Origin of the sequence: Kocuria sp. HMSC066H03, assembly GCF_001812045.1 — a bacterium.
Taxonomy (GTDB): Bacteria; Actinomycetota; Actinomycetes; order Actinomycetales; family Micrococcaceae; genus Kocuria; species Kocuria rhizophila.
This window is the reverse complement of record NZ_KV807509.1, coordinates 447,802-505,055: the sequence shown is the minus strand read 5'-3', so window position 1 is coordinate 505,055 and position 57,254 is coordinate 447,802. Positions and strand designations below refer to the sequence as shown.

Annotated in this window: 51 protein-coding genes, 1 tRNA gene, 2 pseudogenes and 1 riboswitch (1 of these 55 running past the window's edge); of the genes and pseudogenes, 25 read left to right on the top strand and 29 right to left on the bottom strand. The window is 68.2% G+C overall.

Features of this window, described 5'->3' with window-relative positions:
- From HMPREF2833_RS11070 to HMPREF2833_RS11015, 12 genes are all read left to right on the top strand, one after another.
- Nucleotides 1-3,268: the 3' portion of an Rne/Rng family ribonuclease gene (locus HMPREF2833_RS11070; RefSeq protein ID WP_070638230.1), read on the top strand. 53 nt of this gene lie to the left of the window's left edge; 3,268 of the gene's 3,321 nt are visible here — the last part of the coding sequence; its start codon lies off the left edge, out of view; its stop codon occupies nt 3,266-3,268.
- Between the two features lie 91 nt (nt 3,269-3,359).
- Nucleotides 3,360-3,453, top strand: a riboswitch (TPP riboswitch).
- The gene (locus tag HMPREF2833_RS11065) at nt 3,441-5,129 is read left to right on the top strand and encodes a bifunctional hydroxymethylpyrimidine kinase/phosphomethylpyrimidine kinase (RefSeq protein ID WP_070638228.1); all 1,689 of its coding nucleotides are present in this window, start codon (nt 3,441-3,443) and stop codon (nt 5,127-5,129) included. (Overlaps the previous riboswitch by 13 nt.)
- Nucleotides 5,130-5,399: 270 nt before the next feature.
- Entirely contained in the window at nt 5,400-5,711 is a 312-nt protein-coding gene (rplU, locus tag HMPREF2833_RS11060) for a 50S ribosomal protein L21 (RefSeq protein WP_012398198.1), read from the top strand.
- Nucleotides 5,712-5,755: 44 nt separating this feature from the next.
- Nucleotides 5,756-6,010, top strand: coding sequence for a 50S ribosomal protein L27 (gene rpmA, locus HMPREF2833_RS11055; RefSeq protein WP_012398199.1), 255 nt, complete (start codon nt 5,756-5,758; stop codon nt 6,008-6,010).
- Nucleotides 6,011-6,163: 153 nt separating this feature from the next.
- Nucleotides 6,164-7,759 (top strand): GTPase ObgE, encoded by a 1,596-nt coding sequence (gene obgE / locus HMPREF2833_RS11050; RefSeq protein WP_070638224.1) that lies wholly within the window; start codon nt 6,164-6,166, stop codon nt 7,757-7,759.
- Nucleotides 7,756-9,018 carry a glutamate 5-kinase gene (gene proB / locus HMPREF2833_RS11045; RefSeq protein ID WP_180956158.1) on the top strand — a complete coding sequence of 421 codons (1,263 nt, stop codon included), beginning with the start codon at nt 7,756-7,758 and terminating at the stop codon, nt 9,016-9,018. Before obgE ends, proB begins: the two co-directional genes overlap by 4 nt.
- Before the next feature lie 145 nt (nt 9,019-9,163).
- Entirely contained in the window at nt 9,164-10,471 is a 1,308-nt protein-coding gene (locus tag HMPREF2833_RS11040; protein ID WP_070638221.1) for a glutamate-5-semialdehyde dehydrogenase, read from the top strand.
- A gap of 81 nt (nt 10,472-10,552) precedes the next feature.
- Nucleotides 10,553-10,810 (top strand): hypothetical protein, encoded by a 258-nt coding sequence (locus HMPREF2833_RS11035; RefSeq protein WP_039101256.1) that lies wholly within the window; start codon nt 10,553-10,555, stop codon nt 10,808-10,810.
- Between the two features lie 16 nt (nt 10,811-10,826).
- Nucleotides 10,827-11,630: a nicotinate-nucleotide adenylyltransferase gene (nadD, locus tag HMPREF2833_RS11030; protein WP_070638218.1), complete on the top strand. Its 804-nt coding sequence runs from the start codon at nt 10,827-10,829 to the stop codon at nt 11,628-11,630.
- Nucleotides 11,627-12,595, top strand: coding sequence for a hypothetical protein (locus HMPREF2833_RS11025; RefSeq protein WP_070638215.1), 969 nt, complete (start codon nt 11,627-11,629; stop codon nt 12,593-12,595). Before nadD ends, HMPREF2833_RS11025 begins: the two co-directional genes overlap by 4 nt.
- 27 nt (nt 12,596-12,622) lie before the next feature.
- The gene (gene rsfS / locus HMPREF2833_RS11020; RefSeq protein WP_070638213.1) at nt 12,623-13,042 is read left to right on the top strand and encodes a ribosome silencing factor; all 420 of its coding nucleotides are present in this window, start codon (nt 12,623-12,625) and stop codon (nt 13,040-13,042) included.
- A 161-nt stretch (nt 13,043-13,203) separates the two neighbouring features.
- Nucleotides 13,204-13,276, top strand: a tRNA-Ala gene (locus HMPREF2833_RS11015).
- Nucleotides 13,277-14,075: 799 nt separating this feature from the next.
- Here the strand turns inward: HMPREF2833_RS11015 and HMPREF2833_RS12880 are convergent.
- The 7 genes and pseudogenes from HMPREF2833_RS12880 to HMPREF2833_RS10980 all read right to left on the bottom strand — a co-directional run.
- Nucleotides 14,076-14,912, bottom strand: a pseudogene (locus HMPREF2833_RS12880) (recombinase family protein); the annotation flags it as partial.
- A 418-nt stretch (nt 14,913-15,330) separates the two neighbouring features.
- Nucleotides 15,331-15,900 carry a hypothetical protein gene (locus tag HMPREF2833_RS11005; RefSeq protein ID WP_070638210.1) on the bottom strand — a complete coding sequence of 190 codons (570 nt, stop codon included), beginning with the start codon at nt 15,898-15,900 and terminating at the stop codon, nt 15,331-15,333.
- 15 nt (nt 15,901-15,915) lie between these two features.
- Nucleotides 15,916-16,410: a single stranded DNA-binding domain-containing protein gene (locus HMPREF2833_RS11000; RefSeq protein ID WP_070638208.1), complete on the bottom strand. Its 495-nt coding sequence runs from the start codon at nt 16,408-16,410 to the stop codon at nt 15,916-15,918.
- A gap of 86 nt (nt 16,411-16,496) precedes the next feature.
- A complete protein-coding gene (locus tag HMPREF2833_RS10995) occupies nt 16,497-18,287 on the bottom strand; it encodes a type IV secretory system conjugative DNA transfer family protein (protein WP_070638205.1) in 1,791 nt (596 codons plus the stop codon).
- The gene (locus tag HMPREF2833_RS10990; protein ID WP_070638203.1) at nt 18,284-18,829 is read right to left on the bottom strand and encodes a hypothetical protein; all 546 of its coding nucleotides are present in this window, start codon (nt 18,827-18,829) and stop codon (nt 18,284-18,286) included. Before HMPREF2833_RS10990 ends, HMPREF2833_RS10995 begins: the two co-directional genes overlap by 4 nt.
- Nucleotides 18,830-18,863: 34 nt before the next feature.
- Entirely contained in the window at nt 18,864-20,339 is a 1,476-nt protein-coding gene (locus HMPREF2833_RS10985; RefSeq protein ID WP_070638200.1) for an ATP-binding protein, read from the bottom strand.
- Nucleotides 20,336-21,511, bottom strand: coding sequence for a hypothetical protein (locus HMPREF2833_RS10980; RefSeq protein ID WP_070638197.1), 1,176 nt, complete (start codon nt 21,509-21,511; stop codon nt 20,336-20,338). The genes HMPREF2833_RS10985 and HMPREF2833_RS10980 overlap by 4 nt, the downstream gene beginning before the upstream one ends.
- 107 nt (nt 21,512-21,618) lie before the next feature.
- On the opposite strand from HMPREF2833_RS10980, the gene HMPREF2833_RS10975 reads away from it, so the two are divergent.
- Complete coding sequence (locus tag HMPREF2833_RS10975; RefSeq protein ID WP_070638194.1) at nt 21,619-22,683, top strand: CHAT domain-containing protein; 1,065 nt, start codon at nt 21,619-21,621, stop codon at nt 22,681-22,683.
- A 9-nt stretch (nt 22,684-22,692) separates the two neighbouring features.
- Here HMPREF2833_RS10975 and HMPREF2833_RS10970 read toward each other — a convergent pair whose 3' ends face one another.
- The 3 genes from HMPREF2833_RS10970 to HMPREF2833_RS10960 are packed head-to-tail and all read right to left on the bottom strand — an operon-like array spanning nt 22,693 to nt 25,822.
- Nucleotides 22,693-24,156, bottom strand: coding sequence for a PrgI family protein (locus tag HMPREF2833_RS10970; RefSeq protein ID WP_070638191.1), 1,464 nt, complete (start codon nt 24,154-24,156; stop codon nt 22,693-22,695).
- 6 nt (nt 24,157-24,162) lie between these two features.
- Nucleotides 24,163-25,509 (bottom strand): conjugal transfer protein TrbL, encoded by a 1,347-nt coding sequence (locus tag HMPREF2833_RS10965; RefSeq protein WP_070638189.1) that lies wholly within the window; start codon nt 25,507-25,509, stop codon nt 24,163-24,165.
- A gap of 43 nt (nt 25,510-25,552) precedes the next feature.
- Nucleotides 25,553-25,822, bottom strand: a complete 270-nt coding sequence (locus HMPREF2833_RS10960; protein ID WP_070638186.1) for a DUF6112 family protein — start codon at nt 25,820-25,822, stop codon at nt 25,553-25,555.
- 125 nt (nt 25,823-25,947) lie between these two features.
- Here HMPREF2833_RS10960 and HMPREF2833_RS10955 point away from each other — a divergent pair, with 125 nt between their 5' ends.
- Entirely contained in the window at nt 25,948-26,826 is an 879-nt protein-coding gene (locus HMPREF2833_RS10955) for a TIGR02391 family protein (protein WP_070638183.1), read from the top strand.
- On the opposite strand, the gene HMPREF2833_RS10950 is transcribed toward HMPREF2833_RS10955, so the two are convergent.
- The 12 genes from HMPREF2833_RS10950 to HMPREF2833_RS12760 all read right to left on the bottom strand — a co-directional run bounded on the left by HMPREF2833_RS10950 (nt 26,823) and on the right by HMPREF2833_RS12760 (nt 37,966).
- Nucleotides 26,823-27,089: a DUF6112 family protein gene (locus HMPREF2833_RS10950; RefSeq protein WP_070638181.1), complete on the bottom strand. Its 267-nt coding sequence runs from the start codon at nt 27,087-27,089 to the stop codon at nt 26,823-26,825. The two genes, HMPREF2833_RS10955 and HMPREF2833_RS10950, sit on opposite strands and share 4 nt — an antisense overlap.
- The gene (locus HMPREF2833_RS10945) at nt 27,089-28,717 is read right to left on the bottom strand and encodes a M23 family metallopeptidase (protein WP_070638178.1); all 1,629 of its coding nucleotides are present in this window, start codon (nt 28,715-28,717) and stop codon (nt 27,089-27,091) included. The genes HMPREF2833_RS10950 and HMPREF2833_RS10945 overlap by 1 nt, the downstream gene beginning before the upstream one ends.
- A 15-nt stretch (nt 28,718-28,732) precedes the next feature.
- Complete coding sequence (locus HMPREF2833_RS10940; protein WP_070638176.1) at nt 28,733-29,467, bottom strand: flagellar basal body-associated FliL family protein; 735 nt, start codon at nt 29,465-29,467, stop codon at nt 28,733-28,735.
- A gap of 45 nt (nt 29,468-29,512) precedes the next feature.
- The gene (locus HMPREF2833_RS10935; RefSeq protein WP_070638602.1) at nt 29,513-30,541 is read right to left on the bottom strand and encodes a ParB N-terminal domain-containing protein; all 1,029 of its coding nucleotides are present in this window, start codon (nt 30,539-30,541) and stop codon (nt 29,513-29,515) included.
- 18 nt (nt 30,542-30,559) lie between these two features.
- On the bottom strand, nt 30,560-31,429 hold the full coding sequence (locus tag HMPREF2833_RS10930) for a hypothetical protein (RefSeq protein ID WP_070638599.1): 870 nt from the start codon (nt 31,427-31,429) through the stop codon (nt 30,560-30,562).
- A gap of 126 nt (nt 31,430-31,555) precedes the next feature.
- A complete protein-coding gene (locus HMPREF2833_RS10925) occupies nt 31,556-31,975 on the bottom strand; it encodes a hypothetical protein (RefSeq protein WP_070638173.1) in 420 nt (139 codons plus the stop codon).
- A complete protein-coding gene (locus HMPREF2833_RS10920) occupies nt 31,972-32,859 on the bottom strand; it encodes a DUF2637 domain-containing protein (protein WP_070638596.1) in 888 nt (295 codons plus the stop codon). Before HMPREF2833_RS10920 ends, HMPREF2833_RS10925 begins: the two co-directional genes overlap by 4 nt.
- On the bottom strand, nt 32,859-33,758 hold the full coding sequence (locus HMPREF2833_RS10915) for a bifunctional DNA primase/polymerase (RefSeq protein WP_246829133.1): 900 nt from the start codon (nt 33,756-33,758) through the stop codon (nt 32,859-32,861). The genes HMPREF2833_RS10920 and HMPREF2833_RS10915 overlap by 1 nt, the downstream gene beginning before the upstream one ends.
- Before the next feature lie 38 nt (nt 33,759-33,796).
- Complete coding sequence (locus HMPREF2833_RS10910) at nt 33,797-34,882, bottom strand: ArdC-like ssDNA-binding domain-containing protein (protein WP_070638167.1); 1,086 nt, start codon at nt 34,880-34,882, stop codon at nt 33,797-33,799.
- 210 nt (nt 34,883-35,092) lie between these two features.
- A complete protein-coding gene (locus HMPREF2833_RS10905) occupies nt 35,093-35,998 on the bottom strand; it encodes a helix-turn-helix transcriptional regulator (protein WP_246829132.1) in 906 nt (301 codons plus the stop codon).
- 81 nt (nt 35,999-36,079) lie between these two features.
- Entirely contained in the window at nt 36,080-37,255 is a 1,176-nt protein-coding gene (locus HMPREF2833_RS10900) for a Cmx/CmrA family chloramphenicol efflux MFS transporter (protein ID WP_070638161.1), read from the bottom strand.
- 393 nt (nt 37,256-37,648) lie between these two features.
- Entirely contained in the window at nt 37,649-37,966 is a 318-nt protein-coding gene (locus HMPREF2833_RS12760; RefSeq protein WP_246829131.1) for a DNA cytosine methyltransferase, read from the bottom strand.
- 302 nt (nt 37,967-38,268) lie between these two features.
- On the opposite strand from HMPREF2833_RS12760, the gene mobF (HMPREF2833_RS10895) reads away from it, so the two are divergent.
- Nucleotides 38,269-40,830 carry a MobF family relaxase gene (mobF, locus tag HMPREF2833_RS10895; RefSeq protein ID WP_246829130.1) on the top strand — a complete coding sequence of 854 codons (2,562 nt, stop codon included), beginning with the start codon at nt 38,269-38,271 and terminating at the stop codon, nt 40,828-40,830.
- A gap of 56 nt (nt 40,831-40,886) precedes the next feature.
- Nucleotides 40,887-42,455, top strand: a complete 1,569-nt coding sequence (locus HMPREF2833_RS10890; RefSeq protein ID WP_070638159.1) for a recombinase family protein — start codon at nt 40,887-40,889, stop codon at nt 42,453-42,455.
- A 290-nt stretch (nt 42,456-42,745) separates the two neighbouring features.
- On the opposite strand, the gene HMPREF2833_RS10885 is transcribed toward HMPREF2833_RS10890, so the two are convergent.
- From HMPREF2833_RS10885 to HMPREF2833_RS10875, 3 genes are all read right to left on the bottom strand, one after another.
- Nucleotides 42,746-43,609, bottom strand: coding sequence for an exopolyphosphatase (locus HMPREF2833_RS10885; RefSeq protein ID WP_070638156.1), 864 nt, complete (start codon nt 43,607-43,609; stop codon nt 42,746-42,748).
- A 198-nt stretch (nt 43,610-43,807) separates the two neighbouring features.
- On the bottom strand, nt 43,808-44,992 hold the full coding sequence (locus HMPREF2833_RS10880) for an MFS transporter (RefSeq protein WP_070638153.1): 1,185 nt from the start codon (nt 44,990-44,992) through the stop codon (nt 43,808-43,810).
- Between the two features lie 17 nt (nt 44,993-45,009).
- On the bottom strand, nt 45,010-45,597 hold the full coding sequence (locus HMPREF2833_RS10875) for a TetR/AcrR family transcriptional regulator (RefSeq protein WP_070638150.1): 588 nt from the start codon (nt 45,595-45,597) through the stop codon (nt 45,010-45,012).
- A 114-nt stretch (nt 45,598-45,711) separates the two neighbouring features.
- Here HMPREF2833_RS10875 and mobF (HMPREF2833_RS10870) point away from each other — a divergent pair, with 114 nt between their 5' ends.
- A complete protein-coding gene (gene mobF, locus HMPREF2833_RS10870; protein ID WP_083311033.1) occupies nt 45,712-49,182 on the top strand; it encodes a MobF family relaxase in 3,471 nt (1,156 codons plus the stop codon).
- A 65-nt stretch (nt 49,183-49,247) separates the two neighbouring features.
- On the opposite strand, the gene HMPREF2833_RS12755 is transcribed toward mobF (HMPREF2833_RS10870), so the two are convergent.
- Entirely contained in the window at nt 49,248-49,844 is a 597-nt protein-coding gene (locus tag HMPREF2833_RS12755; protein WP_246829129.1) for a helix-turn-helix transcriptional regulator, read from the bottom strand.
- 207 nt (nt 49,845-50,051) lie between these two features.
- Nucleotides 50,052-50,192 (bottom strand): annotated as a pseudogene (locus HMPREF2833_RS12875) (HTH domain-containing protein); the annotation flags it as partial.
- A gap of 101 nt (nt 50,193-50,293) precedes the next feature.
- On the opposite strand from HMPREF2833_RS12875, the gene HMPREF2833_RS10860 reads away from it, so the two are divergent.
- The 3 genes from HMPREF2833_RS10860 (at nt 50,294) to HMPREF2833_RS10855 (ending at nt 52,409) form a co-directional block, all read left to right on the top strand.
- Entirely contained in the window at nt 50,294-51,154 is an 861-nt protein-coding gene (locus tag HMPREF2833_RS10860; protein ID WP_070638144.1) for an NAD(P)H-binding protein, read from the top strand.
- The gene (locus HMPREF2833_RS12870; protein WP_083311032.1) at nt 51,069-51,515 is read left to right on the top strand and encodes a helix-turn-helix domain-containing protein; all 447 of its coding nucleotides are present in this window, start codon (nt 51,069-51,071) and stop codon (nt 51,513-51,515) included. The genes HMPREF2833_RS10860 and HMPREF2833_RS12870 overlap by 86 nt, the downstream gene beginning before the upstream one ends.
- Nucleotides 51,516-51,902: 387 nt before the next feature.
- The gene (locus tag HMPREF2833_RS10855; protein ID WP_070638140.1) at nt 51,903-52,409 is read left to right on the top strand and encodes an AAA family ATPase; all 507 of its coding nucleotides are present in this window, start codon (nt 51,903-51,905) and stop codon (nt 52,407-52,409) included.
- 190 nt (nt 52,410-52,599) lie between these two features.
- Here the strand turns inward: HMPREF2833_RS10855 and HMPREF2833_RS10850 are convergent, their stop codons facing one another.
- The gene (locus HMPREF2833_RS10850; protein WP_070638137.1) at nt 52,600-53,133 is read right to left on the bottom strand and encodes a helix-turn-helix domain-containing protein; all 534 of its coding nucleotides are present in this window, start codon (nt 53,131-53,133) and stop codon (nt 52,600-52,602) included.
- A 75-nt stretch (nt 53,134-53,208) separates the two neighbouring features.
- On the opposite strand from HMPREF2833_RS10850, the gene HMPREF2833_RS10845 reads away from it, so the two are divergent.
- The 5 genes from HMPREF2833_RS10845 (at nt 53,209) to HMPREF2833_RS12260 (ending at nt 56,288) form a co-directional block, all read left to right on the top strand.
- Complete coding sequence (locus HMPREF2833_RS10845) at nt 53,209-53,568, top strand: hypothetical protein (RefSeq protein WP_070638135.1); 360 nt, start codon at nt 53,209-53,211, stop codon at nt 53,566-53,568.
- Nucleotides 53,565-54,281: an ABC transporter ATP-binding protein gene (locus HMPREF2833_RS10840; RefSeq protein ID WP_070638132.1), complete on the top strand. Its 717-nt coding sequence runs from the start codon at nt 53,565-53,567 to the stop codon at nt 54,279-54,281. The genes HMPREF2833_RS10845 and HMPREF2833_RS10840 overlap by 4 nt, the downstream gene beginning before the upstream one ends.
- Entirely contained in the window at nt 54,278-55,075 is a 798-nt protein-coding gene (locus tag HMPREF2833_RS10835) for an ABC transporter permease (RefSeq protein WP_070638129.1), read from the top strand. The genes HMPREF2833_RS10840 and HMPREF2833_RS10835 overlap by 4 nt, the downstream gene beginning before the upstream one ends.
- Before the next feature lie 155 nt (nt 55,076-55,230).
- Nucleotides 55,231-55,641, top strand: coding sequence for a DUF3224 domain-containing protein (locus HMPREF2833_RS12265; protein ID WP_083311031.1), 411 nt, complete (start codon nt 55,231-55,233; stop codon nt 55,639-55,641).
- Nucleotides 55,642-55,736: 95 nt separating this feature from the next.
- Nucleotides 55,737-56,288 carry a chloramphenicol phosphotransferase CPT family protein gene (locus HMPREF2833_RS12260; RefSeq protein WP_083311030.1) on the top strand — a complete coding sequence of 184 codons (552 nt, stop codon included), beginning with the start codon at nt 55,737-55,739 and terminating at the stop codon, nt 56,286-56,288.
- A gap of 160 nt (nt 56,289-56,448) precedes the next feature.
- On the opposite strand, the gene HMPREF2833_RS12255 is transcribed toward HMPREF2833_RS12260, so the two are convergent.
- Nucleotides 56,449-57,024, bottom strand: coding sequence for a GNAT family N-acetyltransferase (locus HMPREF2833_RS12255; protein WP_168165734.1), 576 nt, complete (start codon nt 57,022-57,024; stop codon nt 56,449-56,451).
- Between the last annotated feature and the right edge of the window lie 230 nt (nt 57,025-57,254).

Sequence of the window (57,254 nt, the reverse complement as noted above, 5' to 3'; positions counted from 1 at the left end):
GGCCCCCACCGCGTCGCCGCAGGACGACGCCGCCGCGCAGCCCGCCGCCGCGCAGGGCACCGAGCCCGCCGCCCAGGACGTGCAGGACCCGCAGGGCACCCGCACCTCGCCCACCACGGACGGGGACGCACCGGCCGACACGGCCCACGCGTCGGACCCGGCCGCCACGAGCGGCGAGGCGGCGGCCCCGGACGCCGAGGCACCGCACGCCACCTCCGAGGAGGAGGCCACCGCGGCCCCGGTCGACGGCACGAGCGACGCCATCGCCATCGCGGCCGCCATCGATGCCGGAGAGCTCCCCACGGCGCCCGTCACGCCGCCGGAGGAGTCCACCACGGCACCGGACACCGGGGCCGCGGCCGCCGCGCAGTCAGCGGGCAGCAGCTCGGACGAGGACGCCGCCTCCTCGGCCCCCGAGCCGCAGGACGCCGCGTCCGAGGACGCCGCCGCCGCCGACAGCACCGACTCACCCGCCGCCGAGGACGCCCCGGCGGCGGAGGGCACCGAGCCCCCCACGCAGCAGGACTTCGGGGCCTTCGGCCCGGGCGCGTCCCTGCTGTTCCGGGCGCCGGACCCGGACGAGATCCGCCGTGCCGCCGAGGCCCAGAAGGCCCGGCTGCGCGAGGCCGCCCAGGAGCGGGAGGCCGCCCGCGGGGACCGCGACGAGGACGACGACGCGAGCGTGTCGAGCAAGCGGCGCCGACGGCGTCGTCGTGGTGACGAGGACATGGAGCTCGTGGACGACTCCGACGGCTCCGTGACCCGGGTGCGCGCCCCGCGCGGTGCGTCCGAGGGCACCAGCAGCGACGAGGTCACCGGGGTCAAGGGCTCCACGCGCCTCGAGGCCAAGCGCCAGCGCCGCCGCGAGTCCCGCCAGTTCGGCCGCCGCCGCCACGTGATCACCGAGGCCGAGTTCCTGGCCCGCCGCGAGTCCGTGGAGCGTAAGATGCTGGTCCGCCAGAAGGAGGACCGGATCCAGATCGGCGTGCTCGAGGACGGCATCCTCGCGGAGCACTTCGTCTCCCACACCACGCAGGACTCACTGATCGGCAACGTGTACGTGGGCAAGGTGCAGAACGTGCTGCCGTCCATGGAGGCCGCGTTCGTGGACATCGGCCGCGGGCGCAACGCCGTGCTCTACGCCGGCGAGGTGGACTGGGACGCCGCCGAGATGGGGCACAAGCCCCGCAAGATCGAGAACGCCCTGAAGTCCGGGGACACCGTGCTCGTGCAGGTCACCAAGGACCCTGTGGGCCACAAGGGCGCCCGGCTCACCAGCCAGGTCTCCCTGCCCGGGCGCTACCTCGTGTACGTGCCCGGCGGCTCCATGACCGGGATCTCCCGCAAGCTCCCGGACGTCGAGCGCCAGCGGCTCAAGAAGATCCTCAAGGACCGGCTGCCCGAGGGCGCGGGCGTGATCGTGCGCACCGCCGCCGAGGGGGCGTCCGAGACCGAGCTGACCAACGACATCAACCGGCTGCGCTCGCAGTGGGAGCAGATCCAGGAGAAGGCGGGCTCCACCAAGACCCTCGCCCCGGAGCTGCTCTACGCCGAGCCGGACCTCACCATCAAGACCGTCCGGGACGTGTTCAACGAGGACTTCACCGCCATGGTGGTCCAGGGCGAGCAGGCGTGGGACAACATCGAGGCCTACGTGACCTACGTGGCCCCGGACCTGCTGGACCGGCTGCAGCGCTGGACCGAGGACGAGGACCTCTTCGAGCACATGCGCGTGGAGGAGCAGATCCAGAAGGCGCTGGAGCGCAAGGTGTTCCTGCCCTCCGGCGGCTCGCTCGTGATCGACCGCACCGAGGCCATGACCGTGGTGGACGTCAACACGGGCAAGTTCACCGGTTCCGGCGGCAACCTCGAGGAGACCGTCACCAAGAACAACCTCGAGGCCGCCGAGGAGATCGTGCGCCAGCTGCGGCTGCGGGACATCGGCGGAATCATCGTGGTGGACTTCATCGACATGGTCCTGGAGTCCAACCGGGACCTCGTGCTGCGCCGGCTCGTGGAGTGCCTGGGCCGTGACCGCACCAAGCACCAGGTGGCGGAGGTGACCTCCCTGGGTCTCGTGCAGATGACGCGCAAGCGCATGGGCACCGGCCTGCTCGAGGTCTTCTCGGAGCCGTGCGAGGAGTGCGCGGGCCGCGGCGTCGTTGTCCACGACCACCCCCTCAAGGGTCGCTCCACGGCCACCGCGCCGGACCACCGCGGCGGCAACCGCAACGAGCGCAAGCGCTCGCGGCAGAAGCAGAACCAGCCGCAGGACAAGCCCCGGTCCAACAACCGGGGTGGCGCGGACGACCAGCAGCAGGCCCGGGACGAGGCCGCCCGCACGGCGTTCGCGAACATCGCGGCCGCCTCCTCCCACGAGGACGACGACGCCCAGGGCGCCTCCCGCGGCGGAGCCGAGCACAAGGACTCGACCGGCCAGCACGCGGAGCACGGGAACCAGGGCCCGGAGCAGGCGTCCGAGCACGGTTCGGCGGACTCCGAGAGCGGGCGGCGTCGGAAGAAGCGCCGCGGCAAGCGCAGCCGCGGTCGCGGGAACCAGGGCGAGGACACCGCCACCGAGAACGGTGGGAACGGTGCCTCCGAACCCCGCGGCGAGCACGCCGCGGGTGACGCCGGGTCCAGCCTGACGATCCACGGTGAGGTCATCGAGCTCCCCCAGGGGCAGAAGGACGAGCGCGCGGAGCAGGAGGCGCTCACCCTGGACTCGCTCTCCGCGGCCTTCTCGGCCGAGGACTCCGGCGAGGACGCGTCGCAGGACCGCACCGGGTCCGGTCGCGGCTCCGGACGGCGGGGCGGCGAGGGCTCGAAGGGCCGCGGGGGACGCTCCGCGGGCCAGCGCGGCCGGGGTCGCGGCAACGGCGCCGCGTCGTCCGACGCCGAGCAGACCCGGTCCGAGCAGCCCGAGGGCTCCGCGCCGGAGCGGGACGCCCAGAAGCAGTCGCCGTCCGAGGGCGGGGCTGGACAGTCGGACCCGTCCCGGCGCGCCACGACGGCACAGCCCGCCGCGTCCACCACGGACGCCGCTCCTGCCAGGCGCCGCCGCGGTTCCCGCCGCGCCGTGGCTCCCACGGCCGCACCGGGTGCCGGAAGCGTGGAGACCCGTGAGTACGACGCCGCCGAGCGCTCGGCCACGCGGTTCACCGCCGCGGCCGCGCCCGTGGGCTCGGCCTCCTCGGACGGCCAGCCCACCATCGTGGGTGTGGGCGTGAGCGCCCGGGACATCACGATGACCCCCAAGGGGGACTGACGCCCCCCGCGGCCCTCCTGGGAGGGCCGCGGGGGACCACCCACCACAGGAGCGCTCGGACTCGTCCGGGCGCTCCTGTGGCATGATCGGGACCACGTGCACGGGGTGCCGCACGGCGGCTGAGAACACACCCGTAGAACCTGATCTAGCTCGTACTAGCGAAGGGAATGTCGTGAACCCCACGCCTTCTGTCCCCGCCCCCCGCGTCCTCTCGATCGCCGGCACCGACCCCACGGGTGGTGCCGGGCACGCCGCGGACCTGAAGTCCATCGCCGCCATGGGCGGCTTCGGGCTGAGCGTGGTCACTGCGGTGGTCGCGCAGAACACGCAGGGCGTGGTGGCGGTCCACACCCCACCCGTGTCCGTGCTGCAGGCGCAGCTGGACGCCGTGGCGCAGGACGTGGAGCTGGATGCCGTGAAGGTCGGGATGCTCGGCTCGGTGGACGTCATCGAGACGGTGGGGGCGTGGCTCGCGGCCCACCGTGCGCCCGTGGTCGTGATCGACCCCGTCATGGTGGCCACCGCCGGGGGGCGTCTGCTCGCATCCGACGCCGAGGACGCGCTGCGCGGCATCCTGCACCACGCGGACCTGATCACCCCCAACCTGCCCGAGCTCGCCGTGCTCGCGGAGCGGCCCGTGGCCACCACGTGGGACGAGGCGCTCGAGCAGGGCCGGGCCGTGGCGGAGACCTTCGGCACGCGCGTGCTGGTCAAGGGCGGGCACCTGAGCGGGGAGTCCACCCCGGACGCCCTCGTGGTCCCGGGCCAGACCGAGCCCGTGGCCCAGTACTCGGGGACGAGAGTGGCTACGCGCAACACCCACGGGACCGGGTGCTCGCTGTCGTCCGCGGTGGCCACGGTCGTGGCGCGCACGGGGGACTGGGCACAGGGGATCGACACCGCCCGCCGCTGGCTTCGCGGTGCGCTGCGCGCTGCGGACTCCCTGCACGTGGGCCACGGCAACGGCCCGGTCCACCACTTCCACCACGTCCAGGACCTCGTCACGGACCCCGCCTTCGTGGCGGCGGCGTGCGGGGAGGACGACGACGCCGCTCCCGCTGTCTCCCCGGCAGACGGCGCTGTCCACACTGCCTCCCCGGCACAGAGGGCCGTGGCGGCCGGGCACGCACTGCAGGCCGCGGCGGGGGACGTGTCCGCGCGTGGTGACGCGGCGGCGTCGTGCGGGGGCACCGAGGATCCCGGCACACGCTTCACCGACGAGCTCTGGGAGGCGAGCGCGCCGATCCGCGAGCAGATCGCGGTCCTGCCCTTCGTGGTGGGGCTGGGGGACGGCACGCTGGAGCGGGACGAGTTCGAGCGCTACCTGGACCAGGACATGCAGTACCTGGACGCCTACTCGCGGGCCCTCGCGCTGCTCGCGGCGGCGGCCCCCGAGGAGAGCACCCGGGAGTTCTTCGCCAGGGCGGCGGCCGCTGTGGTCACGGGGGAGTCCGCACTGCACCGCGCGCGGCTGGACGGGCGCGCCCCGCAACAGCCCTCCGGGACCACGAGCGCGTACGCGGACTTCCTGCTCGCCCGCACGGGGCAGGACGGGTTCGCGGTGGGTGCCGCCGCGGTCCTGCCGTGCTACTGGCTCTACGCGCACGTGGGGGCGGAGCTCACGGAGCGGGCGCGCCGCACGGGGCTGCAGGGGCACCCGTTCGCGGACTGGCTCGAGACCTACGACGACCCGCAGTTCCACGCCGCCACGGAGGTGGCCCGTGCCGCCGTGGACCGCGCCGCCGAGCAGGCGGACACCGCCACGCGCGAGGCCATGCGCCGCGCGTTCCTGCGCGCGTGCCACCTGGAGCTCGAGTTCTTCGCACAGACCTCGGCTGCCACCGCACGCCAGGAGGGCTGATCCCGCACGGCGGAGAGCCCGCGAGTGGCGTGACTTCCGGGGATCGGGTAGTCTGGACTGTCGGTGCCGGACACCGGTGTGCGCATAGTGGTTTTCATGCGCCCGGACACGGCACACTCGGGTGAACTTCCTGTTCTCGGTGCGACAGCCACGCAGAGAGCGGGTCGGTCACAGACCACCGCGGCGTGATGTCTCGACATTCGCAGTCCGGCAGGAGCCCACCCGACCTTTACACGCAGTCCATAGATGTCGAGAGAAGTGAGTTCCCAAGTGGTGTACGCGATTGTCCGCGCAGGCGGCCGCCAGGAGAAGGTTTCCGTTGGAGACCTCGTGACCCTTGACCGCGTCGCCGGCGAGGCAGGCAGCACCGTAGAGCTTCCTGCGCTGCTGCTGGTCGATGGGGACAAGGTCACCTCCGACTCCAAGACCCTGGCCGACGTCAAGGTCACGGCCGAGATCATCGAGGACCTGCGCGGTCCCAAGATCTCGATCATGAAGTACAAGAACAAGACCGGCTACAAGAAGCGCCAGGGCTTCCGGGCTGAGCTGACCACGGTCAAGATCACCGGCATCGACGCCTGATTTCCCGGTCCCCCATACATTTCCAACGAAGGTAGGCACACACCATGGCACACAAGAAGGGTGCGAGCTCCACTCGCAACGGCCGTGACTCCAACGCCCAGTACCTGGGTGTCAAGCGCTTCGGCGGCCAGTCCGTCAACGCCGGCGAGATCATCGTCCGCCAGCGTGGAACCCACTTCCACCCGGGTCTGAACATGGGCCGCGGCAAGGACGACACCCTGTTCGCCCTGGCCGCCGGTGTCGTCGAGTTCGGCACCCGTCGTGGCCGCCGCGTGGTCAACATCCAGACCGCCGAGTAGTCAGTTCTTCCGGACCCCAGGGTCCACCCGCCGTCACCGCAGCGTGACGGCGACCACTGGAGGGTGGGCGCGTCACGCGCTCACCCTCTAGTCTTTTCAGGACAGCCCCGTCTCCCTGCCCCGCGCGGGGGACCCCAGAATCCGAGGAGCCACGTGGCCAGTTTTGTTGATCGAGTCATCGTCCACGCCACGGGCGGCAACGGCGGCCACGGTTGCGTCTCCGTCAAGCGCGAGAAGTTCAAGCCGCTCGGTGGCCCGGACGGCGGCAACGGCGGGGACGGCGGCTCCGTGATCCTGCGGGTGGACGGGCAGTCCACCACCCTGCTGGGCTTCCACCACGCCCCGCACCAGAAGGCCCCCAACGGGGAGCCCGGCAAGGGAGACATGCGCCACGGCTTCAAGGGCCAGGATCTCGTGCTCTCCGTGCCGGACGGCACCGTGGTCAAGGACCGCGAGGGCAATGTGCTCGCGGACCTGCTGGGTGAGGGCAGCGAGTACGTGCTGGCCTCCGGCGGCATGGGCGGGCGTGGCAACGCGGCGCTCGCGTCCCCCAAGCGCAAGGCTCCCGGTTTCGCGCTGCTCGGCACCCCGGGTGAGGAGCAGGAGGTGGAGCTGGAGCTGAAGTCCATTGCGGACATCGCGCTCGTGGGCTTCCCCTCCGCCGGCAAGTCCAGCCTGATCGCCGCGATGAGTGCCGCGCGGCCCAAGATCGCCGACTACCCCTTCACCACGCTGGTCCCCAACCTGGGTGTGGTCCAGGCCGGCGACACGCGCTTCACCGTGGCGGACGTTCCCGGTCTGATCCCGGGCGCGTCCGAGGGCAAGGGACTCGGCCTGGAGTTCCTGCGCCACGTGGAGCGCTGCGCCGCCCTGGTGCACGTGATCGACTGCGCCACCCTGGAACCGGGCCGCGACCCGATGAGCGACCTCGACGCGCTGGAGGCGGAGCTCGCCCACTACGCGCAGGACATCGAGGACGACGACCCGTCCACCATTCCTCTCACGGAGCGGCCCCGCCTGGTGGTGCTCAACAAGGTGGACGTGCCCGAGGCCCGGGAGCTCGCTGACTTCGTGCGCACCGAGCTCGAGGAGCGCGGCTACCCGGTGTTCGAGATCTCCACGGCCTCCCACGAGGGGCTGCGGGAGCTGAGCTTCGCCATGGCTCGCCTGGTCTCCGAGGCACGGGCCCAGGAGGAGGAGCGCGAGGAGCGACGCCGCACCGTGCCGGTGCTGCAGCCCGAGCCCGCGCGGCGGCGTCGTGGCAAGGACCGCCACGAGTTCGTGATCACCCGCGAGGACCGCGCCGAGGAGCCGCTGTACCACGTGCGGGGCGAGAAGCCCGAGCGCTGGGTGCTGCAGACGGACTTCAACAACGACGAGGCCGTGGGCTACCTCGCGGACCGCTTCGCCAAGCTGGGCATCGAGGACGAGCTGTTCCGGATCGGTGCCAAGCCGGGCAACGCCGTGCTGATCGGACCCGAGGAGAACGGCGTGGTCTTCGACTGGGAGCCCACCATGGTGGGCGGCGCCGAGCTGCTGGGCGGACCCCGCGGTTCGGACCTGCGCCTCGAGGAGACCTCCCGACCCACCCGCCGCGAGAAGCGGGAACAGTTCTACGACCGCATGGACGCGAAGTCCGAGGCCCGCGCGGAGCTCGAGCAGGAGCGCCGCGCCGGGATCTGGACCGAGTCCGTGGACGCACGAGATCGCCGCCGCACGTCCGAGACGAAGGAGACGAACGAGAAGTGACCCACCACGAGAAGACCCCCACCGAGACCATCGACGTCTCCGCCGTGGAGCAGCAGGCCTCGAAGTCCGCGATCCAGCTCAGCACTGAGAGCCGCGGCAAGAACCGGCGCTCGGCCATCGAGAGCCGCGAGGAGCTGCCCAAGGCGCGGCGCGTGGTCGTGAAGGTGGGCTCCTCGTCCCTGACCTCCATCGAGAACTCGATCGACGAGAACGCGCTGCGCTCCATCGTGGACGCCCTCGGGCGCATCAAGGCCCAGGGCGTGGAGGTGGTGTTCGTGTCCTCGGGCGCGATCACCGCCGGGCTCCAGCCCCTGGGGCTGTCCAGGCGGCCCAAGGACCTCGCGACCAAGCAGGCCGCGGCGTCGGTGGGTCAAGGTCTGCTCATCTCCCGCTACACCGAGCACTTCGCGCGCTACGACGTCACGGTGGGGCAGGTGCTCGTGACCGCCGAGGACCTCATGCGCCACTCGCAGTACAAGAACGCGCACCGCCAGATCGAGCGGCTGCTGGACCTGGGGATCCTGCCGATCGTCAACGAGAACGACGCCGTGGCCACCCACGAGATCAAGTTCGGCGACAACGACCGGATCGCGGCACTCGTGGCGCACCTGATCAAGGCCGACGCGCTGCTGCTGCTCTCGGACGTGGACGCGCTCTACACCCGCCCGCCCAAGGACGGCGGCGAGCGCATCCCCACCGTCACGGACCCCATCGCGGACCTCGAGGGCGTGGAGATCGGCACCGTGGGCCGCGCCGGAGTGGGCTCCGGCGGGATGGTGACCAAGGTGCAGGCCGCGCGCATCGCGGCGGCGTCGGGCATCCCGGCGCTCGTGACCTCCGCGGCGAACATCGAGAGCGCGCTGGCCGGGGACGACGTGGGCACGTGGTTCGCCACCACTGGCGGGCGGCGCAACGTGCGCCTTCTGTGGCTCGCGCACCTCGCGGACATCAAGGGCACCCTCACCCTGGACGACGGCGCCGTGGAGGCCATCCGAGGCCGGCGCTCCCTGCTCGCGGCGGGGGTCACCGCGGTGGAGGGCACCTTCAGCGCGGGAGACCCCGTGTCCATGGTGGACTCGACCGGCACCGAGGTGGGCCACGGGCTCGTGAACTACGGCTCGGACGAGATCCCCGGGATGCTCGGCAAGCGCACCTACGAGCTGGGGGAGGAGTTCGGGGAGGACTACGCGCGCGAGCTCGTGCACGTGGACAACCTCGTGAACCTGCGCCCCCGCTCGGCCCGCACCAAGCTCACGTGAGCGCCCCGGGCTGACACCGGAGACCCGCGGCGGCAGAGCGAGGGGCACTGTCCTGCCCGGGCCCGCCGTCCGCTTCCGGACACCGCAGCCGCCGGAGCCGTACGACACCGACCGCACCGCCCGCCACACACCCGCAGGAGGAACCATGGCCGAGAACACGTCCGTACTGACCGCCCAGGAGACGTTCGGGGACGATCCCGTCACCGGGGTGGGCCTGATGGCCGACGACGCCCGCGTGGCCGCGCGCACGCTCGCCAGGGCACCGCGTGCCTGGAAGGACCGGGCGCTGCACCTCATGGCGGACCGCATCGAGTCGCGCCGCGACGTGATCCTCGAGGCCAACGCCCGGGACCTGGAGCGCGGTCGCGAGGCCGGCACCTCCGCGGCGCTGCTGGACCGCCTCAAGCTGGACGCCGCGCGCATCACGGGACTCGCGGACGCGCTGCGCGAGCTGGCCGCGCTGCCGGACCCGGTGGGCTCCGTGGTGCGTGGTCAGACCCTCGCGAACGGGCTGCGGATGCGCCAGGTGCGCGTGCCCATGGGCGTGGTGGGTGTGATCTACGAGGCCCGCCCCAACGTGACCGTGGACATCGCCGGGATCGCCGTGAAGTCCGGCAACGCCGTGCTGCTGCGGGGCGGCTCTGCGGCGTTCGACTCCAACCGGGCCCTCGTGGGTGTCCTGCGGGACGCCCTCGCGGACGCCAAGCTGCCCGTGGACTGCGTCCAGACCGTGGACGACTACGGCCGGGACGGCGCCAACGCCCTGATGGGTGCCCGCGACAAGGTGGACGTGCTCATCCCGCGCGGCGGGCGCGGCCTGATCCAGTCCGTGGTCACGAACGCCACGGTGCCCGTGATCGAGACCGGCGAGGGCAACGTGCACGTGCTCGTGGACGCCTCCGCTGCCGCGGAGACGGCCACCCGGCTGGTGGTCAACTCCAAGACCCACCGCACCTCCACGTGCAACTCCGCGGAGACCCTCCTGCTTCACGCGGACGCGCAGGAGACCGGCAAGGAGGTCCTCGCCGCACTCGACAAGGCCGGCGTGACCCTGCACGTGGACGACCGCGCCGCCGCGCTGCTGCCCCCGGGCTCGGACCACCTCAAGGCCACGGACGAGGACTGGGCCACCGAGTACCTGGACATGGACATGGCGGTGAAGGTGGTGGACTCGTTGGACGCGGCAATCGAGCACATCCGCCGCTACTCCACGGGCCACACCGAGGCGATCATCACCAACGACCTCGCCAACGCCGAGCGGTTCACCGCCGAGGTGGACTCCGCCGCGGTCATGGTCAACGCGTCCACGCGGTTCACGGACGGCGGCCAGCTGGGACTCGGTGCGGAGATCGGGATCTCCACGCAGAAGATGCACGCGCGCGGCCCCATGGGCCTGGAGGAGCTGACCACCACCAAGTGGGTGGTCCAGGGTGACGGTCACGTGCGCCCCTGAGACGTACCATGGAACGGACGTGGCGCGACAGACGTCCGCCGCACCACACCACCGGCGCCGCCGGTCCGAGAAGGGAAACGCATGAGCTCGCTGCACCTGCTGTCCAACGCCACCCTCGTGGCCTCCGAGGGAGCCCACCACGTGAACGAGGAGCTGCTCTCCATGGCGCCGGTGTTCGGCATCGTGGCGTTCGTGCTCTTCGTGGTGAGCCTGCTGGCCGCCATGTCCTTCTCCTCCCGCGGCAAGGCCCCCGTGGTCGGGGAGTACCACGATCCCTCGCAGCTGCCCGCGGACGAGCAGGCCATGCTCGACAGCGTGCACGCCGCACCGCGCCACTGACACCGGACCGCCTGGAGTGAATCCCACGAGTGCCCCGGTGGTCACGGCCGAGACGGAGCTGACCATTCCCCCGCGCATCCCGGGCAGGACCCGGCTGGGGGTCATGGGCGGCACGTTCGACCCCATCCACCACGGGCACCTCGTGGCCGCCTCGGAGGTCGCGGCGGTCTTCGACCTGGACGAGGTCGTCTTCGTGCCCACGGGTGAGCCGTGGCAGAAGGCGGGGCAGGACGTCACGGACGCCGAGCACCGCTACCTCATGACGGTGGTGGCCACGGCGTCGAACCCCCGCTTCACCGTGTCCCGCGTGGACGTGGACCGTCACGGGCCCACGTACACGATCGACACGCTGCGGGACCTGCACGCGCAGCGCCCGGACGCCGAGCTGTTCTTCATCACGGGCGCGGACGCCATGGCGGAGATCCTCACGTGGAAGGGCGCCGAGGAGCTGTGGCGCCTGGCCCGGTTCGTGGGCGTGACCCGCCCCGGGCACGTGCTCTCCGCCCCCGTGGGATCGGAGAGCGTGTCCCTGCTGAACGTCCCGGCCATGGCGATCTCCTCCACGGACTGCCGCGCCCGGGTGGCCACGGGCAAGCCGGTCTGGTACCTCGTGCCGGACGGCGTGGTGCAGTACATCAACAAGTACGGTCTCTACTGCAGCGGGACCGCTCCCAGCAGCACGTCCGGCCACGCGCCGGCGTCGGACGCGGGCCCCGTCGCGGACACGAGTCCCTGCGGGGCGCCCGACGCCGCCCCGTCCCGTTCCGCCCCCACGGATCCGCCCGGGCCGTCACGCCCGGGCCAGAGGAGCCCCTCGTGAGCACACCCCCCGACAAGCACGACGACGAGTCCCCCGAGTCCCCCGAGTGCCCCTGGGCCTCCCACCCGGCCACGGGTGAGCACGAGCGGCTCTCGCCGCCCGCGCCCATGATCGAGCTGGACACGCCGCCGCAGGAGAACGCCGTCAAGCCCCTCGGGCCCCGCCGGCTCGCGCGGCTGCAGCGTGAGATGGCCGAGCACGCGCGGCAGCTGCAGGAGATGCCGGCGCAGAACGGGGGCGAGCAGGTGGACGACGCCCTGCTCGCGAAGCAGCATCGGCTCGCCGAGCTGGCCCTGCGTGCAGCCGCGGCTAACGAGCAGGACCGGCGGGACGCCGACCGCGCGGCCGCAGCTCAGTCCACCACGCCGGGGGAGACGAACCCCGGGGGTGGGACACCCGGGCGGGGAGCCGCTCCTGCCGCGTCGGAGCCGGCCGGCAGCGAGTACTTCACCATCACGTTCCCGGGTGCGGCGCAGGCCACGGCCGGCGGGATGGATCTGGGATCGCGCGTGGCGGATCCCGCCTCCCTGCCCGCCTCCGCGGTGCACTACGGTCCGGTGACCACGCAGATCCCTGCGATCCCGTCTCCGCCGCCCGCCGAGGAGCCCACCACCGGTGCGCAGCGGACCTCGGACGGCACCGCCCGGTCCGACCACGACCACGACCGCGGGACTCCGGCGGAGCACGGCAGCCCCGAGGAGGGGCTCCGCGACGGCGATCGCGTCGACCAGGACACGGAGGCGGCCGGCGACGAGCACGCTCCCTCGGCATCGTCGGAGTCCGCCGACCGCGCTGCGGACGACCCGGCTCCCGCCGGGCCGGTGCGCGCCGTGGACGCCGAGGGTCTCGAGCTGCTCGAACCCAAGGAGTACACCCGGGGCACCGCGGCGCCCAAGGTGCTGATCACCCTGCTGCTCGTGGTGCTCGCCGCCCTGGCGGTCGTCCTCGTCATGTTCATCCTCTAGAACCACCAGAAAGGACAGCACACTCCTGTGACTGCCACCACCGAATCCACCGCCCTCGTGCGCGCCGCCGCCGCGGCCGCGGACCAGAAGAAGGCCGAGAACATCGTGGCCTTCGACGTGTCCGAGAGCCTGGCCATCACGGACGTCTTCATGGTCGCGTCCGCACCCAACGAGCGCCAGGTCTCCGCCGTGGTGGACGCCGTGGAGGAGGCGCTGATCGAGCGCTTCGACCGCCGCCCCCTGCGCCGCGAGGGCAAGGGCGAGGGCCGCTGGGTGCTGCTCGACTTCGGCGACGCCGTGATCCACGTGCTCCACGACGAGGACCGGGCGTTCTACGCGCTCGAGCGCCTCTGGGGGGACAGCCCCGCCATCGACGTGCAGCTGCCGGAGGCACCCGCCGGTGCCACTCCGGGCGCCGGCGACAACACCGCCACGCGGGTCGGCTGAGCCGCCTCCCACTGATTTGCGCGTGCCCTCGCATCCTGTCTAGGATGGTCGAGTAGTTGACGGGGAAACCGGAAACGCAGACGCCGCCGCACGGTGGCCCGGAGGAAGAATCCGGGTGAACGGGCAGTGATGGAAGCGTGGTAAAGTTTCGCCGGAAGCACGGGGCTATGGCGCAGCTGGTAGCGCACCTGCATGGCATGCAGGGGGTCAGGGGTTCGAGTCCCCTTAGCTCCACGTAATCGGAAACGTTCGAACCCTGCCCCGCGTGATCGCGGGGCAGGGTTTGTTCGTTGTGGGGGCTGGGATCGCTGGCGAGGATCGTGGCGATGGCCTGCTTGGGTGTGATGGTCGCGGTGTCGTCGTCTTCGAGGGTGATGCGGTCGAACAGGGCCTGGTTGAGCATCCGTCGTTCGGCTGGTTCGGCCTTGGCGTAGAGGTCTCCGAGGTCGGTGAGGATGGACAGGATCGTGTCGAGTCCGACCTTGGCTTTGTCGTAGGTTGTCGCCAGTTCGTCGAGCCGGGTGGTGATGGCGTGCAGGCTGGCGCGGATGCGGTCTTGCTCGGTCTTGAGCAGGTCGATGGTGATCGCGTCGGCGTAGTGAGCTTGCAGGAGCTTGACCTGTTCGGCTTCGAGCTTGGTCTTCTGGGTGGTGAGGCTGGCGCGTTCGTCGCTGGACGATGCGGCAAGGGCGTCGAACACCTGCCACAGGACGTCTTTGATCCGGGCTGCGTCGTCGTCGGTGATGCTGATGCGCTGGTAGGCGGCTTCGATCCGGTCTTCGACGTGGCAGGCCAGGAGCGAGGTGCGGCGGCAATCGTTCTTCTTGAGCCGGCGTCCGGTGCAGGTGAAGTAGTCGTAGGTGACGCCCTGGTGGTTGCGGGGGCGTTCGAACATGAGCCGTTTCCCGCAGGCGCAGTAGATCGTGCCTTTGAGGTAGTGGTCGTACTTCTGCGGCTTGTCGCCGACCAGGTGGTTCTGTCGCAGGATTGCCTGCACCTGCTCGAACGTCTCCGGGGTCACGAGCGGCTCATGTGTGCCGGGGTAGGTGACGTCTCGGAAGGTGACGATGCCCTGGTAGTACGGGTTGGTGAGGATCTTGTGCAGCAGTTTCGTCGTGACCGGCCGGGCGGGGAACGTCGGCGTGGGCCGGGTGGCGAGGCCTCGGGTTTCCAGCTCTGTCGCCAGCGTCGCGAGGGAGTAGTTGCCGGTCGCATACCCGGTGAACGCGTAGCGGATCAGGTCGGCTCGGTCGGGGTCGGTCTCGATGGTGCGGACCTCGTGCCCGAGCCCGTCGGTCGTGCGCACGTTGAGGTATCCGATGGGTGCCTTGTGCGGGGTGCCGCCGATCGTCGCTTTCTGCACGAGGCCCTTGGTGACTTCCTGGGCGAGGTTCAGGGAGTAGAACTCCGCGATCGAGGCCATGATGCCGTGCATGAGCATCCCGGAGGGGGACTCGTCGATGTTCTCGGTGACGGACACGAGCGTGACACCGGCTTGGCGGAGCGTGGCGTGGATGATCGCGTCATCGAGCCGGTTGCGTGCGATCCGGTCGACCTTGTTGATGATGCAGTACCGGACCGGGTTGTGCGCGAGGTAGTCCAGCATCTTCTGCAGCGCTTTGCGCTGCGCGGTCTTCGCGGACTCGCCTGGTTCGATGAACTCCTTGACGATGACCGCGCCGAGCTGATCGGCCTTCCGCGCTGCGGCCTCGCGCTGCGCGGGGATGGACAGGCCTTCTTCGAGCCCGTTGCGGGTGGCCTGGTCCTTGGTGGAGACCCGCAGGTAGGAGATCGCGGGGACCTTGCCGTCGGTCAGCGGCACGTCGGTCGTCTGGGCGAGCTGCCCGGCGAGAGAACGCAGGGCCTGCATGTCCAGGCCGGTAGGGAGGTTGAGGAGCGTCATGATCGTGACTGCCTTTCGGGCTCTCACTCACCCCGAGAGGATCGGGATGAGTGTGCGGGCGCCGTAGGGCTGTCACAAGAACGGGTGGGAAGGCCTGCCGAACCGCGAAGGGTTCGGGCGACGGGTGGGGTCGAACCGGTAGCGCCCGTGATGGGCGTACAAGTTGATTCTACCGGTCGGCGTTCAGCAGGTGCCGGAGGGAAGTGCCGGCGCGGCCGGCCGGGGTGCTCGTGTCGGCGTGGCGCAGGGCGACGCGGATGAGGACTTCGGCGACCTTCTCAGCGTCGATGCGGTCCCGGTCGGTGAACACGACCCGCAGGTTACGGTCGGCTGCCGGGCGTTGGGTCTTGCGTTGATAGTTGCGCACCATGATCATCACTACCGGTCACTGCTCGCGGTCGGGGTGGTGCTCGTCGAGCTGGGCGTAGAAGGCGTCTTCGGCCGCTTGCCGGCGGGCGACTTGCTCGATCACGAACGCGACGAAGTCGGCGCGCCGGTCGATGATCGGCGTCTCATCGACCGATGGTGCCGGAGGTTCGCCGGGCCATGCGGTCTGCCTGCTGGGCCGGTCGCGGTCGAGGCGGGTGCCGGCGGTGGCGACCCAGTCCCGCAGACGGTCTCGGGTCGCGGCGAAGTCGCGGTGCCAGCCGTGCGGGGCGGAGGCATCCTGGTCTGGGTCGTAGGCGGCGAGCCAGTGCAGATGCAGCGCGGACAGCTCCCATTGCAGCTCGGGGTGGCGGTGCCAGTACGGCGGGATCACCGATGCCGGGAGGGCGTAGGTGTGGCGCAGCCATTCGACCCACCGGTTCAGGGCGAGCCATTCCTGTTCCAGGTCGTGCGCGAGTAGCAGGTTCCAGTTCACCGGCCGCAACTGCTCAGGCACATCATCTCCCCGCCCGGCGGGGTCGAACCCGTCCGCATCCGGGCTCGGCCAGTCATCGTCGTGGGATGCCATGTCGTTCACCAGCCCTCACAGCGTCCGGGCGGCACGGTCGCGGCTCGGCTGCTCGACGGCGGGACCATTGAACCCGGCTGAGCGGTTCTGCTCGGCCTGGTTGGCGAGCTGCGATATACGGCGGGGCGTGTCTATCTCGTAGTTCATCCGGGCGATGTCGTGACCGAACCGGTTCGCGATGAACTCGACCTCTTCGACTCCCGTGGCCGGGTTGGTGTTCGGCTTGTCGTGGCCCAGCCCCATGAACCAGTCCAGCTTCGCGAGCTTCTGACTGCCGTGGATCGCGGCGCCCTTGAACGCGACGACATCATGGAACGTCGTCGGCAGCTTGGTCCGTGACCCATCGGGTCCGTACCGGTAGTGCTCCTGCCCGGCCTTGAAGTACAGGCGCGGCTTCCCGTCGTGATAGGTCAGCTTCGGGTCGGAGGCGACGAACCCGTAGAACGCCTTCTCCATCTCCGGTGCCGGCGCCCCCTGGTCCGCTGTCTGGTGCTGTGGCTGCGTGCTCATGGTTCCTGCTCCCTTGGTGCCGGGGCCGCTTCAGACGTGCGGCCGCTGTGGCAGGCAGGTGCACGACGACACCCAGCAGCCGGGCACTACTCCCTGCCCGGTGCGGGGCGTTCCAGGAGGCGTTCGATCTCGGTCCGGTCGCTGGTGAGCTGGGCGGCGTCTGTGCGGGATGGCCAGGTTTGGAGGTCGGTGACGATCGGTGGTGCGGCGCGCAGCAGGACGATGGCGGTGCCGAAGGGGAGGCGGCGGATGCGGTCGGGTGGGAAGATCGCGATCCGGCGGACGGAGCGCTGGCTGGAGCGGGAGCCGTGGTCGCCGAGAGTCACGGTGTCGGTGAGGTCGTCACGTTCCCCGATCAGCGTGGACAGATCCTGCAAGTCCTTCGAGTTCGAGGCTCCGCCGAGGATGATCTTCACGATCGAGGCGTCCCAGATCGCGCCGGCCTGGTTCTCCGACCACTTGTCGCGGGCTTGGGCGAGGGACTGCAGCACCGGCATGGTCGTGATCCCGGTGCCGCCGCCTTCGGCCATCAACGTCGGCAGCGACGGGAGCGGGGCGAGGTTCCCGATCTCATCCAGCGCGAGCAGCAGCGGCGGGTCCAGCCGCGCGCCAGGCGACCGGGCCGCGAGTCGCCGGGCCGTCTCGACGAGGTCTTCGACGAGCGCGGCAACGAGCGCGGCGGATGCGCCGGCCCCGGCACCAGTCGCCAGGAGGTAGAGCGTGCCGCGGTTCCGGATGAACGACTCCGGATCGAACCCCTCACCCTCGGACGGGGACACGGCGTCGAGCACCCGCGGATCAGCGAGCGCGTTGAGTGCGAGGCTGACGCCTTGCCAGATGGAGTCGCGGGTACGGGGGTCGGCGTCGAGCATCGATTCCAACGAGTCCGCCCACCCGGTCGCGGCGTTGGGGTTGCTGGTGAGGATCGCGACGGCCTCGTGGGCGGCGGTCGGGTCGAGGGTCCACCGGAACAGCTCGGCGGGTGTCCGGTGGTCAAGCGCGGCCGCATGGAGCAGTGCTTGGACTGCGACTCTCGTTTTGCCTTCCCAGAATCCGCCGGATTCGACCCCGCCCGCGGACAAACCGGTCGCGGAGGCGAGGCCGGTGGCGCGGATCATCGCCGTCAACGGGTCCTCACACCCGCGCACGGGCGACCAGCGCATCCCCGCCGGGACGCCTTCGGCGAGATGCTGGGGGTCGAACACGGCGACCGGGCCGATCTTCTCCCTCGCGCGGAGGGTGGCGGTGAGGTTGTCCGGTCGGGTGGAGGTGGTGACGACGGCGCCGGGGGCGTCGAGGATCGCGGGGATCACGACGTGCAGGCCTTTCCCGGAGCGGGGTGGGCCGATCAGCAGCAGCGAGTCTTCGACCGACGCCCACACCGACCGGCCTTCCGAGGTTCCGAGCCGGTACCCGACATCCGCTGCGGCTGGATGTTCTAGGGACGGCCGTAGGCTGCCGGCTCGGCGGAGCAGCGCGGTTTCGGAGGCGGTGGTGTGCACGTCGTGACGAGTTGCGACGCCGGCCGCGTTCCTCGGGTCGAGCTCCACGGCGCGGGTGTGCCGGCGCAGCCGCATCCACACCCACCCGACTCCGGCACCCAGCACGCCAAGGAGCAGGGCGGTGACGATCCAGTAGACGACCGGGTTCAGTCCCGGCGCATCGAGCGCTCCGGCAGGGTCGCCGGGACGGAACAGGACAGCGACCCCGGCGCCCGGTCCGGAGGTGGGTTGGGTCGTGCCGGTGAGGAACGCGGTGACCGAGCCGGCGGCGCGGAGGATGAGGGCGAGGCCGAACAGGGCGACCAGGCCGATCATCAGGGTGTTGGTCAGCTCGTCGCCGAAGCTGCCGGCCTGCCGGCCCTGCGGACTGCTCACGCCAGGCTCCTCGTGACGACCCGGCCGGAGACATGCCCGACCAGCAGTACCGTGCCGTCCGCGCCGGCGGTGAGCTGGTTGGTGTCGAGCAGGGCGCGGGCGGTGCCGTCCGGGGCGGCGTCGGTGCGAGTGAGGATCAGCGCGCAGGAGATGTCCTCACCGGGCACGAACCCGTCCCCGGTGATCTCCACCAGCACCGGCTCGGCCCGTCTGCGCCGGGCTGCCCGCGACTCCACCACCGGCTCTGACACTTCCGGCTGAGGTGCGGGGCGGCGAGGTCGGGCGGCGAGAACCTCGGTGAAGGTGCTCCCGTCGACCTCGTGCACCTCGACCCGGATCGCCCGGGTCCGGTCGCAGCTGGCGTGGTCGATGATCTGCGGGAACGACGCCCGCGTCCACGCCGCCTCACCCTCACCCGGCCCGGGCTCGTACTCGACGCCGTCGATGGTCGCGGTCATCGTCCCGTCCAAGGAGACGGTGAGCACGACCAGCGGCAGATCGACGGGAGACGAATCGGATTCGGGGACGCTGTGCTTGTTCATACCCCGCAGGTGCGCCCACACCCCACCGAGCGGCTCAGCCCATGCGGGCGGTGGTGTCGAACAGTTCCAGCTCAGCAGGGTGCAGCTGGTGCTGGACGACGAACGCGCGTTCCTTGATCCGCCACAGCGCCTGCCCCGTCCCAAGCGTCGGGAGCAGGGACCGTTCGGTGCTGGTGAGGCCGAGGGATTTGGCGGTGGTGCCGAGCTGGTCGGATTCCTGCCGCAGGATGATCCTGGTCTCCGCGTTCGCGAGCAGCGAGTTCGCCAGCGCGCGCATGGCGGAGCCCTCATCGCCGACGTTTTCCATGTCGGAGAGTTTGTGGAAGATGAGGGCGTTACTGATGCCGTAGGCGCGGGCGAGCCGCCAGTGCGCATCCATCCGCTTCAGCAGTGCCGGTTGGGACATGAGTCGCCAGGCCTCGTCGTAGATGCACCACCGCTGCCCGCCCGCCGGGTCCAGGAGCGCTGCTTCCATCCACGCGCTGGAGCAGGTCATCAGCACCGAGATCAGCGTGGAGTTCTCGGTCACCCGGGACAGGTCGAGCGACACCATCGGCAGGGTCGGGTCGAACTGCTCGGTCGAGGGCCCGTCGAACAGGCCGGACAGGTCACCGCCGACGAGGCGGCGCAACGCGTGCCCGACCATCCGCCCATCCTCTGCCAATCGGCCGTCGGGATCGTCTGAGGGGTTGAGGAGGTGGTCGACGATCATTGGCAGGATCGGCACGGTGTTCTCTCGTACCGTCGCCGACAGGGCGGTGTCGATCGCGGTGTGCTCCAACGGGCTCATCGGCCGGGTCAGCACGGTTTCGGTGAGGGCGCCGATGAGGTCGCGCCGTCGGGAGGCGACCATGGAGGCCCACTCGGCATCCGACAGCCCGGAGGGCCGGTAGCCCTCATCGAGCGGGTTCAGGCGGGTGCGCAGCCCGTGGCCGAGGACGATCGCTCGCCCGCCGACGGCTTCGGCGACCGCGGTGTGTTCGCCTTTCGGGTCGCCGGGGACGTAGACGCGGCGTCCGAACGGCAACGACCTCGTATAGAGACTCTTGATGAGGGAGGATTTGCCGGAGCCGACGATGCCGGCGATGACGAGGTTCGGGGCGGTGATCATGCCCCGCTGGTACAGCACCCACGGGTCGTACACGAACGAGCCGCCGGAGTAGAGGTCTTGCCCGACGAACGCGCCGTGGGCGCCGAGGCCGCCCTCGGCGAGGAACGGGTACTGCGCCCCGAGCGTGGCGGAGGTGTCCTGATGCCGCGGCACCCGGAACCGGCCCGGCGACCGCAGCGCCGCCGGCCCTACTTCACCTGCCGCCGGGAGGTACTGCTGCGCACGCCGTTCGGCACGCTCAGCTTCGGCTTTCGCTTTCGCTGCAGCCATCTCGCGTTGGCGGCGGTTGGCCTGCAGCTTCGCGGCGGTCCGGCGGCGCTGCTTGCGCAGGCGCCGGCGTTCCGCGGCGGGGGCGACGAGGACGGAGGTGTGCAGGGTCTCCCGCTCGGTCCGGGTCACCGTCCCAGCCCCCGCTCCCGCTTGACCGCCTCGACACCGGGATGGGCGAACCACGATGCCCCACCCGACCGGCCGGATTCCTTCCGATCCCGAGACGGCGTCGCCGTGCCGGGTGATGAGTTGGACACCAGCAGCTCCGGGCCGTTGCGTCCTGCACCCCGTGACGGCCGGGCAGGGGCGTCGTGACGGTACAGGGCGAACTCGCGGCGGGCGGTGTCGATGGCGAGCGCGTACTTCCCGGATTCGAGCATCTGGACGCCGGGGGCGGTCGGAAGCGCATCGAGTATCGGCCCGTCATCGCCGTGGTCCCACTGGGCGAGGTGGTCGATCGCATCGACATGCCCGAGCGTAGTCAGGATGCCGAACACCCGATCCGCCGCCGCACCGGTCGCCCGCGTGACCTCCACCCACCGCGCCGGCACACCCGCACTGCTGGTGGAGGCATCGTTGTCGAGTGGGCCGATGCCGCTGGCTGCGGCCGATGCCGGCACCGGGCTGGTGTCGAACCGGTCCTCAGCGGGGATGGTGTGCTGCCGGTACAGAGCGACGTGCCCCATCTGCGGGTTGTAGACCATCCGGTACCCGTCGCTGGAGGCTTCTCGATCCAGCGGGCCGGTCGGAAGTTCGTCGAGGTCGTAGACGTGCCCGTTCTCGAGCGCCGCCCCGGTGGTCTCCTCACCGTAGTCCCACCCCTGCAAGTGTGTGAGTGCGGCGTCGATACCGTCACGGTCGATGAGATCGAGCACCTGGTCGGCGTCCTCGCCTTGGAGGAACACCACCGAAATCCAGCGCCGGCCGGTATCCACCTGCGCTCCGTCAACGCTCGGGACAGGCCAGGCGATCCGGCCGGCAAGCGCGGAGGCGGCGTTGATCCGGTCCTGCACCACCTCCAGCGCGGTAGCGGCTTCATGGAGCTTGTCAGCGGTGTCGAGCGCGGTCGACGCCCCGAGGAGCACGTTGCCGTTGTCATCGGATGCGCGGGTGTGATGGGTGATATGCGCGTTCGCGAGCTGGTCGAGCACCTGCTGCAGCGACCGGACCCCGGAGATGAGGTCCCCGATCACCGGGTACAAGTCTTCGGGATGCTCGAAGCTGCGGGTCGCGTGCGCGAGCCCCCGCAACGCTTCGGACGCCTCTGCGGCGTCAGCGGCGGGATAGTAGAACGTGGGCATGATGCTCCTCCTGGTTGCGGTGTGCCCAGGAGGTGCGCTCAGCCTCGCATGTCGGTGGTCACTCTTATGGTGATCACAGAGAGCGAGCAGTTGAAGGACGGTCAGAGTTGAGTGCAGATCAGGTGCGCCGGCAGCTTGAGCAGAAGCGCAAGCAGCGGACGGACGCGGAGAAGAAGGCCGGCGAGTACCGGATCAAGGAGTCGAACAACCGCGCCGATGCGGACAAGGCTCGGCAGGCGGCGGCAAAGTCGAAGAGCCCGACCACGGTGAAGTCCAAGACCAGCGAGGCGAACCGCCGGGACAACGAGGCGGCGACCGCGGGTAAGGAAGCGAACCGGTGGCAGACCAAGGCCAGCGGATACGCCAAGGAAGAACGCACCCTTCAGACCCGCCTCTCGCAAGCGGAACGGTCGGAGGAGGCCGCAGCGGAACGCAAGCGGCGTCGGGATCAGCAACAGGCCGACCGCCGTGCTGCAGCTGATCGTGCCGCGTTGAACACGCGACTGACCAGGAACGAGGCCACCATGAATGATGTCGTCCGCACGGTACGGGCGCCGAAGCCGGAGAAGCTGCGCGTGCTGCTGCTCGGGTCCTCCACCGACGGTGAGCTGCGGATCGGGCGGGAGCAGAAACGTATTCGCACCGCCGTGGAGTCCGCCCTGCACCGCGATCTCATCGACCTCGACGTACGGCCCGCCGCGACCACCGCTGATCTACTGGACGGGATCACGAAGTTCCGCCCGCACATCGTGCACTTCTCCGGACATAGCAACGAAGACCTGATCGTGTTCGAACGCGACATCGACGCCCCACACAAAGACGGGCAGATCGTGATGGCGGCAACGTTCGCACGCGCGATCGCCGCGACCGATGACCCGCCCGTGCTGGTGCTCCTCAACGCCTGCAACTCGGCCGCGCAGATCGACAACCTGGTCGACGGCGGGGTCCCGTTCGCGATCGGCATGTCCGACACCATCGCCGACGGCGACGCGATCGTGTTCGCCGCCCAGTTCTATGCCTCCATCGCCAACGGCCAGTCCGTGCAGTCCGCGCACCTTGCCGGCCAAGCCGCACTCGAACTCGCCGGCCTCGACGGTGCCGAGCTCCCGACCCTCGCAGCCGGAGCAGGCCTCGACCCCGCCCAGGCCGTCCTCGTCCACGTCGTGCCGTAACCGTCCGGCTCAGAGCTTCCGGCACAGCGGCAGCGCGGCCGCGGTGAAGGCGGCGGCTTGCTGGCCGACGAGGCGGCGGGTCTCGCAGGAGGCTTGGATCGCGGCCTGCTCGATCTGCGACACCGCCGCATCCAACTCCTCGACCGTGGGCGCGGAGATGGAGATGAGGCCGGTGACGCGCAGGAGGCCGTGGCCGGAAGTGAGGTCGGCTTCCTGCTGCAGCACGTCGGTGTATTCGGCGGTCTGGGAGGCGTCCTCGATCTGCCCGATCTTGCGCCGCTGCGCCGCATCCGAGATGTGCTCGACTTTCTTCTTGCGGATGTCGCGCACCGCCTGATCGGTCCGCAACGGCGTGTACAGCAGCGAGAACGCCCGCTGGATGCCGGTGGAGAGCAGGACCGGGGCGAGGAACCCGGGATACACCATCGAGCGGGGCCATTCGCTGATCCACAGCACCGCGTGATGCCCGGTGTCGGTGCGCAGCCCGGACCAGGTCTCAGTGACTGCAACCGGTCCCGCGGTCGCGAGTGACTGGCCGAGTTCGCCGTGCCGTTCCAGGGTGGGCGCGATCGCCGGGTCGTACGCCGACCGAAGAATGACGGCGATCTTTCCCGGGGTGAGCCACCCCGACGGGGCCAAATCGGCCGCGCGGAGGGCTGCGGTGAGCGTGCTCATCTCTTGCCGGAGCACGGCGGAGGCGCCGCGCAGGTGGCCGCCGGCGGTGCGGATCTGCCGGACCGCGGCCTTCATGTCCAGCGACAGGCTGATGGTGGTGGCGTGGCGTTCCCCTGCCGGGCCGGCCCGGCCGATGAGCTCGGCGTAGGTGGTGGCAGCCCACGAGTCGTCGGCGGTGCCGTGTTCGGCCCACCATTCCGCGAGACCGGTGCCGGAGTCCGGGAGGGTGCGTTCGAGGACTTGGAGGGTCGCGATCCGGCCAGACCGGCACACCGTCGCCAGCACCCGCCCCCAGGAGGTGACGCGGCGTTCCTGCCCGCCGGGGTCGAGGAGCACGAACGCCGGATGCGACACCTCACACACGACGGTGAGGGTGGCGTGGTGGGGGTCGTGGATCATGCCGGCCCCGGTCTCGGGGTCGGTGTACTCGCGCAGGCGGGCCATGTCGCCGGGCAGGGCGAGGGTGCCGGCGGGGCGTGGGGCGACGATCCGCCGCCGGTACAGCAGTTGCCCGCCGGTGGCCCGCCACCCCCACCACGCCACGACCGGGACCCATTCCACGACCGGACGGCCCGCAACGGGAATCCAGGTGAGCGCGGCGGAGAGCGCCCAGACGGGGGCGGTGTAGGCGAGGAGCATCCCGCCGCCGGCGTAGAACGCGCCGACCAGAGTGAGGACGCCGATGCCGAGGGTGATCAGTTGGGTGGTGGACAGGCCGAGGATGATGCCGCGGCGGGAGAGCCGGGAAAATTTCACCGGCACCACCTCGCCGACGCTCCTGCTGGTTTCGCTGCTCACGTCGGCTCACTCCTTCCCGTAGTCGGGGGTCTCGTTGACCGGCCCGCCGGATGGCGGCGGGTTCGGCGCGGACGGTGCCGGCGTCGCCGGCGGCGGGGCCTGCCCGGTTCCGTCGCTGGTGGGTGTGTTCTGGTTCGCGCCGTCGGCGGCGGCTTCGGCCTGCCCGCCGATCTCGGCCCCGGCTTCGGGGCCCGCGGTCGCGGCTTCCTTCACGACCTCCGCCCCCAGCACCACCGCCGCTGCCGGGCCCGCCGCGGCAGCACCACCCGCACCCGCGCCGGCTCCCGCACCTGCGGCAGGGGCAGCGCCTCCGCCGGGCGGTGGTGGAGGCGGCCCGCCACCGGCACCGCCGCTCCCGCCGCCGGAAGGTCCGTCCCCGCCGTCGCCGTCCAGGACCTTCTTCGGCTGCCCGCCCTGCGGCTTGTTGGGCATTGGGACGGGCCGGTTCATGGCCTGTTTGGCGTCTTGCTCGGTGCCCATCTGGTTGTAGATGTCGAACCCGAGGAACGAGATCAGCCGGTACACCATGTAGGGGGCGAACGCGGCGATCGCGAGCATCACGATCCCTGTGATCGGCTCGGTCACCGCCTGCAGGTCGGCCTCGATCGGGGTCGCCATCTGTGTGATCGCGATGAGGAACACCAGCACCAGCACGAGCTTGGACACGATCAGCGCGAGCAGGAACGCCGCCCACTTCCCGACCCATGACCGGGAGATGTCCCACGCGGACCCGGAGAACGCCAGCGGCGCGAGGATCACCACGATCAGGATCAGCGCCTTGCGGATCAACAGGGAGAACCAGACGATCGCGACCGCGGCGATCATCAGCCCGGCCAGGAAGATCGAGATGACCGCGCCGACGCCGGGGGCGCTGATGTTGATCCCGGCCAGGCCGGCGGCAAGCAGGGCGATCTTGTCGCCCATCGTCTCGGTGGTCTCGCCCGAGGCCTGGACGATCCCGATGCACAGCTGGTCGACGATCTCGAGCGCGAGTGTCGTCAACGTGATCACCACGAAGCTGCCGAGGATCGCTTTGCCGGTGCCGAGGGCGGCTCGGGTGAGGGCTCCGGGGTCGCGGCGGATGAGGCCGAGGATGAGCTGGAAGCAGAAGAACAGCAGCGTGACGAACACCGCGATGCCGAACACGAGGTTGTAGACCGACACGTAGCCGTCGCCGGTGAGATCGACCAGGGTGGTCGTATCGAACACGGTCCACATGGTCTCGATCAGCCAGCCGGCCGCCCCGCCGAGGGCTTGGGCGAGCCAGTCGAACGGCGCCGAGATCAGGCTGGCGGCAGCTTCACCGGCGGTGTCGCAGACCGTTGAGATGACGGGGATGTCGCACACGCCCATCACGACCACCTCCCTTCCGAAGGCACGAGAAGATAGACGGTGGTTAGACGGCCTGGCCGACGTTCCAGAAGAAGTTCACCAGCGTCACCGCGGCACCGCAGATCACCGCGGCACCGCAGGAGATCAGCACGCCGAGCTTCCCGCGGCCGGACAGGTGCGGGTTGGAGGAGTTCGAGCCGTACGCCCACACGATCGCCGAGACGATCAGGGCGAGCACGGCCAGGATCAGGCCGACGGTCATCACCGCGCCCACGATCGTGCGCAGCTGTTCGATACCGGGAAGACCGGTGCCATTGGGGTCGATGTCGATCACAGCAAAACTCCTCAAAACGCGGGCGGAAGGATGGTTCTGCCGGCCAGGTGCACACCGATGCCCGTGGGATGTCCGTGGCCGCCGATACGCTGAGGTCGTCGGGATCTAGGCGGTAAGGAGACGGGTTGAGCAACGAGTACAGCGAGGACTACCTCTCACGGCTCCGGGACGCGGTGGAGCGGTTCGAGGCCGCGTTCGAGGCGTGGATGGCGACTCAGGTCGAGTCGAGCCACCTGGAGTCCCGCGGGCTCTTTCCGACGGTGTGGGCCAAGGAAGGACAGGACGCCGATGCTGTTCGTCGCCTTGAACTCGATGTCGCCGAGGCCGCTGGCCTGGCTGCGCGGGCCGTTGCCGTCACCGGGGCCTACATCGCTGTCGCCGGGCTCGGAATGATTGACCCGATCTCGAACTGGTCGTTCATGTCGGCACCGAAAGCACCGCTCGCACCGCGCGATGTCCGCATGACCACGGCGAACGTCAAAGGCCGCCTCGACGCGATGATCATCGACTCGGCCGCCGCCGCCGACTCCGACCTGCCGAAGTTCGCTCCCGCACAGTTCCATCAGGTCGTCTGGGCCGGCGCCGCGGCGCATTGGACGACGCATCAGTACCGCGTCGCCGTGCGTGAAGCCTCAGAAGGGTTGACGATCCACTGGAAGCAGAAACTGGGCCGCAACAACGTCGACGACAGTGTCTTCTGGCAGCAGACGCTCTCACCGGGACAGGCGGAACCGGAGAAGCCGAAGCTTCGCTGGCCCGGTGAGGACGGCGACAAAACGGTTCGAAGCATGCGTGGCGGACTGGAGCCTCTGGCGAAAGCACTCAACGGGCTCGCGACCGGCTTGAACCTCACGGTCCGCAACGTGACCACCCACACGCGGGCCGAACTGAGCGAGCAAGAGGCGATGGAACGCCTCGCCGCCTACAGCTACCTGGCACGCATCCTCGATCAGTGCACCATCGACCGTGGCGACGACTCCGAGCCGGAGTCAGAACCTGCCTAGAGCTGGCCGCCGAGGCTGATGAGCCAGTTCACCCACGCGACGCCCGCGCCAGCGAGGATCGCGGCGCCGAGAGCGATGAGGACGCCGGCGCGGCCTTTCCCGGCGGCGGAGTAGTTGCCGGTGGAGGTGGCGATGGCCCAGATGATCGCGGAGACGATCATCATCAGCACGGCGATGATGAGCACGATCATCAGTGCCGCGCCGATGACCTGTTTCAGGTCGCCGATGCCGCCGAGGCTGCCGAAGTCGGGGAACACGTCCATCAGGCGGCCCCCGTTTTCACGGTGACGTGGAGGTGGTCGTAGTGTCCTCCGGTCACATCACCGGGGTCGTGCATGCCGCCGCCGTTGTAGGGGCGCCAGCCTTCGTCGTTGCGGGCGAGGGACCAGATTTCGCCTTGCCAGATCAGGTACTCGACGCCGAGGAGCTGGGCGTGTTCCTGCATCCAGTCCACGGTCTGCTGCCCCGCGGCCAGCTGTGCGGGGGTCGGGCGCTGCCCGATCGGGTTGCCGAAGGTGATGTCGCAGGCCCGCCCCAACGGGTGCTCCGATGTCGATCCGGGGCGGGGTGAGTAGCAGGCCCAGCCGGTGTCGGGGAACGCGGCGGTGGCCTGCTGGTAGAGGTGGAGGGCGCGGGCGGTGATCTGCCCGTCGCTGGTGGGGTCGTCCACGAGCTGGTCCGGGTTGCTGTCGTCGAACGGGTCCGGCGCGCTACCGGGCGCGACGGTGGTGCAGTCCTCGGGCGGGCCGGTGTCGGCTTCGGGGAGGTCGGCGGCGGCGTGGTCGTTGAGCCACTTCGCCGGGTCGATGGCTTCGTTGGTGGTGCCGCCGGGGCGGACCTCGAAGTGCAGATGCGCGCCGGTGGACATGCCCGAGGAGCCGACGTCGCCGATGTGCTGCCCGGCGGTCACGGTGTCGCCGGGCTGCACGTGGATGCCGTGCTCCCACATGTGCCCGTACGCGGTCGCGACGGTCTGCCCGTCGAGGTGGTGTTCGATGACGATGAGTCCGCCGTAGCCGCCGGAGAACTCGGCGACGGTGACGGTGCCGTCCGCGGCGGCGAGGATCGGGGTGCCGTCCGGGGCGGCGAGATCGAGGCCGGTGTGGAACCCTTCGGGGTCGCCGGTGATCGGGTGCACCCGCGGCCCGAAATCGCTCGTCTTCACCCAGGTGCCCTCCGGCAGCGGGAACACCACCCGCGACGACCCTGTCGGCGCCGATGCGTTGAGCACCGGAACGGCACCGCTGCCGCTGCTGAGGGTGTCGAGGATGGTGGTCGCGACGGGGGCATAGTTGTCGTACCGGTCGGGATAGTCGGACACTTCGACAGCCTGCGCGGCCTCGCCGTGGCCGAGCTGTTCCCAGCCGGGGATGTCGAGCAGTCCCCGCGGGGACGGGTAGTTCGGGCCGTCCGGGCCGCCGAAGAACGCCCGCACCTGGAATTCCGGGTCCATGAGCTCTTCGACGGTGCCCCACCCGGACTGCGGCCGCATCTGGAACAGACCCAGACTGTCGTGATCGCTGCCATCGCCATCGTTTGGGTAGTCGCCGGATTGGGGGTAGGCGCCGGTGTTCGCGAGCTGCTGCAGCGTGGACTCGGTCAGTGCGGCCATGAGCGCGATGTGCAGGCCGTCCCGGTTCACCCCGTCGATCCCGGAGCCGATCTCGATGATCGTCGCGGCATGGGTGAGCTGCTGCTTGTTCAGCGTGAACGTCTCCCCGTCACGGGTGGTCACCGTCAACGAGTCGGGCACATCCCCGACCGTGACCCCACCGTCGACCGTGCAGGAGGTCGTGGCGGCAGGATTCATCAGCAGCCCCACCGCGACGAGGCCGATCGTGGGACCGAGCAGCAGGAGCAGGATCGCCACCACCGCGAGTTTCTTCATCATCAGAGCACCGGCCGGTTACCGCAGGGGGTTGTCCAGCTGCGACAGCCGCAGCACCTGACACCCGGCCGGTCGCTCATCACCCGCAGTCGTGCCCGGCTTTCCGCTCGGGCTCGGGCTGGGTGTGGGCTCGGGTGGGCAGCGGAGGAAGATCGTGAACGCGACCTCGTGGTCACTGGTGACGGGTTCGTTGTTCCAGATGCCGTCGCGGTGCCGGGTGCCGTCGATCGTGTACGCGGTCGTACCGGGGGCGAGCTGCCCCGGTCGCGCCTGCGCGACGGCGTCATCCCAGGCGTCGGGGACGGTCGCGGTGTCGATCGTGAGGTGCTGGGTCGTGCCGTACTCCCGCAGCCGGGTCCACGCGTCTCGGGTCGGCAGATACAGGGCGATGTCCGCGGCGAGGCCAGCTTGTTCTGTCCCGGTCGGGTCGCCGGCATCCAGGAGCACGGTCGTGTAGTCCAGCGGCATAAACCCCGAGCTGGTGTCCCAGGCGAACAGGGCTTCGGCGAACCCGCGCGCGAACTCCTCCGGATCGCTGCTGTGCGGCACCGGCGGAATCCGGGCCGGTGGCGTGCCGCCATCCGGTGGTGCGGTCGCGGCGGCTCCGGGCTCGCCGGGATTCGGAGTCGGGGCGGTGTGGGGGCCGGTGATCAGGCCATAGGTGCCGACCCCGGCCAGCAGCAGGAACACGACGCCGGCGGCGATGACGACGATCAGGCGGCGGCGCGGCGAGGGAGCACGTGAAGTCTTCATACCCGCCAGGTGCGCCCAGCACCCCGAGCAGAAGCGCGGCGGTGGTCAGAGGGCGCGCAGGTGCCGCACCCCGGCCCCGTCATCGGCTGCCCCGTCAGTGGCGGCGTCGGCGTCGGTGGTGTCGGTGTCGGGGGTTTCGAGGGCGGCACGGAGCCGGTCGGCGAACGCGACGCTGCCATCGACGACGGCGAGGAATGCGGTGACCTGTTCCGGGGTGAGCTCTGCGGCGAGGGTGTCGGCGTCGTAGTGGGTCCACCAGGAGTCGAGCTCGTCCCAGATGAGCACGAATCGTCGCGTCGGCCACACCCCCTCAAGAGGTGTGCTCGGCAGGGTTGGGGTCTTCTTCTTGTTCTTCGACTTGGCCTGCTGCGCCCGGGCCAGCGCCGCCCGGGCGAGATCGTCCAGGTGTGCGTCGCGGTCGGCGTGGTGCTGCTCGATCAAGGCGCGGGCGCGCTCGTAAGCCGGCTGCACGGGCCCGCCCTCCTCGATCGCGGCCAACTCAGTGCCGAGTTGCTTGCGCACCGTGTCGGGCAGGGTCTCGTCGGTGGCGTGCTGTTGGAGGTAGCTGATCTTCTCCAAGGTCGTGTGCGAAGCACCGCCCGGGATCATGCCGGCAGCCTGCTGTCGCGACTTGCCGACCGGGCCCGCTGACGGGGGTGCAAAATTTGCACCCCCGTCAGTTCCCGGCTGATTCTCGGTGCTGAATCGGGTCGCTGTCTCACGCTGCTTCGCGTCCTCGGCCAGCAGGGTCTTCAACTCGCGGTAGAGGGTGGCGGCTTCGAGCTGGGTGAGGGGCTTGGCGAGGGTGTGGTCGTCGTGCTCGGCCAGCACATGCTCCAACTGGGTCGAGATCCCGGGCCGCACCCACACGTTGACTGTCCGCCAGCCGAGCTGTTTGATCGCGGCGAGGCGGCGCGCCCCGCAGACCAGCACCCCGGTCGGGGTGACGGTGATCGGCTGGAGCAGGCCGCGTTCGCGGATCGAGGTCACCAGGTCGTCGAGGTCGCCGATCTCGGTGCGGTGCCGGGCGCCGACCTGGATCGAGTCGACGGTGCGTTCCATCTCCACGCTCATGACCACTCACCACACTGCTCATTCCCGCATCCGGGATGGGGCGGCCAGGGCGATGGTGAGCACGAGGTCGTCGTCGCGCAGCAGCAGCTCCAGGGTTTCGCCGATCAGCAGCCGCAGCAGCACGCCCCGGCCCGCGCTCGTGCCCGTGGCGGCGGGGTGCGGGTTGCCGAGCAGCACTTTCAGCAGGCCCGACCAGGACGTTTTCGGCAGGTCGAAGAGGTGGCGGGCGTACGTGTCGCGGCGCAGGTTCTCGAACGTTGTATGCCGCGCCCCCGTCCGGGCCAGCACGCCGCAGACGTGCTCGATGCTCTGCCGCGCCACCGGCTCGGCCCAGCCGAGGAGAACGAACAGCCGAACCGTCTCATCGACCGCGGTGGTCGCCGACGTCGACGCGGCCGGCACCTCGACCGCACCGGTGTGGTCGAGGTCGGGTTCGGTGGCGGGGATCTGGAACGCTGGGTGGTAGTCGGTGAGCGGGTTCTCCCGGTCGGAGAATCGTTCGGCGTCGTGGAAGACCGACACGTGCGGGCGCCGGGCTTGGTGCACTGAGCAGAGCAGGCCCTGGGCGCGGTCTTCGGCGATGCAGGTGATCTGCACTGCCCGCGTCACCACCGCCCACGGATCGCTCGCCCGCCGCGCGGACGGGGTGCGCATCACATCGAACGCGGCCGATGCCGCCTCCCACGGGTCCAGATGATGCTTGCGGGCCAGGGCGGCGTACTTGTCGGCGGCGTACCGCATCAGCTCCTGCGCGATCGGATCGGCCGACCACGCGCCGGGGCCGGCGGCGTGGAGCCGGTTCAGCAGGGCGCGCAGCCCGGCGCTGGTTGTGAAATCCTCCGCAGTCCGGGTCTCGGACGTCGGCTCAGTTGGCTGTGCCGGTGCCATCGAGTGCGGGTGCGGATCGTTGGTGTTCTGGGTGGATGTCATGGTGAGGGCACCTCCTGCACAGCAGGTGCGCACCTCGTCCCACGACATCGGGGCCGTGATGGTGGACATGCTCATGCACCGCCATCAGCTCATCCCGACCGCATCGCGCTCGGCCCCCGACCGCCCGGCCGGGCCGCGCCCGAACGCCGTCACCGGCGGCAGCCGCCGCGCCCGCTCACCCAACCGCGACGCCCCAGCACGGAGGCCGCTACGGGCTTGCTCGGCCAGGTGTGCCTGGAAGTCGATCGCGGACCGGGCCACCCGTCCCGTCCCGCGTGCCAGCAGATCGGACGGGCGCACCCAATCCACACCCCGAGCTCGCGCCGCCATGCCGCCCTCGGCCAGCGCTTCGGCGTCATCGGTGCGGTGGATGTCGGCGGCCTGGACTGCTTCCGGCACCACACGCTCGCCCGCATTCGTGCGTGCGTCCGGTACCTCTGCGGCCGCCGCTTCGGCGTGACCGTCCGGCACGGGGTTCTGGTGGTGGCTGTGGTCGGTGTTCATGATGGTGTTCCTTCCGTGAGCGCTCCGGCCGGGTTGGCCGCAGACGTAGAGGAGACCGCCGCTGGGAGAGGGTCACCCTCCGGTGGCGGTGTCGTCGTGGTGTCGGGCAGGCGTGCGAACCAGCGCCCGACCGTGGAGGCGTGCACACCGATGTCGGCGGCGATCTTCTTGTTCGACCACCCGGCATCTCGCAACGCCAGAGCACGCTCTCGCCGCCCCAGCCGAGGAAGTGACGACCCAGAGCTGTCCGGCTTCTCGAGCGGGTCCGGCACGTTCGGCAGGTCGATGTGAACCGTCCGCACAGCCGCGGCATCCCTCGATGGGACGGCTGCATCCGGGACCTCCGGACTCGGGGTCTCGTCAGTGGTCAGGTCGGTAGCGCTCGACAGGCCTGGCGGTGATGTCGCTGCTGCGTGGAAGGCCGATGACTCCGGAAGCTCTGCCGCGATCTCCCAGCGCATCGAGGTCGCGGGTGCAGGGGCTGTGGAGCGGATCAAGACGACGGTGAGGTGGGTGGAGGCAAGCAGCACCAGCGGCGGCACCGCGGCGACAATGCCCGCGAGGATGCCGGGCACGGTCGCATCCGCGGCGACCAGAGCGTGCGCGGCGTTCGCCGTCACCGACACCAAGGCGCCGGCGATCAGCAGCGCCCACGGATACCACGCCGCCCGGTGCCGGTCGAGAGCGACGACCGCGACCGTGGCGACGACGATCAGCCCATCGACAAGCAGCGGCCACACCCACGCCTGCTCGGCCGTGATCCCGGAGCGGGCAGCGAGATCGGCCAACGCGATGAAGGACAGCCAGAACGCGCCGGCCGCGATCCCGATCGTGCCGGTCGCCGCCGAGACGACCGCCCACCCCCACCGCGCCTGGCCGACCATCACAACCCCCGCACCCGAACCCGCGACGCCGCCGCCTCCGGCGCTGTGAACCGCGACGGCGAGGATGCGGCCGACGTTGGGCTGCCTCGGGAACCACCGTGAACGGTCCGATAGGCGGAGCGGATCGTGGTGACCGCTTCGCGTTCGCTCAACCCGGCATGCCCGGCAGCTGCGGTGAGCACGTCGAGCGCATCGGACGGGGCGACCTGGTGCTCGGCGAGCTTGCACGCCGCCCAGAACAGGCCGTGGTTGCGTTCGCCCTCCTGCCGCCGGGACATCCACGCCGCCAACCGCGACACCTCCAACGGCCGATCCGCTCTCGTGTGTGCCGGACGTGCGACAGGTGCCGGTCTCGGGTCGAGAAACTCCCGCAACCCGACGGCATCCACCGGGCTACCCCGGCCGGTCGCGAAGGTCTCCACGACATACGGCACGGGGTGGCCGTCGATGATGCGGCGGGAGGGTGGGGCGATGATGTAGCCGCCGTCGCCGCGGAAGTCGATCCCCGCCCGGGCCGCCTGCCACGACCGCTGCCCCCCACCATCAGAGGCTGGGTAGTAGGCGTGCATGCCGCCCGACGGCGACCTCGCCAGCACCTCCCAGCCGTCCACGAGGCCGGCGCGGTCGGCGCGAGCGAACTGCTCGTACCCGTTGACGGGGCCGTGCACATCGACATCGACCACCACGACCCCGGAGACAGCACCGGTCGGGATGCCGATGTTCGCCGCCGGCGCCCGCGACCACCACGCCTCGACCTGCGCGAGATCAGTGGTGGCGTCACGGAATCCGCGTCCGTCACGGATTAGCGGACGCTTCCCGCCTGGCGCGCATGGGAACACCGACACCCCCGCCGCTGCGAACGCTCGCGCCGCCTCCGGAAGCGGCCAGGTCTCGTTCATCCGCAAGAGCACGGTCGTGAACGCCGTCGGGCCGGTCATCACAACCCCCGCCCGACCGGCACTCGCTCGGAGTCACGCTCGGTCTGAGGCGACGGAGAGACCCGCGCCGGTGCTTTCGCCTTGGCGGCGTCCATCGTCGGTGGGTTCTTCTGCAGGCCGGGTGGAGTGCCGTCGCCCACCTGGATCGTGTCGAGCTGGTCGAGAATCCCGGCGGCGGTCTTGCGGACCCGTTCGCCGGTGGCCTGCACGATCTCGACCGGTTCTTTCCCGTCGACGCGAGTCGCCCAGCTCGACACGTACGGGATCGTGTACTCGCTGGTGTCCATTCCGTGCGCAGCACCGACCATCAGCGCGACCGATTCGGCCTCGACCTCACCGATCCCACGATGGGCCCGCGCATCCTCGGCATCCGGGTCGTGCATCAGCACATGCGCGAGCTCGTGCGCGAGGGTCTTCACCCGCGCGGCGGGGTCCATGTTCTCCCGCACGGCGACCTGCTTCGCGTCGAAGTCGGTCATGCCGTTCGCGCCGTGGATCATGCCCTCATGCGGCACCACCAGCAGCTCGAACCCCGTCGCCCGCACCTGCGACGCCAACCCCTCCCACAACCCCGCCGGAGCCTCGCCCTCCAAGAGGGTCGGCGAGGGAGGTTCCGGGATCGGATCACCACTGGTCTGCGAGGCGTCCCACACGTAGGCGGGACGGACCCCGACCATGCGGGTGCGCACGACCTCGCCCGGTTTCGGTTTCTCGCCCCGGTTCAGGCGCCGCCACGACTCCGGGTCCGCCGGCTGCGATGAGGCGAACCGGCCCGTGACCGGGGCAAGGATCTGATACCCGCCCTGGCCCTTCTCGACCTGACGGCCGAGCTGCTGCCACTGCTTGTAGCCAGCGACATATGACGGGAACGGCTCCGGTACCCGCCCCTCGGCGAACGCAGCGGCGTGCTGCACCCAGATCAGCAGCGTGTTGTTGAACGACCGCGACCGGAACCGGGCCGCGAACCGGAGCGCCGCCGCCCAATCGTCACCCGTGACCAGCTGCTCGACCGCACCGGTCAGACGGGCGTGCAGCTCGTCGAGCTTCGCCTCCCGAGCCTGTCGGGCTTCCTCCCTCGTCGCCATGATCCGGCCTCCTCCCGGCGGGACCGGCCACCACGATGGCGGTCGATCCTGCACCTGCGAGGTGCGCCAGGAGAACCCGGAGTGTCGAGACGGTCAGCGAACAAAACGGTCAGTAGGTTGGCCATCAGGAACATCGTGTGCGCCTGACGTAGAACAACCGGATAGCAGCCCCGCCGAGTCCGCGGGCGAAGCCCCCGATGATGACGTCTTTTACGCGGGCCCAGATGTCCCGTTTACGGGCACCCGCTGCATCTGCCGGTACCGGGCCGGAGTGATCCCCGCATGCTCTCGAAACGCCTCCGTCGCACGGTTCCGGGAGCGCCACCCGACCTGGCGACCGGCCTCCGCGATCGATACCTCAGGCTCGCGTAGTTGGCGGCTCATCTCCTGCACGCGCAGCATCGTCAGATACGCCAACGGGGTCTTTCCGAACGCTTCCACGAACACCCGGCTGAGTTGCTTGGACGACAGATGCACTGTGCCGGCCAGTTCCGCCAGGTTCCAGTCATGCGCGACATCGCCGCGCAACAGTGCCTCGACCTGACGAGCCTCGGCCCGTAACGGTGCGAACCGGCGATTCCGCGGCAACGTCGGCCGGACCTGGGCACGCGGGTTCGGTGCGATCCGATGAGGCGACACCTCGATGAACGGCGACACCTGGTCGATGATCGAGAACCACAACGCCTGCGCCCGGTGGAACCGATCCCGGGCGATCCCATCCGTGGTGAGGGCGACCAGCTCGTCCACCCATGGCAAGAGCATCCCGGCGCGGTCGTCACCGAGTCGAAGTATCTGAGCTGGTTCGGTGTAGATCGTGTCGGCCAGGGCTTGCGTGTCGAGCCGGTCGCACAGCAGATCGGCGTGCTGCCAGAACAGTTGGTCGAGCACGTAGTCGGCGTCGGCGTAGATCGTGGAGACCGTGACGTGCCCTTCGGGCTCCGATCCGCAGAGCACGTTCGCGGCCAGTAGGACCACGTCGCCAACGTTGATCGGGCGTTCGCCGAACTCGCTGAACAGGATCGCCGACCCGTCACGCACGACGATGAGTTTCACGCAGTCGTACGCGACGGGTCCGACGGGCCGGTGGATGGTGCGGGTGTTGGCGTGGACCGGCACGAATCTCCTGCCGGCGGGCCGCACTCGTTCGGATTGCCTCATGCTGTGCCAGTGCCGGGACTGGACGAAGTGTCGTGGCGCCTATCCACGCGTCGCAGCGAGTTTCACTCGGTCAGTGATCTGTGTCACTGTCCAGAGCGCGACCGCGAGCAACGCGAACACAGCGCTCGCAAGCAGCGGCCCGCGTACGCCCATCGACTCGACGGCGAGACCGCCTGCGACCGGGCCGATCACCGCTCCCACGTTCAGCGCAGCGGTGGCGAACGACCCGCCCATCGTGGGAGCCTCACGCGCCGATGCGACGACACGAGTGATCGCCGTGCTCCCGAGCGCGAACGACACCGCACCCTGCACCAGCGCCAGCACCCACACCCCGACCGGATGCCCGACAGTCAGCACGAACAGCACCCACCCGGCCACCAACATGGGGCCGCTGATGCTGATCACTCGTGTCCAGTGCGCATCGGCGTACTTGCCCGCGAGCATGACGCCTCCGAAGGCGCCGATGCCGAACAGCGCCAGCAGCAGAGGGATCTGCGTCTCGGTGAGCGCAGCCGGGCCGGAGGCGATCACAGCGAGATAGGTGAACGAGCAGAACGTGGCCGCGTTGACCAGAACCGCCAGGCCCACGGCCAGTTGGACGGGCCTGGTCCGCAGCGTGCGCAGCTCTCGCACGAGCGACTGGTCGTGAGATGCCGGAGCAGACTCGCCGGGCCGTGTCGGGGTGGCGATGACTACGGCGATCAGCGCGGGCAGGCAGACCACGGCGATGACGCCGAGCGTGGCCCGCCACCCCAGTGCCGCCCCGATGAACGCCCCGGCCGGAACCCCGGCGATCAGCGCCACGGTCGTTCCGGCGAGGATGACCGACAGGGCGCGTGCCTGACGATCGGCAGCGACGATGCGCGAGACCGTGGACAGCGTCACGGCGAGGAACCCGGCGTTGGCCAGCGCCGCGAGAATCCGTGTCGCGAAGAGCACGCCGAAATCGTCGGTCAGCGCTCCGACGATGTGCACCACGATGAAGACCGCGAGAAAGCCCGTGAGCGTCCACCGAGGTGAGAGCCTGCGGCTGATCGCTGCCATCGTGGGGGCTCCCACGATCATGCCGATCGCGAACGCGGAGGTCAGCAGACCGGCTTGTCCGAGCGGAACGCCCAGGTCATGGGAGATGCCGGGAAGCAGACCGGCGACAACGAATTCAGATGTTCCCTGGGCGAACACCGCCAGGGCGAGGAGATACAGGAGAGCAGGCATGAGTCAGCCTTCCGAAAGACAAGAGGTAGTGGACAGTGCGTGACGGCACTACCGGTGCTTCGGATGCGCGAGGACTCAGCGTGGCTGCTCTCAGCAGGAGCGCGGCTACAACTGCGAGGCGGATCGAGCATCTGGGCTACCGGCGCACCGGCAGCCCTACCGTGTCTGACTCAGGAAAACTCACTTCTCCAGCCTAACACGAAGCGGTAGGGCCACGTCGCCTCTCAGACTCCACGTTGCGGGGCCCGGATCGCCCGGGTTGCGGGAGGATTGCGGGGTTGCGTTCATCATCGGTTGCTCCTTGCATCTTCCGACGTATCGCGCTTACCGAGCGCAGGCCGCGCTCGTTCTCGATCACGAGCTGCCGGGGTTGCAGCGCGTCGATGGCTTCGGCTAGACGCGACCGGAACGAGGACCGGGTGCGAGGCACGCCTGCTTGCCGACGGTCGAGACGTCCTCGCATGGGAACCCTCCGCACAGCACATCGACCGGCGTCACCTGGTTCCAGTTGACAGTGGTGATGTCGCCGAGGTTCGGGGTGCGAGGCCAGTGATGGGCGAATACGCGAGCGACGGGCTCGTTGAGTTCAGAGAACCAGACGGTCTCGCCGCCGGTGGCGTGTTCGACGGCGAGGTCGAGGCCCCCGCATCCGCTGAACAGCGATCCGATCCGGATCGGACGGGGATCGAGTGGCGGCGTTGAGGCTGGCATGACGGCTCCGGCAGGTCGGTGAACCCGACCCAGAAGCCCTGTGCTGAGCCCTGTGTCGGCTGATCACCTGCCAGGTGCACGACCATCACGAACCAGCCAGCCAGGCCTCTGCCGATGTACTCGCCGCGCCGCCGTTCGAACCGAAGAGCCAGGCCGTCATCTGCCCCGTGCTTCGGAGATCTCCGAACCCCGTCACGAGTTGCCACACGTCTTTCAAGCGAGGCCCGCCGCGTCAACCTAAGTTGACAGTGCTGGATTCGATAGCGTCGAGATGCGAGATGCCGACGGCTCACCTCGTCGCTATGACGGTCTCGATGCGGGTGATGTCGGCCGGCGACGGCTACCAGTACCTCCTGCGCACTGTCGCCGCGGGTGATGGTGATCGTGATCTCTCGACGCCGTTGACGAGGTATTACACGGAGGAGGGAACACCTCCCGGTTTCTGGATGGGGTCGGGTCTGCCGTTCCTTGGTGGCGGGGAGCTCGCCGCCGGTGGCCAGGTCTCCGAGGCGCAGCTCCAGCTCTTGGTCGGGATGGGCCGCGACCCGATCACGGGCGAGGCGTTGGGAGAGGCATATCGGCAGTACGCGAGCGTGCAGGAGCGCGTCGACAAGCGCGTCGCGGATCTCGATCCGGAGCTCGGGCCGGTCTCTCGTGCCGAGCAGGTCGCGGCGATCGAGGCGGAGGAGGCCGAGCGCGGCACCCGCCGTGCGGTCGCCGGCTACGATCTGACGTTCTCAGTACCGAAGTCGCTGTCCGCGCTGTGGGGGGTTGCGGACGCGGGCACGCAATCGCTGATTGCGGACGCGCATCATCAGGCGGTTGCCGAGGTGATCGCGTTCCTCGAACGCGAGGTCGCGACCACGCGCGTCGGCGCGGCAGGCCCCGAGGGGGCGGTCGCCCACGTCGATGTCGCCGGCGTCTTGGCGACCGCGTTCGACCACTACGACTCGCGCAGCTCCGATCCCCAGTTGCATACGCACGTCGTGGTGAGCAACAAGGTCCTGACCGTGCAGGATCAGAAGTGGCGCACGCTCGCCGGGCGGCCCGTGCACGCCTCGATCGTCGCCCTGTCTGAGTTGTACAACGCGACGTTGGCCGACCGGATCACGGGCACGTTCGGCATCGAGTGGGAAGCGCGGGAGCGGGGCCGGGATCGGAACCCGGCGTGGGAGCTCGCGCCGGTGCCGGAGGAGCTGGTGACGGAGTTCTCCTCTCGTACCCGGCAGATCGAGGAGGAGAAGACCCGGCTGATCGACGCCTACGTCCACAGGCACGGCCGCCAGCCGTCCTCGAAGACAGTCTTGAAGCTCCGAGCGCAGGCGACGCTCGCGACCCGGCCGGCGAAGCAGGTGCACTCCCTCGCGGACCTCACCGCCGACTGGCGTACCCGCGCCACCGGACTGCTGGGCGAGGATGCGACCGGCTGGGCACGCACCGTCTCAACGCACGCGGAGCAGGCGGCGCTGTTGCGGGCCGATGACGTGCCGCTGGACACGATCGCCGACCTCGGCCGCTCCGTGGTCGAGGTGGTGGGTGAGAAGCGGTCGACGTGGCGGCGCTGGAACCTGCACGCCGAAGCGAGCCGCCAGCTCATGGGCATCAGGTTCGCGACCGCGGAGGATCGCGAGGCGATCACGGGGATGGTCACCGATGTCGCCGAACAAGCGTCGCTGCGGCTGACGCCCCCGGAGCTGGCGTCGAGCCCGTTGTTGTTCCGCCGCCCGGATGGGTCGAGCCGCTTCCGCCACACCGGGGCGATCCTGTATTCGACCGAGGAGCTGCTGGCCGCCGAAGACCGCCTCCTCGACCGCTCCCACACCATGACCGGGCCGACGATCGAGCTTGCAACCGTGGAGAAGATCGCCGGCAAGCCCGACGCTGAAGGGCGCCGGCTCGGACCGGATCAGGCCGAGGCGCTCACACGGATCGCCGTCTCCGGCCGGGTCGTGGATGTCCTGGTCGGGCCCGCCGGTGCGGGCAAGACCACGGCGATGAGCGCCTTGAAGCGGGCGTGGGAGAAGGAACACGGTTCCGGCTCGGTGGTCGGCCTCGCCCCGTCGGAGACGGCCGCGCAGGTCCTCGGCGAGGAGCTCGGCATCGCCACCGACAACACCGCCCGCTGGTGGCAGCTGCATCTTCATCAGGGTCGCACCTTCGAGCAGGGACAGCTCGTGATCCTCGACGAGGCATCGCTGGCCGGCACCGGCTCCCTCGACCGCATCACCACCGTGGCAGAAGAAGCCGGCGCGAAAGTCCTCCTGGTCGGTGACTGGTCGCAGCTCCAAGCCGTCGACGCGGGCGGGGCGTTCGGGATGCTCGTGCACGACCGCGACGACGCCCCCGAGCTCACCGATGTACATCGCTTCTCGGCGTCGTGGGAGAAGGCGAACTCTCTGAACCTGCACCACGGCCGCTCGAGCGCGATCGACGCCCTCATCGAGCACGGCCGGGTCCGCGGAGGACAGCAGGAGACGATGGTCGATGCCGCCTACGCCGCCTGGCGCCACGACTCCCAGAAGGGGAGGGCGTCGATCCTGGTCGCGGAGACGCGGGAGACGGTGACCCAGCTCAACGAGCGTGCCCGCGCCGACCTCATCCTCGACGGCACCATCACCCCCGGACGTGAGGCCTTCCTGCATGACGGCACGAGCGCATCGAAGGGCGATCTGGTCATCACGCGCGAGAACAACCGACATCTGCGCTCGAAGAACGGCAGAGCATGGGTGCGCAACGGCGACCGGTGGACGGTCACGGCCGTGGGCGAGGACGGGTCGATCACCGTCCGCCCCGACGGGCGACGATTCGGCGGGTCGATGGTGCTCCCGGCCCCGTATGTGGCCGAGCAGGTCGAGCTCGGGTAGCCGAGGTTCTGTAAACGCACCTACCTCTCACACGAGTAGGAAGGCGGGGCCGAGAAATGGGCCACAACGAGCAGAAACCGAGCACAAAGCCGTTGCGTGCAGTGGTGTACGTCAGGATCAGTGACGACCCCGAGGGCACCGAGCGCGGCGTGGATCGGCAGGAGGCCGATTGCCGCGCCTACGCCGCCGCCCACGGGTGGGAAGTCGCGGCGGTGTTCCGTGAGAATGACACATCGGCGTTCAAGCAGCGCACGATCACGCTCCCGTCGGGTGAGCGGGTGCGGCGGGTTGTTCGTCCGCAGTTCCGCGCCATGCTGAAACACCTCGTGGACGGTCAGGCGCAGGTGATGATCGCGTACGACCTTGATCGGGCGGTGCGCGACCCCAGAGATTTGGAAGACCTCATCGACGCGAAGGTGCTCGGAGGGTTCACCGTCCGCTCTGTCACCGGCTCGCTCAGGTTGGATACGGATTCTGATGTGGCGATGGCCAGGGTGCTGGTCGCGATGGCGAACAAGTCGTCGGCTGACACCGCCCGCCGTGTCGCACGGGCAGCGAAGCAGCAGGCTATCGAGGGGGCCTGGCACGGCGGTAGGGTGCCATTCGGGTACCGGGCAGAGGCAGGCGCGCTTCTGATTGATCCGGTGACCGGGCCATTGGTGGTCGAGATGTACCAACGAGTGCTCGCCGGTGACTCCCTGTACCGCATACGCAAGGACTGGAACCAGCGCGGCATCCTCACCACCCACGGATGCGCCTGGTCGGATCGCACGCTCAAGATGGTGCTCTACAACCCCTCCAACAAGGGAGTGCGCGAGTACCGGCCCGTCATGCCGGACGGAAGCCGCGCGCGAACCTCGAAGATGCAGGTGAAAGCGGCGTGGCCCGCGCTTGTGGACGAGGACACCTGGCAGCAAGTCTCCGATGTCCTCGACGCGCGGAAGAAGGCCCGAAACTTCCACCAACCCGGCAGCGGTGCCGCGGTGCGGATGTATCCGTTCTCGGGGCTCATCCGCTGCTCACTGTGCGGCACAGCGATGATTCACCGGGGTGGCGTATACCAGTGCTTACAGCCAACCCCAGGAGGGTGCACCCGTTCGATTCGCTCCGCCGAAATCGCCAAGCTTGTCGAAGAAGCAGTGCTCGCGACGTTCGAGCAGATCACCCTCCACCCCCCGAAACAGCGAACCTCCGGGAGCGACCTTGCGGCACGGATCGGGCTCGCAGCGACGCTCGACCAGGATCGGGAGCGTCTGGGACGGCTCGATGATGACTACTACGACGGTCTGATCGACAAAGCCATGTGGGTGCGGCAACGCGCGAGGATCGCGGAGCGCATCGAGGCGACCCGGCGCGAGCATGCGGCGACGCTGCCCGAGCAGCACGCGGGGCTCAACATCGACATGACCACGGTCGCGGCTGAGTGGGAGGGGCGTACCCCGATGTGGCAGTACCAGGCGGCGAGCCTGATCCTGCAATCAGTGCTCGTGCATGCGCACCCAGCGGACATGATGACCGCCGTGCCCAAGCGCCGCAACGAGAGCACCGAGGCGTTCCATGTGCGCCGCGATGCGCACCGTGCGGCAGTGCTCGCACGCCGGGTCGAGTTCGTCTGGCGCGCATAGATCGGATCGCGCGTGACCGGCCCCGCAGCTCTGAGTCGTTCAGGGTGCGGGGCCGTCGCGTTTCTCCGCGACGGACGCGCGCATGGAGCGCGGGGCGGTGCAGAGTCCGCGCAGTTTGGCCAATACCGCAGGATCGTTCACGGCGGTAGCGAGGCCCTGTGCGTGCCGCGAAGCAGCGGCGAGTCGCGCGCCGAGCGTGGCGTCAGGTGATGGTGTGGGGGCGGTGGACGTAGCAGCGGGGGTTTCGGTGTAGGTGCTCATACCGTTAGGTGCGGAGTCCCACCCCCAAATCAAGGCGCGGCGCGCTCGGCGGGGTTCGCGGCGTAGATCATCTTCAACAGTGCCTCATCGTCGCGCAGACTGTCCAGCGTTTCGCCGTTCAGTAATCGCAGCAGCACACCATCACCCATCGGAGTGCCCGCATGCTTCGGGTCAGGGTGCCCGAGCACGATCCGCAACAGCGCAGACCACGAGCGGGGCGGTATGCCGAGCAGTATCGGGATCGCGTGGTCACGGCGCAGTACCTCAACGCCGCGCTGCCGAGAAGACAGATCGGCAAGCCGGTAGGCCACATGTTCGACGCACTCGGCAACGAGCGCAGCATCCCAGCCCGCAGACTCTAATAGCGTGACCGTGGCAGAGAGCATCGCGGCCACCCGCGCCTCGTGCTCGCTCTCGTCCGCGTCGCCGTCATCATGGTGCGTGAACGCCGGATGGTAGTCAGCCAAGCGCTCACGCTCGGCAAACCGCACAGCATCGTGAAACCCGGCGATCCGAGCGGTGTGACGCACCTTGCTGGCAGAGGTCAGCATCCCAGCGGCACGAGTCTCCGCGTGACAGGTGATCTGCACAGCACGCGTCACCACCGCCCACGGGTTGACAGCGTTCCTGGTCGAGGGCGCGAGCATCACCTCGAACGCGGCGGACGCCACCGCCCAAGCATCCAAGCCATGCTTACGTGCAAGTGGTCGGTACTTGATCGCCGTATAGCGCATGAGGTCGGCGGCTTCAGGCTCACCCCGCCATGCGCCCGGCCCGGCGTCGTGTAACCGGATGAGGAGGGAACGTAGAACTTCTGGGCTCTCGAAGCTGCTGCTGGTCGAGCCAGTCGTTCCCGCAGCATCGTTGGTAGCGGGTGAGGTGTGTTCGTCCACGGTGACGCCTCCCACAAGGGAGGTGCGGCACCGGAACCCAAATCAAGACAGGCGTTAGTGCGCCAGCTACGCCTGCCGTTCGTCAGCAGAAGTACTGTCCTGTCACCCCTCGAGTCGGGTATGCGATCCAGCAATCGGGCGGAACCGTCTGCGGACGACAGGCCCGCAGTGGTTCCGCCCGATTGCTGATCCGATGGGCTATTCGGCTTGTCGTGCTGCCTGTGGGAGCCGCGCGAGGGCTGCCCCGCCGATCACAGCGAGCATGGCGGCGGTGATGACCATCGCGCTGGTGAAGCCCCACTGTCCGGTGCTGATGCCGGTGAGGAGTGGGCCGCCCGCGAGTCCTGCGGCGTAGGCGAGGTTGTAGAGCGCGAATGAGCCGCCGAGCGTCGGTGGCGTGGACTTGTATCCCTGTTCGCTGATGAGCGTGGTGGCCGGGGCCAGCAGCAGTGCCGAGGACGCTCCGAGGAGGATCATGCCGATGCAGGTCTGCCACAATTCGGTGGCGAACCCGGTCACCACGAGTGCGGCGGTGACCGCGACGACCCCCGCACCGACGAGCAGCCTGGGTGATGCGGTGGACACCAGGCGACCGACGATGGGGTTCGCGATGATCGAGGCGAGCGCAGCGAGCCCGAACAGCAACCCGATCGTCAGCGAACTTGCCCCCAAATGGACCGGGAGCACCGGCTCGATGCCAGAGAGCACTGCCGCGCCGACCGCGACGGCGAGAACGATAGAGAATGACCCCGGCACTTTGAGTACCGCGAGCGGCCCCGCCGTGTCATCGGTGACGCGGGGCGAGTCCTTCACGAGCACGATCCGCAACACTCCATCGGCCAGTGCGACCGCGGCAGCGAACAGAAACGGAGATGCGGTGCCGAAGTGCTCGACCAGAAACCCGGCCAACGGCGGACCGATCAGCACACCGAGGGTAATGGTGGACAGTGCGATACCCATCGACTGGCCGCGCTTTTCCATCGGGGTGGTGGCCGCGATCAGCGAGAGGGCTGCGACCCACGACATGCCACCCGCGATGCCTTGGGCGAGGCGGGCGACGAGTAGCAGCCAGTACGGGCCGCCGGTGGCGAACAGCAGCGTCGCCGCCGCAAGCCCCACCAGGCCGATCAGCAGCGGTGTGCGGGGGCCGTACCGGTCCACGATGCGCCCGGCGAACAGCGTTGCGATGATCATCGCCGCTGCGTACGAGGAGAACAGGATCCCGGTTGCCTCCGGCCCCACTTCAACGACGGAGGGCAGGAGCGGGAGAACTGGGACGGCGAGGCCGTGCACGAGCATGTCGGTGAACAGCGCGGCGGACGATACGACCAGCGCGCGCGTGGGAGTGGTGCCCCCGGCAGGGGCGGTGTGTGGAGTTGTCATGGAAATGAGTGGTCTTTCTAGGAGATCAACCCCCGAACCAGCGCGGCGACCGCGCTTTCAAGGTGTGGGGATTGTGGAAGGTCTTGTGGGCGGGTCACCGCGGTCACGGTGAGCCCCTGAAGCAGGACGAGCGCCAAGCCCGCGATCTGCGCGGGAGGCAGGGCGGTCGTCACGGAAGTGTCGGCAGCGATCAGCTCGCTCAGGCGGGCGTGCCAGACATCCAGACCGGCCCCCTTCTCCGAAGCGTCATCGAACGCCTGCGGTGCGACCAGCACCGTCGAAGACGCCAGCGCCCTGAACAACGGATCAGCACTCAATAGGCGCACGTACTCCGACAGCAGGCGGACCAGCCCGGTGGCTGCGTCCGGGGTCACCTCGGACGGGAACAGTCGGTCGGCATACTCACCCCAGCCCCATGCGAGGGCATCGCGCAGGAGCGTGGCCTTGTCTCGGAAGTGATGATGCAACGCACCGCGGGTCACTCCCGCCTGTTCTGAGATCGCCTCGAACGTTGCCCCCCGCCACCCCTTCTCCTCGAAGGCCATCAACGCCGCCTCACACAGCGACAGACGCGTATGCTCCGCGTCCTCAACCGAACGTCTCATACATACAGGCTAACACGTACGTAAATGACCGCCACAACCTTCTCCCGCCAACAAGCAGTGATGCACGTATGCCACCGTTGGTGGGGCGTGCGCACCTCTCTCATGAGACGACTCATGAGGGAGGCCGAGATGAAGGGCGGGGTGATCCTGTTCCGCGGCAGCGGAGCTGCCGCTCGCCGCTATGTCGAGGCTGACCGCTCCCGCGCGGACGAGTATTACCTCGGCGCGGACGACGCCGTAGCCGAGTACGCGGTGCTCGACGAGCGCGGCGAGGTCACCGCTACCCGTTCTCTGACTGCCGATGAGTATGAGGGGTGGGTGGACTGGATCAACCCCGACGCCGGTGAGTCGATGGGCACCCCGCGCGCGGCCACCGAGGGCACGAAGGGGTCGCCATTGTTCGCCGAAATGACGATCAACGCGCCCAAGTCCCTGTCGGTCGCCGCCGCGCTGCATCCCGACGTCTCCGAAACCCTCAATGCGGCTCAGCAGGACGCCTTGGCAGAGATACGCCGCTGGTTGGGTCAACACTCCGTCACCAGGGTCGGGCCTCGTGACGCGCGGGAGGTTGTACCTATCAAGCACATGCAGGTCGTCGGCATCCGGCACAAGACATCGCGGGCGGGTGACCCGCACCGGCATATTCATATGCAGATCGGTACTCGGGTGTGGGCGGCTGGGAAGTGGAGGGCGCTCGATACGGCGGCGTTGTTCAAGCAGCAGGGTGCGATCCGCGCCCTCGGCACAGCGGTCATCGCCGCACACCCACAGCTCGCTCAGACCCTCGCAGACCACGGCCTGACCCTCGATCCCTTCTCCGGTGATGTGACGGAGTTACAGCCGTTCAACGGTGTCATGTCAAAGCGATCAGCGCAGATCAGACGCAACCTTGACCGGCTCGCAGCCGAATGGGAAACCGACCACCCCGGGGAGGTACTGGGCCCGGTGATGACGGCCAGATTGCAGGGCATCGCCTGGACACACCAGCGGCCAGGGAAGAAGCCCGCCGATCTGAAGAACGAGCAGTGGTGGGTGCAGGAACTCGCCGATGCCGGATACGACCCCGCTGCACCTCGACCCATCACCGTGCAGCACCCGGTGCAGGTGGATGATCTTGCCGTGCAGGAGGTTGCATCGCGGGCGCTGGATCGCTGCGCCGCCGCATCATCAACATGGACGACACACACAGTGCAGGAGCACGTCACCCGCATCACCACCGAACACGGCGTGCAAGCAACCCCCGCCGAACTGCGCGAGTTCATCACGATGGCGACCGAGCTTGCGGTCTCGGATTGCTTCTCGATCCTCCCGCCGGAGGCCGCAACGCCGGGGCACGTCGCGCACCTGACCAGCCTCACCGTGGTCGCCGCCGAAACCGCACTCCGCGACCAGCTCACCGCCGCGACACCGGATCGGGAGCCGGAGCATCCCGACGTGACCGAAGCCGCGCGAACGGCTGGACTCGATGAAGGACAGACCCTCGCGGCTGCGGCGGTTGCCTCGACCGCCCCTTTGGTGATCGTGGAGGGTGCGGCGGGGAGTGGGAAGACGACGATGTTGCGCACCGCGATCACCATCGCCGCCGAGCATGGCCGGGCGTCGCGGGTGGTTGCACCGACGCTGCGCGCAGCGCAGGTCGCGCATGAAGAACTCAGCGTCCCCGCCACGAGCGTTGCGGCGCTCGTGCACGCGCACGGATGGCGATGGAACTCCGATGGCGTATGGACACGCCTCACGCCCGGCGACGTTGACCCCGACACCGGGCGAACCTTCACCGGCTCGCCAAGGGATGCGCTGCTGTCGCGGGGTGAACGGGTGATTGTGGACGAGGCTGGGATGCTCGACCAAGACACCGCCCACGCCCTCCTCACTGTGACCGCCGAGGCAGGCGCAACTATCGCGCTCGTCGGCGACCGCGCCCAGTTGCCCGCCGTCGGCCGGGGTGGTGTGCTCGACATGGCCGCCCAGATCAGAGGCCGCACCTACGATATGACTGAACTGCACCGGTTCGCTAACACTGCATACGCGGCCCTCACGTTGACGATGCGCGACCGTGAGAACCCCGGCGACGTGTTCGACCGGCTCACCGCGATGGGGCTGGTGACGCTGCACCTGGACGAGGAGCAGGCCCGCGACCACATCACGGAGCACGCTGCCCAAGGTGATGCGATTACGGTCGCCTCGAACGACGAAGCCGCTGCCCTGAACGAGCGCATCCGCACAGGACGGGTCGAGCGTGGTGAGGTCGATGACACGATCACAGCGACTGGCAGCGATGAACTGCCTATCGGTCGGGGGGATCTGATCCAGACGCGGAAGAACGACACCGCGCTTGGCGTGGCGAACCGGCAACAGTGGATCGTCCAGCACGTCACCGACGACGGTACCGTGTACGCCCGCGAAACCGGCAGCGGGCGCAGAAACCCGCGCACCGTCGCCCTCCCGCCTGAGTACGTGAGCGAATACGCGCACCTGTCCTATGCCGCGACTGCGTATGGCGTCCAAGGCGCAACCGTCAACGTCTCACACACGATGCTCACAGCGGCGTCGAGCGCAGCAGGCGTCTACGTCGGTATGACACGAGGCCGCGAGCACAACCGGTTGCATGTCATTGCCGAGGACATGGCGGATGCGCGGGCGCAGTTCGTTGATGCGGTGAAGCGTGACCCCGCCGACCGCGGCCTCGACCATGCCACCGCACAGTCCGTCGAAGCAGTACGCGGCATCGTCAAAAACGGCCCGATCCGGCGCGTCACCGAAGAACTCGTCCGACTCGACAGGGAGGCCCAGCGTGCCGAACGAGCGGCTGAGCGGTGGGAGCAGACCGCGAACAGGCTCGACGCCCAACTAGCCGCACACACGGTCGAGAAGGAGAAGGACGCCGCTGTGCTTCGTCAGGTCGAGGAAGAAGCGGCGCGGGTGCGTGCCGAGGTCACCGCGCCTCTCGCGGAGCAAGCCGAACGCGACGGCGAGGCACACCTTGCCAGCGTCGAGGAAGAGAGGACGGCGAGCGCGCGCCTCGCCACTGTTGGGCGGTTCGGGCGACGCAAGGCTCGCGACGAGCACCGTGCTGTGAGCGACCAAGCAGCAACCATCCGAACACATCTTCGCGATGCGTGGGAGGCTGAACCGCCACGAACCCCCAGCGCACTACCCGATTGGGCTGCACAGGTCGCAGAACGGCGAGCAGAAGCCGATCCCCGCGTAAGCGAAGCCGCCCAAGCTGTAAAGGCTGCGCGCATCGAACGAACCGCGACCGGTGAACGTCACCGCAACGAGCGCCTGGCGCTCTTGGCCCACGAGTACGGGCCTGAGAACGCTCGCGCACACCACTACGGGATGCACGCCCTCAACCCACACCGTAACGCCCGCGACGCCCGCGCACGCGCAGCCATGCTTCGTACCGAGAGTGAGAAACTCCGCAGCCTCCCGGTGAACGATGCCGCCAAACTCATCGAGAGCAAACGCGTCGGGCGAGCGCGCGCGCAGCAACAAGCCGAACAGCGTCAACGGCGGACCTCTTCGCCCGAACCATCCTCGCGTCAAGGCCCAGATTCGCCGCGTGAGCGCGGAATCGGGTTCTGACCCGTCACCTCCTAAGACTTGGACGTAGCCTGCGTCCATTCAGAAGAACAGGGGTGGATGGCTAGCTAGTCGTGAGCTTGGACGGCTGCGGTGAGTCGGCTGGCGAACTGTGTGATGTCGGTTGCCATGTCGGGTGGGGCTTCGATTCGGAAGTTCGAGTCGAGGTAGCTCAGTGCTGGCAGGAGTCGTTGCCACGAGTCGAGTGCGAGTAAGGCCTCGGTGCGGGTGTGGTTCACCGAGCTCAGTCGGGCATCTTCGTGCCGGAGGGCGTCAGCGACGGCGGCTATTGGGGCGTCGATGGTGATGCGCACCCTGTGGAAGGTCTCGCCGAGCCCGGATCGCAGGTATGCCACAGCACTGTCGGCAGGGAGCGGCCTTGGCTCGTACCGCGTTCCCGTGCTGTGGAACTCGCTGATACGGTCGGTGCGGAAGATACGCCAGTCCTCGCGATCAAGATCCCACCCCAGCAGGTACCAGCGCAGTTCGATATAGACCTGGCGGTGCGGTTCCACTCGGCGCCTGCTGACGTTCTCGCGCGCATCAACATAGCCGAACGTGACGATCTCTTGAGCGGCGACGGCATCCCCGATACTTCCGAGTGCCACCGCGTGAACGCTCGGCGCGATGCGCCGTTCCGCTTCGACACTCATGCGCAGGGTCAAGGCTCTGCGTCGTAGTCGTGCCGGTAAGAGTGCATCGATCTTTCCATACGCACGACTGGCGGCGTCGCCGAGAGTTCCTGGCTGCGCAGGAGCGTTCGTGGCGAGGGTGGCCAAGCTGATTACTGCAGCAATAGTCTCCTCGTCATCGAGCACGAGCGGAGGCACCCGCTGCCCTGCGGCGAGTTGGTAGTGACCTCCTGGACCTGGCCGCGTAGTCACTGGGTACCCATATCCTCGTAGCCGCTCGACGTCTCGCCGTAGCGTCCTCGGGCTCACCTCCAGGCGTGCCGATAGTTCCTCCCCGGTGAACGCCTGCCCACTCTGCAATGTGGCGAGCAGGCGCAGCATTCTCTCAGTGACATCGGCCATGACATCATCCTAAAGATGCGGTCAGAATCAGACCACATCTCCTGTTAGCGTCGAAGTGAACCGACGTAAGGAGTGGAGACATGACGATAGGGGTAATGACGCCGAACGGACACGTTGGGGCGCATGTCCTCCGTCTGCTCGTGCAGGCGGGAGAACGCCCGCGGGCTTTGGTTCGCAACCCGAACAAGCTGGATCAGAGCATCGCGGACTACGTCGATATTGCTATGTTGGACGCCTGGAACGAACCTACTGTTGTCGAGGCGACCCGAGGGCTCGAAGCGGTGTACTGGGTCAGCCCGACCGCGACGGACAGCGACCCGCTCGCAGCGCACTCCCTCGCCGCACGCAACATCCGCACCGCAATCGAGACCAATCGAATCGAGCGAGTGGTGTTCCAGTCCAGCGTAGGAGCCGAGAAGCGGCACGGTGTCGGAGAAATTGACGGCCTCGCCGCAACCGAGTTGGAGTTGGAAGCCAGCGGCGCTTCGGTCGCGCATTTGCGATGCGGGTACTTCTTCACGAACCTACTCATGGACATCGACTCGATCCGCGGAGGTGTCCTGAGCACAGCGATGGACATCGAGCGCCCGATCGCGTGGGTCGCTCCCGCCGACATCGCTACGGTCGCAGTAGGGCGCCTGCTCTCCCGAACGTGGAGTGGTCGCGAGGTTCAGGCAGTCCACGGCCCCGAAGACCTGTCGTTCACACAAGCCGCGGCGATCCTTTCGACCACGCTAGACGCGCCCGTGTCAGCGCTTCAGCTCAGCGACGATAACGTCCGATCCGTGCTCGGCGAATTCGGCCTGCCCAAGGCCCAGATCGAGGCAATCGTGATGATGGCCGCCGGGATCAGGGATGACTTCACTCCCGAGAATCCACGTACCTACGCGACGACGACGCCCACCACTCTTTCCAGTTGGGCAGCGGAATACCTCTCTTGAACCGATTCACGGATCGTCGTGCGGACTGGCCGTAGCGCAGATGGCGGCGCCTCACGCTGCTCCGCGGCGACATCACCCGTCGATCGCTCAGGCGAGCCGCGTCTTCAGGGACGCCTGCAAGATGATGCCGTTGGCTTACCTGACGAAGTTCCGCATCATCGAAATGGCGCGTCTACTAGGCGAGACCGACCTCACTATCGCGGTCATCACCAGACGCCTCGGATGGAACAGCCCAGAGTCATCCGTAACTGCGTTTGCCTGCCATTACGGAGTCACCGTCCGTCTGTCGTCGCAGCGGTCCATCATCCGCTTCAGATCTCGGGCCGGGCGAAGGCGTCGCCCGCGACGCGAAAAGTGCTAACGGAAGTGCTAAGCAACCTGTAGGTCGGGGTATCGCGGTGGAGTTATCCACAGGCCAGATGCCGTAGATCGTTGATTTCATGCGGCAGAACGCTAGGTTGAGATTCGTAGCGCGAGGGGTCGAGCTCAGTTCAACTCCCACGCCGTTGACTGCGCTCAAGCTAGGCTGGTGCACGGCAAACCAAAAGGTTAAGACGTAGCTATGTTTGCTCCCCTACGGGTATCTTCCTCGACGTAGTGGGAGGCCAGTCTGAGTGAGCGGTCACCATGTCGGCTGGACACCGCTGCTGCCGGCTGCGCTATGCTGTCCCCCGATCCGCCTGGAGTCAGCTCGCGCACTGACGACTGATACCGTTGGAAAGCGCTTAACGTAACGTTCGACACTGTCTTGATCAATGGCAGCGTTGGCACGGGGAAGACAACCACTGCCGAGAGGCTCGGCGGCGAGTTGGAGCGATGCGGTATTCCTGGCGCAGTCATCGATGTGGACTGGTTGCGCCGATCGTGGCCTGCGCCGCCTGGTGACCCTTTTGGGACCGCACTGGCGCTGGAGAACATGCAGGCAATCGCCTCGAACTTCCGGCGCGCGGGTGCCCGCGTGATTGTGGTCGCAACAGTTGTCGAGTCACTGGAAGAGTTGCGCCGCGCTTCTGGGGCGTTCGCCTCGAGAAGGCTGTTGCATGTCCGGCTGACAACGACACCCGATGCGGCGATCTCGCGTCTGACCAGGCGGCACGCGGACGATAAAGTGATCCTGCACCGGCATCTACAGCGTCACGCGGGGCTGGCAGGTATTCTCGACCGAGCTGGCTTCACTGATGAGTTGCGTATCGACACAACTGAAAAGCAAGCCATAGAGGTTGGGCGCGAGATCCTCACGACTATTGTCGAATGAGCGAAGCCGACGACCGGTTAGACGAATGGGAGACACTCCAGCCGCCCATCGTCTAGTGCGCACCGGAGGGCTTGCTCACGGACGCTGACGGATCCGGCACCTGTGGCATAACTCTCACGGTGCGCACGCGCCATGTGGGTCGTTTGTCCGGCGAGTGTTCACGTCGGCGTAATGCAACCGGGCTGAGAGTTTAGTCGTCGGCGTCGGGGATGAGGATGGTGGCGAGGCTGATGCGACGTTGTGCGTCATCGCGTCGTTGGAGGTAGGGCGTGAGTACTTCCATGAACTCTGTTTGAAGTTTCTCAAGGTCTTGCGTGTCGAGGTAGAGCGGTGCACGTGCGAACCCGAGGAATCCGCGCAAGTCTGTGCGTCCGTCTTCGAGAACCTCTTCGAAATCATTTGAAAGGTCGCTGACGAACATTGCGAATGCCGACCGCAACCGCAGAGTGTCCATCGCCTGCATCTCCTCATGGCCGACGTGGGCCATGCGCTCCCCGAGTGCGAGCGTACGCTCGATGGCACCCCGCACCTGTCGTTCGTCGACGACCGCCAAGATTTCGGCATCAAGCAGGGCCGCGACGTGCCGGTACAGCGTGGCCTGCTTCACTTCCGGCAGTGCTTTGCGGAGCTGAGCGGTGGTCATATTGCGGCGGCCGATTTGTTGAATGATCTTCATGCGAACAGGGTGGAGCACGAGGTCGGCGACCGGACGCTCTGCAACCATGGCTCTACCCCTAACCGTTATCACTGTGATAATGTTCTCATTGATGTACCACCCATTGAAGCAGAGGAGAGCGCGATGACGCAGACGACCTATGGCATGGCTGGCGTTGACGTGCGCTTCCCTGGCTGGGAGTCCCTGGTGGTCGGGCGAAGCTTCCTGCACGTTCCGTTAGCTGCGGTCCGGTCGGCTCGCGTTGAGCCTGGCTGGTCTTCAGAAGTACTCGGCATTCGTTCTGGTTTCGTCGTGTCCGGCTATCGCAAGCTCGGCACCTTCACTCACCCCTCGGGTGTCCGGCGACTGGTGTCGATGAAACGGGGCATGCCCCTCCTTCGCCTTCACACGGTTCGTGACGAGACCGGGTTCGACGAGATCCTCCTCAGCACCGATGACGCGGAGAGCATCGCGCGCAACATTCAGGCAGGCGTCGCACGATGAGCCGTGCGCCGATTGAGATCCAGGGTCTTCGTAAGAGCTTCGGTGCTGTTGACGCAGTATCGGACGCGGCGTTCATAGCGGCGTCAGGCCGGGTCACGGGCTTCCTGGGCCCGAACGGTGCAGGGAAAACGACGACGCTACGCATACTGCTAGGTCTGACCCGACCGTCCAGAGGAACGGCACTTGTGCAGGGAAAGCGCTATCGAGATCACCCCCACCCGGCACGCATTGTCGGGGCGGTGGTGGATATTGCGGGCGCGCATCCGAGGATGACCGCCAGGCAGCACTTGCTCACTTACAGTGCGCTGTCCGGGCTTTCTCGGACACGAATCGAAGCGGTGCTCGAACAGGTGGGCGCGACCGCTTTCGCTGACCGTCGCATCGGCACGTTCTCGACCGGAATGCGCCAGCGGCTCTCGCTTGCGACGGCGCTTCTGGGCGACCCGGAGATCCTCGTGCTCGATGAACCCTCCAATGGCTTAGACCCGGGGGGTATCGTTTGGCTGAGAACGTTCCTCCAAGAGTTCGCGAGATCAGGGCGCACCGTCTTGTTGTCCAGCCACGTGCTCGGTGAGGTCGAGCACACCGTGGACGATGTCGTACTCATCGATAAGGGGCGGGTGAGGCGAGCCGCCTCTCTCACCGATATTCGCTCGTCAGGCGCATCCCTTGAGGACGTGTTCCTTCGCGCGACACAGGGAGGAAACCAATGATGAGTGTGATCCGCGGCGAGCTCATCAAACTGCTCACTCTTCGTCTCGCGCTTTGGACGATCCTCCTCGCAGCAGCCTGCGGCGCACTCCTGACAGGCACACTCGCATTCATTGGGCCGGAGAACGCGACCCCGCCAATGCCCGGGCTCGATACCCCGGATGGCGTCGCGATCGTTCTCGGGCTTCCCACGGTGCTGTTGTTCATCCCCGCGCTCATCGGCACCATCGCCATCACCTCCGAGTACCGGCACCGAACTATTGGCACCACGTTCCTCGCAGTGCCAAGGCGGGGGCAGGTGCTTGGTGCGAAACTCGTCGTCTACACCCTGCTCGGCCTAACATATGGGCTCGCCTCCTCGATCGCATCCGGTGCAGCACTCTTCGCAGGAGCAGCAGCACGAGGAGTGACGATTCCGGTGCCTGTTGGCGAGATCATCCTGCCGCTACTCCAACTCGCCCTCGCAGCGGCCGTGTACATGGTGTTAGGGGTAAGTATCGGAGCGCTCGCCCGCAACCAACTCATCGCCATCGGCATCGTGCTCGGATACTTCTACTTCATCGAGTTCGTACTCATGATGCTCCCCGGCGTGAACAAGCTATACCCCTTCATGCCAGGCGGAGCCACAGCCTCGCTGACGAGCTTCTCCTTCCTCACCGACACTCTCGCCGAGCAGACCTCACTCAGCCCGGCCTCGCTGGCGTCTCCTCTCATGGGAGCCGTGATACTGCTTGCTTACGCGGGAATCGCCGGGCTCCTCGCAATATTTGTGACGTTGAAACGCGACCTGAAATGACGAAAACACCGATCGAACTCTCAACGCTCTTAACGTCACGAACCTCTGAAATGTCGGTATCCTCCGAAGCCAAACGAGGTGCAAGTCGGCGAGCTCAATTCGCCACTCCGTCAGTGGAGCACTTCTAAACGCCCATAACCCATCAAAGGAGAATCATGCGAGCAACAGGAACCTTCACAGTGGAAGCATTCACTCCCATCGAGCCACCCTTGGACGCCGGACCCGAAACTGGCACACCGGTAGCCGTCGCGACAATGGAGAAGCGCTTCGCCGGAGACATCACTGGACGTTCGACGACGCTGTTCACCTACGCACTCGACCCAGCGAGCAATATCGGCGGATACGTTGCAATGGAATCTTTCGAGGGATCGCTTCACCACCGGTGGGGAACTTTCAACTTCACGCACTCAGCGACGACAGCAGGTGAAGATCGGAGCGCAGAATCCTTCGCCATCATCCCCTCCAGCGGCACCGGCGAACTGAGTGGAATCTCAGGCGACGGGGGGATCGCCGTCGACCCCGACGGAACCCACCGACTCTGGTTCGATTACCACCTTCCCAAATGAACGCCAACCCTGCTCGCCGCACTGAGCGGCGAGACCGCTCGGCCGAGGGAGGTAGCAGGCCTCGACGGGTGAACGCACGGGAACCGGAGGCGCAAGTGATCGTGCTCAACGGCGGATCAAGTTCGGGAAAGACGTCTATCGCACGAGCACTGCAGGAATCCCTTCCCGGAACCTGGCTGACCTTTGGGGTGGATACGTTCATCGAAGCGTTACCCGGCCGGGGCGACAGCCTGAAGTCCGGAATCAGCTACGGCCCTGATGGCACTGTCGTGGTGACGGAGCAGTACAAACGGCTGGAACGCGCTTGGTACTCGGCACTGCATACGCTGGCGCACTTGGGTGCCAACATCATTCTTGACGAGGTGCTGCTTTCCGGAGGTGAGGGGCAACGGCGTCTACAGTCAGCATTTGATGGGGTGCCGATGCTGTGGGTAGGAGTGCGCTGCGATCCAGAAGTTGCCGCGGCCCGTGAATGTTCTCGCGGCGACCGCGTACCGGGCATGGCACGCTTACAAGCCTCGCGTGTTCATGACGGGGTCGTGTACGACATTGAGATCGATACCACTGCACGATATCCCGAAGCCTGCGCACAGCTACTGGCCGATTTCGTGACCTCGAAACGTTACTCACCCGTCGAGACAGAGTGATCGGACTTGCCATCTTGTTTCGAACAGCAATGCATCCCTGATTCCTGTGGGAAAGAAACCAAACGGAGCGTCAAGTCAGAGCACGAGGACGTATTTCAGCAGCGCCGCACCCTCAGAGGAAACGTGATCTGCGTGATGGCCTTTCGGCCCGCAAGAATCACTAACCTGGTAGGTTTCGGCTCATGAATACTGCAACCTCGCCTTCTGATGCAGTTCCGCGATACAGAGAGGTATCCAAACCGCAAAACTTAAACCCCATGCGGAGATACGCGCGGATGGCCGGTGCGTTGATGTTAGTGACTTCCAACCACAAGGTTCGTGCGTTCAGTTCACGCCCGTAGTTAGCAGCGAGGCCAACCAGTTCTCGTCCCAGCCCTCTCCGACGATACTGAGGGGAGAGTTCCAAATCCGCTATCACGACTCGTCGATTCCACACCTCGAAAACCACGTCAATAAACCCGCAGGGGGTCCCGTGCGCGTTAACGGCAACAAATCGCGCTGACTCCTCGACATCCTCAACGTCGGTGTCTTCGCCAAGAGGAAACCTCTTGACGATCGGAGAGGAGACACTCTTCTCGTTGAGAGTAAACCCGTTGGCAGAAGGCCGCACCTCGAAAATGGTGTCGGTGACGAAGGAACCATCAATGTCACCGAGCACCAAGTCATCACTCGGCAGGCCCCGACGAAATGTCACCCTGCCAGAGTCAAGGAAAACGTCTTTCTGCCGTTCACTCACCTGGCAATCGTAGCAAGGCACCCAGAGATGCAACCGCGGTCGACTCGTTGGCCGTGACCCTGGCGCTTCGGACAATCTCCTTATTGCCTTTGGAGCCGGACGGCTTCCTTCTGCGGATTCTGCGTACGCCGGGCATGGTCTACCAGGTCAGCGGGTCGAGTCGAAGGTAGAAGTCCAGGCGGTCGGGGTCAAGGGCGATGCCGTACCGGGAGGCGAAGTCGTGATCCGCC

Coding starts and splice junctions, on each gene's coding strand:
- HMPREF2833_RS10950 (WP_070638181.1), bottom strand. CDS start 27,089: ATGGACGTGTTCCCCGACTTCGGCAGCCTCGGCGGCATCGGCGACCTG.
- HMPREF2833_RS10860 (WP_070638144.1), top strand. CDS start 50,294: ATGACGATAGGGGTAATGACGCCGAACGGACACGTTGGGGCGCATGTC.
- HMPREF2833_RS10840 (WP_070638132.1), top strand. CDS start 53,565: ATGAGCCGTGCGCCGATTGAGATCCAGGGTCTTCGTAAGAGCTTCGGT.
- HMPREF2833_RS10915 (WP_246829133.1), bottom strand. CDS start 33,758: ATGAACGAGACCTGGCCGCTTCCGGAGGCGGCGCGAGCGTTCGCAGCG.
- HMPREF2833_RS11035 (WP_039101256.1), top strand. CDS start 10,553: ATGAGCTCGCTGCACCTGCTGTCCAACGCCACCCTCGTGGCCTCCGAG.
- HMPREF2833_RS10935 (WP_070638602.1), bottom strand. CDS start 30,541: ATGAGCGTGGAGATGGAACGCACCGTCGACTCGATCCAGGTCGGCGCC.
- HMPREF2833_RS10875 (WP_070638150.1), bottom strand. CDS start 45,597: ATGAGACGTTCGGTTGAGGACGCGGAGCATACGCGTCTGTCGCTGTGT.
- HMPREF2833_RS10930 (WP_070638599.1), bottom strand. CDS start 31,429: ATGGCACCGGCACAGCCAACTGAGCCGACGTCCGAGACCCGGACTGCG.
- HMPREF2833_RS10835 (WP_070638129.1), top strand. CDS start 54,278: ATGATGAGTGTGATCCGCGGCGAGCTCATCAAACTGCTCACTCTTCGT.
- HMPREF2833_RS10980 (WP_070638197.1), bottom strand. CDS start 21,511: ATGCCCACGTTCTACTATCCCGCCGCTGACGCCGCAGAGGCGTCCGAA.
- HMPREF2833_RS11005 (WP_070638210.1), bottom strand. CDS start 15,900: ATGGCATCCCACGACGATGACTGGCCGAGCCCGGATGCGGACGGGTTC.
- HMPREF2833_RS10890 (WP_070638159.1), top strand. CDS start 40,887: ATGGGCCACAACGAGCAGAAACCGAGCACAAAGCCGTTGCGTGCAGTG.
- HMPREF2833_RS11040 (WP_070638221.1), top strand. CDS start 9,164: ATGGCCGAGAACACGTCCGTACTGACCGCCCAGGAGACGTTCGGGGAC.
- mobF (WP_083311033.1), top strand. CDS start 45,712: ATGAGGGAGGCCGAGATGAAGGGCGGGGTGATCCTGTTCCGCGGCAGC.
- HMPREF2833_RS12760 (WP_246829131.1), bottom strand. CDS start 37,966: ATGCCAGCCTCAACGCCGCCACTCGATCCCCGTCCGATCCGGATCGGA.
- HMPREF2833_RS11000 (WP_070638208.1), bottom strand. CDS start 16,410: ATGAGCACGCAGCCACAGCACCAGACAGCGGACCAGGGGGCGCCGGCA.
- HMPREF2833_RS10910 (WP_070638167.1), bottom strand. CDS start 34,882: ATGGCGACGAGGGAGGAAGCCCGACAGGCTCGGGAGGCGAAGCTCGAC.
- HMPREF2833_RS10845 (WP_070638135.1), top strand. CDS start 53,209: ATGACGCAGACGACCTATGGCATGGCTGGCGTTGACGTGCGCTTCCCT.
- HMPREF2833_RS10945 (WP_070638178.1), bottom strand. CDS start 28,717: ATGATGAAGAAACTCGCGGTGGTGGCGATCCTGCTCCTGCTGCTCGGT.
- HMPREF2833_RS10900 (WP_070638161.1), bottom strand. CDS start 37,255: ATGCCTGCTCTCCTGTATCTCCTCGCCCTGGCGGTGTTCGCCCAGGGA.
- HMPREF2833_RS10965 (WP_070638189.1), bottom strand. CDS start 25,509: ATGGGCGTGTGCGACATCCCCGTCATCTCAACGGTCTGCGACACCGCC.
- HMPREF2833_RS10920 (WP_070638596.1), bottom strand. CDS start 32,859: ATGGTCGGCCAGGCGCGGTGGGGGTGGGCGGTCGTCTCGGCGGCGACC.
- HMPREF2833_RS12870 (WP_083311032.1), top strand. CDS start 51,069: ATGACTTCACTCCCGAGAATCCACGTACCTACGCGACGACGACGCCCA.
- HMPREF2833_RS10850 (WP_070638137.1), bottom strand. CDS start 53,133: ATGGTTGCAGAGCGTCCGGTCGCCGACCTCGTGCTCCACCCTGTTCGC.
- HMPREF2833_RS10940 (WP_070638176.1), bottom strand. CDS start 29,467: ATGAAGACTTCACGTGCTCCCTCGCCGCGCCGCCGCCTGATCGTCGTC.
- rpmA (WP_012398199.1), top strand. CDS start 5,756: ATGGCACACAAGAAGGGTGCGAGCTCCACTCGCAACGGCCGTGACTCC.
- HMPREF2833_RS12265 (WP_083311031.1), top strand. CDS start 55,231: ATGCGAGCAACAGGAACCTTCACAGTGGAAGCATTCACTCCCATCGAG.
- HMPREF2833_RS10925 (WP_070638173.1), bottom strand. CDS start 31,975: ATGAACACCGACCACAGCCACCACCAGAACCCCGTGCCGGACGGTCAC.
- HMPREF2833_RS10880 (WP_070638153.1), bottom strand. CDS start 44,992: ATGACAACTCCACACACCGCCCCTGCCGGGGGCACCACTCCCACGCGC.
- HMPREF2833_RS10990 (WP_070638203.1), bottom strand. CDS start 18,829: ATGAACAAGCACAGCGTCCCCGAATCCGATTCGTCTCCCGTCGATCTG.
- mobF (WP_246829130.1), top strand. CDS start 38,269: ATGACGGTCTCGATGCGGGTGATGTCGGCCGGCGACGGCTACCAGTAC.